At 33.1% G+C, this 57,671-nt stretch carries 61 protein-coding genes and 1 tRNA gene (2 of these 62 cut by a window edge); 59 read left to right on the top strand and 3 right to left on the bottom strand.

Annotation, left to right across the window (positions count from 1 at the left end; translation table 11 throughout):
- The 28 genes from pilM to FHQ18_RS04395 form a co-directional block, all read left to right on the top strand.
- On the top strand, positions 1 to 524 hold the 3' portion of the coding sequence (gene pilM / locus FHQ18_RS04530) for a type IV pilus assembly protein PilM (protein ID WP_149265985.1). 514 nt of this gene lie to the left of the window's left edge; the window shows 524 of its 1,038 coding nt (coding positions 515–1,038); its start codon lies off the left edge, out of view; its stop codon occupies positions 522 to 524.
- Positions 521 to 1,066 (top strand): PilN domain-containing protein, encoded by a 546-nt coding sequence (locus FHQ18_RS04525; protein ID WP_149265984.1) that lies wholly within the window; start codon positions 521 to 523, stop codon positions 1,064 to 1,066. The genes pilM and FHQ18_RS04525 overlap by 4 nt, the downstream gene beginning before the upstream one ends.
- 2 nt (positions 1,067 to 1,068) lie before the next feature.
- Positions 1,069 to 1,650: a type IV pilus inner membrane component PilO gene (locus FHQ18_RS04520; protein ID WP_246798645.1), complete on the top strand. Its 582-nt coding sequence runs from the start codon at positions 1,069 to 1,071 to the stop codon at positions 1,648 to 1,650.
- Positions 1,647 to 2,177, top strand: a complete 531-nt coding sequence (locus FHQ18_RS04515) for a pilus assembly protein PilP (protein ID WP_149265983.1) — start codon at positions 1,647 to 1,649, stop codon at positions 2,175 to 2,177. Before FHQ18_RS04520 ends, FHQ18_RS04515 begins: the two co-directional genes overlap by 4 nt.
- The gene (locus FHQ18_RS04510) at positions 2,177 to 4,567 is read left to right on the top strand and encodes a type IV pilus secretin PilQ (RefSeq protein WP_149265982.1); all 2,391 of its coding nucleotides are present in this window, start codon (positions 2,177 to 2,179) and stop codon (positions 4,565 to 4,567) included. Before FHQ18_RS04515 ends, FHQ18_RS04510 begins: the two co-directional genes overlap by 1 nt.
- Positions 4,568 to 5,674, top strand: coding sequence for a lipid-A-disaccharide synthase (gene lpxB, locus FHQ18_RS04505; RefSeq protein ID WP_149265981.1), 1,107 nt, complete (start codon positions 4,568 to 4,570; stop codon positions 5,672 to 5,674). It abuts the gene before it with no gap.
- Between the two features lie 122 nt (positions 5,675 to 5,796).
- Entirely contained in the window at positions 5,797 to 6,876 is a 1,080-nt protein-coding gene (locus tag FHQ18_RS04500) for a flagellar hook-length control protein FliK (protein WP_149265980.1), read from the top strand.
- Positions 6,877 to 6,887: 11 nt separating this feature from the next.
- Positions 6,888 to 7,550 (top strand): flagellar hook assembly protein FlgD, encoded by a 663-nt coding sequence (locus tag FHQ18_RS04495; protein ID WP_149265979.1) that lies wholly within the window; start codon positions 6,888 to 6,890, stop codon positions 7,548 to 7,550.
- A 19-nt stretch (positions 7,551 to 7,569) separates the two neighbouring features.
- Complete coding sequence (locus FHQ18_RS04490) at positions 7,570 to 10,077, top strand: flagellar hook-basal body complex protein (RefSeq protein WP_149265978.1); 2,508 nt, start codon at positions 7,570 to 7,572, stop codon at positions 10,075 to 10,077.
- A gap of 89 nt (positions 10,078 to 10,166) precedes the next feature.
- The gene (locus FHQ18_RS04485) at positions 10,167 to 10,931 is read left to right on the top strand and encodes a motility protein A (protein ID WP_149265977.1); all 765 of its coding nucleotides are present in this window, start codon (positions 10,167 to 10,169) and stop codon (positions 10,929 to 10,931) included.
- A 7-nt stretch (positions 10,932 to 10,938) separates the two neighbouring features.
- Entirely contained in the window at positions 10,939 to 11,688 is a 750-nt protein-coding gene (locus FHQ18_RS04480; protein ID WP_149265976.1) for an OmpA family protein, read from the top strand.
- Entirely contained in the window at positions 11,688 to 12,194 is a 507-nt protein-coding gene (locus tag FHQ18_RS04475; protein ID WP_149265975.1) for a flagellar basal body-associated FliL family protein, read from the top strand. Before FHQ18_RS04480 ends, FHQ18_RS04475 begins: the two co-directional genes overlap by 1 nt.
- A gap of 7 nt (positions 12,195 to 12,201) precedes the next feature.
- Complete coding sequence (locus FHQ18_RS04470) at positions 12,202 to 12,492, top strand: FliM/FliN family flagellar motor switch protein (RefSeq protein WP_149265974.1); 291 nt, start codon at positions 12,202 to 12,204, stop codon at positions 12,490 to 12,492.
- Complete coding sequence (locus FHQ18_RS04465; RefSeq protein WP_149265973.1) at positions 12,485 to 13,258, top strand: hypothetical protein; 774 nt, start codon at positions 12,485 to 12,487, stop codon at positions 13,256 to 13,258. The genes FHQ18_RS04470 and FHQ18_RS04465 overlap by 8 nt, the downstream gene beginning before the upstream one ends.
- Complete coding sequence (fliP, locus tag FHQ18_RS04460; RefSeq protein ID WP_425457882.1) at positions 13,240 to 13,995, top strand: flagellar type III secretion system pore protein FliP; 756 nt, start codon at positions 13,240 to 13,242, stop codon at positions 13,993 to 13,995. The genes FHQ18_RS04465 and fliP overlap by 19 nt, the downstream gene beginning before the upstream one ends.
- A 238-nt stretch (positions 13,996 to 14,233) precedes the next feature.
- Complete coding sequence (gene fliQ / locus FHQ18_RS04455; RefSeq protein ID WP_149265971.1) at positions 14,234 to 14,509, top strand: flagellar biosynthesis protein FliQ; 276 nt, start codon at positions 14,234 to 14,236, stop codon at positions 14,507 to 14,509.
- An 8-nt stretch (positions 14,510 to 14,517) separates the two neighbouring features.
- Positions 14,518 to 15,930, top strand: coding sequence for an HD domain-containing phosphohydrolase (locus FHQ18_RS04450; RefSeq protein ID WP_149265970.1), 1,413 nt, complete (start codon positions 14,518 to 14,520; stop codon positions 15,928 to 15,930).
- Entirely contained in the window at positions 15,924 to 16,931 is a 1,008-nt protein-coding gene (mqnE, locus tag FHQ18_RS04445; RefSeq protein WP_149265969.1) for an aminofutalosine synthase MqnE, read from the top strand. Before FHQ18_RS04450 ends, mqnE begins: the two co-directional genes overlap by 7 nt.
- Complete coding sequence (locus FHQ18_RS04440; protein WP_149265968.1) at positions 16,912 to 17,727, top strand: hypothetical protein; 816 nt, start codon at positions 16,912 to 16,914, stop codon at positions 17,725 to 17,727. The genes mqnE and FHQ18_RS04440 overlap by 20 nt, the downstream gene beginning before the upstream one ends.
- Positions 17,706 to 18,497, top strand: coding sequence for an AmmeMemoRadiSam system protein B (amrB, locus tag FHQ18_RS04435; protein ID WP_149265967.1), 792 nt, complete (start codon positions 17,706 to 17,708; stop codon positions 18,495 to 18,497). Before FHQ18_RS04440 ends, amrB begins: the two co-directional genes overlap by 22 nt.
- A 10-nt stretch (positions 18,498 to 18,507) precedes the next feature.
- On the top strand, positions 18,508 to 19,374 hold the full coding sequence (gene galU, locus FHQ18_RS04430; RefSeq protein WP_149265966.1) for a UTP--glucose-1-phosphate uridylyltransferase GalU: 867 nt from the start codon (positions 18,508 to 18,510) through the stop codon (positions 19,372 to 19,374).
- A 10-nt stretch (positions 19,375 to 19,384) separates the two neighbouring features.
- On the top strand, positions 19,385 to 19,801 hold the full coding sequence (locus tag FHQ18_RS04425; RefSeq protein ID WP_149265965.1) for an Hsp20/alpha crystallin family protein: 417 nt from the start codon (positions 19,385 to 19,387) through the stop codon (positions 19,799 to 19,801).
- The gene (gene lon / locus FHQ18_RS04420; protein ID WP_149265964.1) at positions 19,801 to 22,134 is read left to right on the top strand and encodes an endopeptidase La; all 2,334 of its coding nucleotides are present in this window, start codon (positions 19,801 to 19,803) and stop codon (positions 22,132 to 22,134) included. The genes FHQ18_RS04425 and lon overlap by 1 nt, the downstream gene beginning before the upstream one ends.
- Positions 22,135 to 22,164: 30 nt before the next feature.
- Positions 22,165 to 22,590 (top strand): DUF2062 domain-containing protein, encoded by a 426-nt coding sequence (locus FHQ18_RS04415; protein ID WP_149265963.1) that lies wholly within the window; start codon positions 22,165 to 22,167, stop codon positions 22,588 to 22,590.
- Position 22,591: 1 nt separating this feature from the next.
- Positions 22,592 to 23,476, top strand: a complete 885-nt coding sequence (locus FHQ18_RS04410) for a P-loop NTPase (RefSeq protein WP_149265962.1) — start codon at positions 22,592 to 22,594, stop codon at positions 23,474 to 23,476.
- An 8-nt stretch (positions 23,477 to 23,484) separates the two neighbouring features.
- Positions 23,485 to 25,209 (top strand): chemotaxis protein CheW, encoded by a 1,725-nt coding sequence (locus FHQ18_RS04405; RefSeq protein WP_149265961.1) that lies wholly within the window; start codon positions 23,485 to 23,487, stop codon positions 25,207 to 25,209.
- Between the two features lie 29 nt (positions 25,210 to 25,238).
- Positions 25,239 to 25,310: transfer RNA gene (locus tag FHQ18_RS04400), tRNA-Val, on the top strand.
- A gap of 17 nt (positions 25,311 to 25,327) precedes the next feature.
- Positions 25,328 to 25,687 (top strand): cupin domain-containing protein, encoded by a 360-nt coding sequence (locus tag FHQ18_RS04395; protein ID WP_149265960.1) that lies wholly within the window; start codon positions 25,328 to 25,330, stop codon positions 25,685 to 25,687.
- Here the strand turns inward: FHQ18_RS04395 and FHQ18_RS04390 are convergent.
- The 3 genes from FHQ18_RS04390 to FHQ18_RS04380 are packed head-to-tail and all read right to left on the bottom strand — an operon-like array spanning position 25,680 to position 29,183.
- Positions 25,680 to 27,536, bottom strand: coding sequence for an aldehyde ferredoxin oxidoreductase family protein (locus FHQ18_RS04390; RefSeq protein ID WP_149265959.1), 1,857 nt, complete (start codon positions 27,534 to 27,536; stop codon positions 25,680 to 25,682). The genes FHQ18_RS04395 and FHQ18_RS04390 overlap by 8 nt on opposite strands.
- Entirely contained in the window at positions 27,533 to 28,708 is a 1,176-nt protein-coding gene (locus tag FHQ18_RS04385; RefSeq protein WP_149265958.1) for an iron-containing alcohol dehydrogenase, read from the bottom strand. Before FHQ18_RS04385 ends, FHQ18_RS04390 begins: the two co-directional genes overlap by 4 nt.
- 4 nt (positions 28,709 to 28,712) lie before the next feature.
- Positions 28,713 to 29,183 carry a hypothetical protein gene (locus FHQ18_RS04380; RefSeq protein WP_149265957.1) on the bottom strand — a complete coding sequence of 157 codons (471 nt, stop codon included), beginning with the start codon at positions 29,181 to 29,183 and terminating at the stop codon, positions 28,713 to 28,715.
- Between the two features lie 339 nt (positions 29,184 to 29,522).
- On the opposite strand from FHQ18_RS04380, the gene FHQ18_RS04375 reads away from it, so the two are divergent.
- The 31 genes from FHQ18_RS04375 to murB form a co-directional block, all read left to right on the top strand.
- Complete coding sequence (locus tag FHQ18_RS04375; protein WP_149265956.1) at positions 29,523 to 30,014, top strand: GerMN domain-containing protein; 492 nt, start codon at positions 29,523 to 29,525, stop codon at positions 30,012 to 30,014.
- On the top strand, positions 30,004 to 30,720 hold the full coding sequence (rph, locus tag FHQ18_RS04370; RefSeq protein WP_149265955.1) for a ribonuclease PH: 717 nt from the start codon (positions 30,004 to 30,006) through the stop codon (positions 30,718 to 30,720). The genes FHQ18_RS04375 and rph overlap by 11 nt, the downstream gene beginning before the upstream one ends.
- A complete protein-coding gene (locus FHQ18_RS04365) occupies positions 30,717 to 31,304 on the top strand; it encodes an XTP/dITP diphosphatase (RefSeq protein WP_149265954.1) in 588 nt (195 codons plus the stop codon). Before rph ends, FHQ18_RS04365 begins: the two co-directional genes overlap by 4 nt.
- Positions 31,294 to 33,114: a transglycosylase domain-containing protein gene (locus FHQ18_RS04360; protein ID WP_149265953.1), complete on the top strand. Its 1,821-nt coding sequence runs from the start codon at positions 31,294 to 31,296 to the stop codon at positions 33,112 to 33,114. The genes FHQ18_RS04365 and FHQ18_RS04360 overlap by 11 nt, the downstream gene beginning before the upstream one ends.
- Positions 33,115 to 33,132: 18 nt before the next feature.
- Positions 33,133 to 33,636, top strand: a complete 504-nt coding sequence (locus FHQ18_RS04355; protein WP_149265952.1) for a shikimate kinase — start codon at positions 33,133 to 33,135, stop codon at positions 33,634 to 33,636.
- Positions 33,626 to 34,690 carry a 3-dehydroquinate synthase gene (gene aroB / locus FHQ18_RS04350; protein ID WP_149265951.1) on the top strand — a complete coding sequence of 355 codons (1,065 nt, stop codon included), beginning with the start codon at positions 33,626 to 33,628 and terminating at the stop codon, positions 34,688 to 34,690. The genes FHQ18_RS04355 and aroB overlap by 11 nt, the downstream gene beginning before the upstream one ends.
- Positions 34,683 to 35,495 (top strand): tetratricopeptide repeat protein, encoded by an 813-nt coding sequence (locus tag FHQ18_RS04345; RefSeq protein WP_149265950.1) that lies wholly within the window; start codon positions 34,683 to 34,685, stop codon positions 35,493 to 35,495. Before aroB ends, FHQ18_RS04345 begins: the two co-directional genes overlap by 8 nt.
- A complete protein-coding gene (locus tag FHQ18_RS04340) occupies positions 35,488 to 35,847 on the top strand; it encodes a roadblock/LC7 domain-containing protein (RefSeq protein ID WP_149265949.1) in 360 nt (119 codons plus the stop codon). Before FHQ18_RS04345 ends, FHQ18_RS04340 begins: the two co-directional genes overlap by 8 nt.
- The gene (gene aroQ / locus FHQ18_RS04335; RefSeq protein ID WP_246798642.1) at positions 35,840 to 36,277 is read left to right on the top strand and encodes a type II 3-dehydroquinate dehydratase; all 438 of its coding nucleotides are present in this window, start codon (positions 35,840 to 35,842) and stop codon (positions 36,275 to 36,277) included. The genes FHQ18_RS04340 and aroQ overlap by 8 nt, the downstream gene beginning before the upstream one ends.
- 16 nt (positions 36,278 to 36,293) lie before the next feature.
- A complete protein-coding gene (locus tag FHQ18_RS04330) occupies positions 36,294 to 37,343 on the top strand; it encodes a M24 family metallopeptidase (RefSeq protein ID WP_149265947.1) in 1,050 nt (349 codons plus the stop codon).
- Positions 37,344 to 37,361: 18 nt separating this feature from the next.
- The gene (gene efp, locus FHQ18_RS04325; protein WP_149265946.1) at positions 37,362 to 37,931 is read left to right on the top strand and encodes an elongation factor P; all 570 of its coding nucleotides are present in this window, start codon (positions 37,362 to 37,364) and stop codon (positions 37,929 to 37,931) included.
- A 14-nt stretch (positions 37,932 to 37,945) separates the two neighbouring features.
- Positions 37,946 to 38,428, top strand: a complete 483-nt coding sequence (gene accB, locus FHQ18_RS04320) for an acetyl-CoA carboxylase biotin carboxyl carrier protein (protein ID WP_149265945.1) — start codon at positions 37,946 to 37,948, stop codon at positions 38,426 to 38,428.
- A 9-nt stretch (positions 38,429 to 38,437) separates the two neighbouring features.
- Complete coding sequence (gene accC / locus FHQ18_RS04315) at positions 38,438 to 39,775, top strand: acetyl-CoA carboxylase biotin carboxylase subunit (protein ID WP_149265944.1); 1,338 nt, start codon at positions 38,438 to 38,440, stop codon at positions 39,773 to 39,775.
- Positions 39,772 to 41,361, top strand: coding sequence for a tetratricopeptide repeat protein (locus tag FHQ18_RS04310; protein ID WP_149265943.1), 1,590 nt, complete (start codon positions 39,772 to 39,774; stop codon positions 41,359 to 41,361). Before accC ends, FHQ18_RS04310 begins: the two co-directional genes overlap by 4 nt.
- The gene (locus FHQ18_RS04305) at positions 41,358 to 41,963 is read left to right on the top strand and encodes a hypothetical protein (protein WP_149265942.1); all 606 of its coding nucleotides are present in this window, start codon (positions 41,358 to 41,360) and stop codon (positions 41,961 to 41,963) included. The genes FHQ18_RS04310 and FHQ18_RS04305 overlap by 4 nt, the downstream gene beginning before the upstream one ends.
- Before the next feature lie 244 nt (positions 41,964 to 42,207).
- Positions 42,208 to 43,050: a 4-(cytidine 5'-diphospho)-2-C-methyl-D-erythritol kinase gene (gene ispE / locus FHQ18_RS04300; protein WP_188020340.1), complete on the top strand. Its 843-nt coding sequence runs from the start codon at positions 42,208 to 42,210 to the stop codon at positions 43,048 to 43,050.
- Between the two features lie 11 nt (positions 43,051 to 43,061).
- The gene (locus tag FHQ18_RS04295) at positions 43,062 to 44,018 is read left to right on the top strand and encodes a ribose-phosphate diphosphokinase (protein WP_246798640.1); all 957 of its coding nucleotides are present in this window, start codon (positions 43,062 to 43,064) and stop codon (positions 44,016 to 44,018) included.
- Positions 44,018 to 44,608 (top strand): aminoacyl-tRNA hydrolase, encoded by a 591-nt coding sequence (gene pth, locus FHQ18_RS04290; protein ID WP_188020339.1) that lies wholly within the window; start codon positions 44,018 to 44,020, stop codon positions 44,606 to 44,608. The genes FHQ18_RS04295 and pth overlap by 1 nt, the downstream gene beginning before the upstream one ends.
- Entirely contained in the window at positions 44,593 to 46,611 is a 2,019-nt protein-coding gene (locus FHQ18_RS04285) for a sodium-translocating pyrophosphatase (protein WP_149265940.1), read from the top strand. The genes pth and FHQ18_RS04285 overlap by 16 nt, the downstream gene beginning before the upstream one ends.
- Positions 46,612 to 46,860: 249 nt before the next feature.
- Positions 46,861 to 47,952 carry a redox-regulated ATPase YchF gene (ychF, locus tag FHQ18_RS04280; protein WP_149265939.1) on the top strand — a complete coding sequence of 364 codons (1,092 nt, stop codon included), beginning with the start codon at positions 46,861 to 46,863 and terminating at the stop codon, positions 47,950 to 47,952.
- Positions 47,945 to 48,733 (top strand): SH3 domain-containing protein, encoded by a 789-nt coding sequence (locus FHQ18_RS04275; protein WP_188020338.1) that lies wholly within the window; start codon positions 47,945 to 47,947, stop codon positions 48,731 to 48,733. Before ychF ends, FHQ18_RS04275 begins: the two co-directional genes overlap by 8 nt.
- 10 nt (positions 48,734 to 48,743) lie before the next feature.
- Entirely contained in the window at positions 48,744 to 49,226 is a 483-nt protein-coding gene (moaC, locus tag FHQ18_RS04270) for a cyclic pyranopterin monophosphate synthase MoaC (RefSeq protein ID WP_149265937.1), read from the top strand.
- A gap of 89 nt (positions 49,227 to 49,315) precedes the next feature.
- Complete coding sequence (locus FHQ18_RS04265; protein WP_149265936.1) at positions 49,316 to 50,137, top strand: nitrilase-related carbon-nitrogen hydrolase; 822 nt, start codon at positions 49,316 to 49,318, stop codon at positions 50,135 to 50,137.
- Positions 50,138 to 50,146: 9 nt separating this feature from the next.
- Entirely contained in the window at positions 50,147 to 50,959 is an 813-nt protein-coding gene (locus tag FHQ18_RS04260; protein WP_149265935.1) for an NAD+ synthase, read from the top strand.
- 66 nt (positions 50,960 to 51,025) lie between these two features.
- Positions 51,026 to 52,495 carry an IMP dehydrogenase gene (gene guaB / locus FHQ18_RS04255; protein ID WP_149265934.1) on the top strand — a complete coding sequence of 490 codons (1,470 nt, stop codon included), beginning with the start codon at positions 51,026 to 51,028 and terminating at the stop codon, positions 52,493 to 52,495.
- Positions 52,496 to 52,711: 216 nt separating this feature from the next.
- A complete protein-coding gene (gene guaA, locus FHQ18_RS04250) occupies positions 52,712 to 54,265 on the top strand; it encodes a glutamine-hydrolyzing GMP synthase (RefSeq protein ID WP_149265933.1) in 1,554 nt (517 codons plus the stop codon).
- Between the two features lie 3 nt (positions 54,266 to 54,268).
- Positions 54,269 to 55,501 carry a lipoprotein-releasing ABC transporter permease subunit gene (locus FHQ18_RS04245; protein WP_149265932.1) on the top strand — a complete coding sequence of 411 codons (1,233 nt, stop codon included), beginning with the start codon at positions 54,269 to 54,271 and terminating at the stop codon, positions 55,499 to 55,501.
- Positions 55,498 to 56,148: an ABC transporter ATP-binding protein gene (locus FHQ18_RS04240; RefSeq protein WP_246798638.1), complete on the top strand. Its 651-nt coding sequence runs from the start codon at positions 55,498 to 55,500 to the stop codon at positions 56,146 to 56,148. Before FHQ18_RS04245 ends, FHQ18_RS04240 begins: the two co-directional genes overlap by 4 nt.
- A complete protein-coding gene (locus FHQ18_RS04235; RefSeq protein WP_149265931.1) occupies positions 56,145 to 56,756 on the top strand; it encodes a trimeric intracellular cation channel family protein in 612 nt (203 codons plus the stop codon). Before FHQ18_RS04240 ends, FHQ18_RS04235 begins: the two co-directional genes overlap by 4 nt.
- A 26-nt stretch (positions 56,757 to 56,782) precedes the next feature.
- Complete coding sequence (mtnP, locus tag FHQ18_RS04230) at positions 56,783 to 57,574, top strand: S-methyl-5'-thioadenosine phosphorylase (RefSeq protein ID WP_149265930.1); 792 nt, start codon at positions 56,783 to 56,785, stop codon at positions 57,572 to 57,574.
- Positions 57,571 to 57,671: the beginning of a UDP-N-acetylmuramate dehydrogenase gene (murB, locus tag FHQ18_RS04225; protein WP_149265929.1), read on the top strand. It continues 763 nt past the right edge of the window; the window shows 101 of its 864 coding nt (coding positions 1–101); its start codon is at positions 57,571 to 57,573; its stop codon lies off the right edge, out of view. Before mtnP ends, murB begins: the two co-directional genes overlap by 4 nt.

Below are 57,671 nucleotides of genomic sequence, written 5' to 3'. Positions count from 1 at the left end.
TTGAAGCTAATTATGGTAGAGAGGATGAAGTATCGTTAATTATTAATATTGGTCATACCTCAACATTGATGGTTTATATCAAAAATGGTCTTTATGAATTTTCAAGGACTGTTGATTTAGGTGGGAAAAATTGTATTGAGGAAATTCAGAAGAGGATGAATTATGTTTATGAAGATGCAAGATTGAAACTGTTTGATAAAGAGTCGTTGGAGTTTGATGATGAGTTGAAAAGTGCTGTTGAGAGCTTTAATGAAAGATTAGCAACAGAGATTAAAAATAGTATTAATTATTTTTATACAAGCACACAACTTGTTGTAGATAAAATATATGTTTGTGGAGGTGGAGCAAACATATACGGACTTAAAGAATATATAGAAAAATTTTGTGAAATTGAGTCAGTGTTTTTTAATCCATTTGCTAACTTTGAGGTTTCTAAAAATATTGACCAGGGGATGCTGAACAGTAATTTGTATAGATTTAATGTAGCGTGTGGGTTATCATTAAGAAGAGTGGATGAAAAATGATAAGGATTAACTTATTACCTAAGAAGAAAAAATTTCGTTTGCAAGGGATTTATTTAGAGCTATTTGTTTTTTTTATTTTGATAGTTTCAATTATTGTTGGAATTGTGAATATTAATACCAAGTTAAAAGAACAGCAAAATTTGATTAAAAGAGAGATAAGTAGGTTAGAGACTGAGCTAAGGAAATTACGCAAAGTTGATAAAGAAGTAAAGGTATTAAAAAAACGTAAGGCAGAATTGCAACAGAAAATTGATTTGGTTGTAAGATTAAAACAAGGGCAAAAGGAGTATTATAAGATACTTACAAGTTTGGAGAAATCGTTACCTCAAGATGTTTGGATTAGGAAACTTAGTTATGGTAAAGGTCAAATTAATCTTGAAGTTTCTTCTTTGAGAAGTACTTCAGTTAATGAATTTATTATAAACATGTATAAAAGTGAGATTTTTTCTAATATTGATTTAAAAATCGTAAGGAAAAATCAGGTTGAGGGGATAGATATTAATAGCTTTACAATTACTGCAAAAGTGAATTTAGGTGGATAAAGATGATAAAAATTATATCTAGTGTTCCACTAAAGTTTAGAATAGTTGTTGAGGTTGCCATTATTATTGTAATCATTGCTGTATATTATTTTATGTCATACAAACCTCAGGTGGAAGAAATTAATAAATTGAAGAAACGTTATGATTCACTAGCTCTTTCTGTTTCAAGGTTAAAACCTGTTATGCTGAGTTATAAAAAGTTTAAAAAAGAATTTGAAATAGTCAATGAACAATTCAACAGAGTACTTAAAATCTTACCAAATGAGAGAAATTATAACGTTTTGTATGATCAAATTGTAGGATTAGCTGAGAGAAACGGAATTAAAGTATCTCTTTTTCAGCCCACTGGTATAAGAAAAATCGATGATTTTCATTCATCTGTTAACTTTAATATGAACATGGAAGGTAGGTTTCTAGATTTAGTAAATTTTGTTTATAGGATTAATTTCTTAGATAAGATAATAAATATTAATTCTTTAAGTATTAATCCTATAAAAGATAAGGAAGGGAATTTAATACTTAAGGCTAATTTAGGTATGAATTCTTATATGTTTAATGTGCCAGTTAGTGGAGCTGCAAAATGATAAATTATTTATATGGACTGATATTTTTGGTGATTTTTATTTTTTCAGGTTGTGATAACTCTGATATTGAGTTTAAACCTCAAAAGAAACCTGTGAAAATTAAGCAGGAGAAGTTTGAGATAGATAAAGAAACGTTAGAAAAGCAAGAAGAGAAATTAAGACAAGTTTTTGCTAAAGATTACAAACCACTTAAGTATGAAGCAGGTAGAGATCCTTTCTTATCTGTTGTTGATTTATATAAAGATAGTCAAGATCTTGAAGGTCAAGGGAATCCTCTCTTTAGAGTCAGTTTGGATCAGATAAAACTTGTTGGAATACTTAAAAGTTCTTTTGGTAATGTAGGCGTAATCGATATAAGTGGGAATAATTATTATGTTAAGGTTGGTGATGAAATTGGTGTAAATAGAGGTAAAATAATTTCGGTAAGTGAAGATATGATTGTGGTAAGACAAACTGAAAAAGATATATTTGGTAATATAAGAACTGATATTAAAGAGATATATTTAACCCAGAAGGAGGGTAAATAATGAAGTTATATATTAAGTTTTTAATAAGTTTTTTAACATTGATGTTTTTGTTTTCATGTGCTCAGAAAACTGTGGAAGTAAAACATATAAATGAAATAAAAGAGTTTAAAATAGCTAAAATTAAAGATGAATATAAAGCTGAATTGTTAATGAATTATAAAAGTGATGTAAAAGTATTTTATGGTAAAGAACCATATAAATTAACAATATTGGTGCCTGATTGTAGTGTCAGTTCTGAATTATTAAATTTTAAGTATACTGATGATAACATTAAGTCTGTTTTAATTTATAAAGATAGATATGGTGCCAATGTTGAGATACTTCTCAATAAAGATGTTAGATATAAGTATAATGTTAAGGATAATAAGGTATTGTTGACATTTTTACCTTTAACAGTAGAAGAGAAAGAAATTGGTAAAACCTTGGATTATACCGCACCACTCACTGAAGATATTTTGGTAGGTAGCAAACTGCTTGATATTGAAAATTCCTCAGATAGCTCCAACTTATTATTTAAAATTAAACTAAATGGTGTGGTTAGATATGATTATGGTTATTTAGATAATGATTATTTATATGTTGATTTATTTGATGTAAAAAATGTTAGTGAGAAGAAGTACTTAAAATATAATAAGGGTATAATAAGATATGTGAAAATTGGTGAGTATTATCCTCCTCAAAAGGTTAGATTGTTAATTAAACTTATTCATCCTATAACTGTGTTTGCCGCTCAAGATAGAAATTATCTGATCTTATCAAACAATTTTGAAAGCCTCCCAAAAGAACAAAAGTATTTGGTGGGAATTGAAACTATTTCGGTAAAAACTTTTCAAAGTATAATTGTAAAAACAACAGGAAGAATTAATTTTACGAAAAAAATTGTAAATGGTAATCTTTTAGTAATTTTTGATGATGATGTTAAAATACTAAATAGAGTAAAAAATATTATCAATTTTAGTGAAAAATCGCCATTTAAGTATTTAAAGATTGTAAACTATGAGGGGAAAACAGCAATTTTAATTATTCCGAATGGATATGAGGTTTACGCTAATGTTGAAACAGCCCCTGAAGGTATTTTAATTAGTGGTAGTTTTGAGAATTTTAGTAAAGCTACAGTTAAATTTAGTAAAGGATTAGAGCTTCTGGAGTCTAGAGAGGATAAGAAAAAAGTAAGTAAAATTGATTTGATAACTCTTAACATTAAAGATATGGATGTTCGTGAAGCCATTAAACTTATATACTTTGGTAGAAAAAAGAATCTTGTTTTTGGGAATGGAGTGAGTGGAAAGGCAACACTTTTTGTAAAAGATATTCCATATACACAGGCGTTAGAAATTATTTTAAAAGAGAATAACTTAGTGAAAATTGAAGATGACAATTTGGTTTGGATTTTAACGAAACAAAGATATTCTGCTATGAAGGCAGAAGAAATTAAAAAAATAAAAGAAAAAGAGGCTATAAAAAAAGTTGAGCCATTGGTGACTGAAACAGTTCCTGTAAATTTTTCTGAAGCATCTGCATTTACTGCGATAATAAAATCAGTACTAAGCGAAAGAGGTAAGCTTGAAATTAATTCAAGGACTAATAGTTTTGTAATAACTGACATAAAATCATCAATCGATAAAGCGCGTGAATTATTAAAAGAGCTTGATAAAAAGACCCCTCAGGTAACAATTGAAGCAAGAATAGTAGAAGTTTTAGATACAAATAATCTGAATTTGGGTATTCAGTGGGGTGGGAATTACAATGTTAATTCCACATCTGTAAATTTCCCCAATACGATCACTATTAATGGAAATACAGGATCGACAGGAATTAGTGGTTCTGGATACATTGTAAATCTACCTGTTGGTACTCCAGCTGGGGCGTTAGCACTGTCATTAGGAAATTTATCTAGAACATTTAATTTAGATGTAGCCTTATCTGCTCTTGAGAGTCAAAATAAGGTAAGAACTATTTCAAGTCCAAGGATTACAACATTAAATAATCAAGAAGCTGAAATTAAAAGTGGTGGTACGGCAATTATTGTGCCAACAGGTGATAATACAGAAACACAAGAGGTTGATGTTGGTATAAAACTGAAAATTAAACCGCATATTACCCAGAATGGTATGGTTTTTTTAGATATTGAAGTTGAAAAAAGTTCTCTAGGTTCTGTCACTGCAAATACAGCAACAACTGAAGAGAAAAAAGCTAAGACTCAAGTGCTTTTAGAAAATGGAGAGACTACAGTAATAGGTGGTATTTATGAAGATGAAAAGTCTGAAGTATACCAGGGGGTTCCATTTTTAAGTAAGATACCGATACTTGGTGCACTTTTTAGAGCAAAATCGAATACAACAACTAAGAAGGAGTTATTAGTATTTATAACACCTAAAATTGTAGAATAGATGAAGCTGTTTTTGATAGCCGGCGAAGAATCGGGAGATATACACGCATCGAATATGATCCGCCATCTTTCTCAGATGGCGGATTTCTCTTTATATGGAACAGGTGGAGATAGGTTAAAGGAGCTGGGTCAGACCCAATATTTTCATATAAATGATATGTCCATTATTGGTATTGATGGGATTATTCGTAAAGCACCATTCATTGCAAATCTATTTAAAACATTAAAAAGAAAATTATTAGAAGTTATGCCTGATGTTGTGATTTTAGTGGATTATCCTGGTTTTAATTTAAGATTTGCAAAATTTGCAAAAGAAAACGGTTTTAAAGTTATTTATTATATAGCGCCCCAGGTTTGGGCATGGCATTATAGTAGAATTGAAAAGATTAAAGAGTATGTTGATTTAGTTCTATGCATTTTACCTTTTGAAGAAGAGTTATTCAAGAAAAAGGGGATAAATGCAAAATTTGTAGGCAATCCCATTATAGATAATATAAAATATAAAATTAGTAATGGAAATGACTTTATGAAATTATTTTCGCTTACTAAAAATAAGAAAATTATAGGTATCTTACCCGGAAGTAGAGTCAAAGAGATCAGAGCATTAATGCCTGTTATTATGCAGGCCATAAAAAATATTAAAGATGATTTTCAATTTGTAATAGCAAAAGCTGATAATTTGGATAAACAAATTTTGCTTTCATACATTGGTAATGAAAATATTCCAATAGCAGCAGGATATAATTATGATGTTATGAAGTATTCTGATTTATTGTGGGTTTGTTCAGGTACTGCTACACTTGAAAGTGCTATTGTAGGAACTCCATTAATTCTTATGTATAAAGTAGGAAAAATCACAGAAATATTGGGACGACTAGTTATTAAAACGAAATATATAGGACTACCAAATATTGTGGCTGACAAAGAGATTGTTCCTGAATTGTTACAAAGCCGTTTGACACCGGAGAATTTAATAGACTATACTTTTAAGTTACTTGAGAATTATGAATATTATAAAAATGAGTTATCAAAAATTGGAGAAATTTTTTCCATTTATAATCCCTCCCAGCAAGCTGCTCAGGAAATATATTCCTTTTTAAACAGTTAATTTCTTAAAATTATTTTCTCTTATTTATTAACAAGTTATACTGTTAGATGTTTCGCAGTGTTTTTAAGTGAAATTAATAAATATTGGCATTTATTTTTCTATGTACAGGGTGGAGGTGTGCTATGGAGCAAGCATTAATTAATATTAATGATATCATTTCTGAAAAACCTAAAACACAACTAAAACTTAATAAATCAAACTCAGATGATAATGAAAAATTTCATAAGATTTTTCGTAATAAGCTCAATGATAATGAGGATAATAATGCAAAAGAAAATCAAGGTGATATTCAGAATATAATCTCATTTTTACAAAAGATATTAGAGCAGCTTAATCTGGAAGTTTCAACAGAAAGTATTGAGAATATTAAAAGTGCAGAAAATTATGCTGAAGCAAAAAAAATAATGAAAGAGATGCTGTTAGAGCTTGGGATTTCTGATGAAGAAGTGAAAAAGATATTAAGCGATATTGAGAATATTAAATTTAAAAAAATAGTGAATGATGAAACTTATTTGTTGTCAGAACAGGTTGATAAGGAGGATTTAAAGAGTGAGGCTGTAAATGAAATGGAAAAAACAGTAAGAAATGCCAAAGATACACAACATATTAGTAAAGTTTTAAAAAATGGATTAGATACCAAGCTTGTTTTTGATAAAAAGAAACTATTATCAGAACATTTTTTAAACATAAATAAAATAAATTTTCAAGGGAATAAACAAGAAATAGATTTTAGATCTGATCAGTCGTTGCTATTTCATTCAAATAGTCAAGATAATAATGTGTTAGTTAAAAATGAAATTAAAGTTGAAAAGCCAACTGATATTTTGAAGTTTGTTGATTATTTGAAGATGACAAATATCAAAGGTGGACAAAAAATAGTTGTAAAACTTCATCCTGAGCATCTTGGAAACTTAAAAATTGAAATTAGTGATGTTAGCGGAAAATTAACAGCAAAACTTTTTGTGGAATCACATGAAGCAAAGAATTTACTTGTTACACAGACTGATTTGATAAGACAGCATTTAGAGGCTAAAGGGATAAATCTTTCCAACATTGATTTTGGATATCTAACTGATGATTCATCCAAGGAACAATTCAATCATAGAGATACAAAGAATGGTTTTAAAAATGGAAATAGTGCAGCTGATAGAGTTACCATCAATAAAGAAAAAGAAAATTATAGTAATGCACTTTATGCATAGGAGGATAACAGATGATATATGATACAAATAACGTAACAACCACTTTGTATTCAATGGATAGTAGTAGGGAGCCTAAAAAAGAGCTTGATAAAGATGATTTTTTAAATTTGCTGGTTACTCAACTGAAATATCAAGATCCATTGAATCCTCTGGATAACAATGAGTTTATTGCACAGACCACACAGTTTTCATCTCTTGAGCAGTTGATAAATATATCTGAGAAATTTGATAAATTGATAGATAATGAAGAAAGCAGTAATCTAAACCTTTTTTCCGCAGTAGGATTCATTGATAAAACAATTAATTTTTATGGGAACAAATTTAGCACAGAAGAAGATGGTGCTGTATTAAAGTTTGAATTAGCAGGTGAGCCAAAAGATACTGTAATAAAAATTTATGATGAAAAAAGGGCTCTGGTAAATGAAGTAAATTTTGAAGCAGTAGATGGTGAGAATTTTTTCAGCTGGGATTTGACTGATAAAAATGGTGTCAAGTTACAACCAGGCTATTATTCGTACCAAGTTATCGCTAAAGATAATGACGGAAATGAAATACCTGTAAGACTGTATTCATCCGGAAAAGTTATAGGTATTTTAAGGGATGGAAACGATACTGTATTTGACTTAGGTTTTACACAAGTAAAACCAGAAGAAATAATTTCCGTATATAATTAAGAATGTTGGAGGTGTATAGATGCTAAGGTCATTATATTCAGGTATTACTGGTTTGAATGAGCATCAAAAAAGTATGGATGTGATCGGTAATAATATAGCTAATGTAAATACTGTGGGATATAAAACTTCTAGGATTGTGTTTCAAGATTTGTTAAGTCAAACAATCAGTGGGGGAAAAGCGCCTGCTGGTAATCTTGGAGGGATTAACCCTAAACAAATAGGAACAGGAACTTCTACAGCGTCCGTTGACACTATTTTTACTCAAGGGACTCTTCAAAATACCGGTGTTACGACAGATATGGCAATACAAGGGAATGGTTTTTTTGTGGTAAGAAGTGAGAATGAAAACGAAATGTATTACACAAGAGCAGGAAATTTTACTTTTGATAAAGATGGATATCTTGTTACTCCAGATGGTTTTATAGTTCAGGGATGGATGGCCGATGCTGCAACAGGTGAAATACTTACTGATACAGAGGTTTCTGATATCCAGCTTTCTTCTGCTTATACAAGTGTACCTGCAAGGGCTACTGAAAATGTCTCACTTGTTGGAAATCTTGATACCAGGGCTGAGCCAACTATTTTAGAGTTTCAGCCACTTATGACAACAGCTGCAAGTAATGATAATATTTTTGATCTGCATAGTTCAAATGGTTTAAAATTAGATTTGGTAGAAGGGGAGCCTGTTAGAATAAAAGCCCTTGCTACTAAAATAACTGATATGGCAAAAGTTTATAATTCAAGTGATGTCAGTTTAGGGTTGGATTCTAATAAAAATATATCAATTTTTATTACTCAATCTGATACGACCACAGAACATCAGTTAATTTATGATAGTAATGAAGATGACTTTGACAATAATAATATAGGTAATGGAAAATTTAAAACATTACAAGGATTTATTGATGAATTAAATAATATATTAAATAATTATGGTGCAACTGCAAGTTTATCTGAAGGAAAAATAAAAATTGAAAGTACTAATAACTTTACAATTAATTCATTTTCAGGTAATCCTAATCTTGCTGTTGTTTTACAATCACTTGTAGGTGCTTATGTTTCAAATGATACGAAAGAAAGTAATGAAATATTTTATGAAAAAATATTAAATGCTGGAAGCGATTTTAATAGTTTAGGTGAATTAGCTTCTGAGATTACGTCTGCAATTAGCGAAAATGTTTCAGAAGGTTTTTCCGTAAATTATGATGAAAATTCTGGTATGTTTGTTTACAAAAATTTAGTCATTGATGCTGATCAAGATGGCATCCCTGATGTGTCTTCTAATGATATAAGAGGTTTTAAAATTGATAAGGCTTATAGTGGGACAGTTTTTGAATCAAATATTGTTACAAGTAATGATATCCTTTTAGGTGCTGGTGAAACAAATCCTCCAATATATAGTAACAGATTTTTAAGATATGCAAAGGAGTCTGATTCTTTAGATAATTTATATACTAATTCTGGTTTAACTCTTGGCCTTGATAGCGATGCAGTAATATATTTTGATGCGCAGATTGGAGGTAAAGAACCAAATAGTGACCCAGAAGCTACAAACTATGTCCCTGTATTAGGTAAAACAGTTGGTGATTTGTTAAATGGTTTAGAATCATATATGGGACTTCCAGATAACAGCATTACTATAGAAGATGGAAAAATTAAGGTAATTGGGGAAAAAGGTATACCAAATAATATTGATTATATTAATTTTTCTGTCTCTGGAGCAAGTTCTTATGCTACATTTACTGACTATATGAAGTATCAAACGTTGCAAAATGCTTCAGGTGGTCAGTTAATTACTAGTCAAACAGTATATGATGCTCAAGGTAACCCCCATGTTGTTAATTATAATTTTGAATTATACGATGAGGCCAATAATGAGTGGAAACTTACAATAGAACCTGCTGATTCTAATGATTCAATATCTATAGATGGAACAACTGGAAATACTGTGATTGTAAGATTTAATCAGGATGGTTCGTTCCAAGGGGTATATGATTTATATACAAATAATATATTATCAAATTTGTCATTTACGTTATCACCTGCAAATGGTGCTTCAATAATGAGTGGTGTTAGTGTTAATTTAGGAACCCCGGGAAATTATGATGGGATGACACTTTCTGCTGCTGAATCAACAATAACAGAAACAGATCAAGATGGATATCCAATGGGCTCACTAGAAAGATTGTCTGTGAATGATTCGGGGGAAATTATAGGGGCTTATACGAATGGTGAAATAAAACTTATTGCGCAAGTCGGGGTAGCAATTTTTACTAATCAAGAAGGTCTTTTAAAGGTAGGGGATACATTATTTGCTGAGACGCCAAACTCTGGACAGGCAGCAATCGGTCGTGCTTCTACAGGAGGTCGAGGAACTATTGCATCAGGAGCTCTTGAGAACTCAAATGTCGATCTTGCAAGAGAATTTGTAAATATGATTACAACTCAGAGAGGTTTTCAGGCTAACTCAAGAGTCATTACTACCAGTGATGAACTGTTACAGGAGTTGATGAATCTGAAAAGATAAAATGGGGATTGATATTACATCCCCATCTGTATAAATTTTCTTTGAAAGTTATTGTTTTTTTAATTATAATTGTTTAGGAGTGAAATAGTATGGATATAGCAACCCTTATTGGTATTGTTCTTGCTTATGTTTTGGTATTTGTTTCTCTCTTAATGGGGCCTGGTGTAGGCGTATATATTGATATCCCTTCTGTGTTAATTGTTATTGGTGGAACATTTGGTATAATTTTTATGAATTACCCAATGAATAAGGTATTTAATATAATTGCTATTGTTATGAAGACATTTCTTTTTAAGTCAGAGGATCCTGCAAAGCTTATCGAACAACTTGTTAACTTTGCTGTAAGAGCAAGAAGGGACGGAATATTAGCTCTAGAATCAGCAGAGAATGAAATCAGTGACGAGTTTTTGAAGAAAGGTATTAGGTTGGCAGTTGATGGTACTGAACCTGAGGTAATAAAATCTATTTTAGAAACAGAATTATCTTATATGGAAGAAAGGCATAAAGAAGGTGTAGGGATACTTGAAAGTATTGCAAGTTTTGCTCCAGCTATGGGGATGATTGGTACTCTGATTGGTTTAGTGGCAATGCTTCAGACTATGAATGATCCAAGCTCTATTGGTCCTGCTATGGCTGTAGCATTGCTTACAACATTTTATGGGGCAATTATTGCAAACCTTTTTGCTGCACCTTTGGCTGGTAAGTTGAAGACTCGTTCTGCGGAAGAGATTTTATTGAGAGAGATAATGATTGCTGGAATTATGGCTATACAAGCTGGTGATAACCCAAGAATTGTGGAACAAAAACTTAATGCATATCTTCCTCCAAAAATGAGGAAGTCGCAGTTTGAATAGGTGAGTTATGGCTGAAAAAAAGTGTGAAGAGTGTAAAGCTGGTGCTCCTGAGTGGATGGTAACATTTTCAGATATGACAACTTTGCTTTTAACCTTTTTTGTTTTGCTTTTATCTATGGCGTCTCTAGATCAAAGGAAAATAAAGGAAGCTCTTGGATCTCTTCAAGGAGCACTAGGTGTACTTGAAGCTGGTAGGAAATCGGAAATAGGTAAAGAAGAGATTCTATCAAGAATGGATTTTGTACAACAGATAAAAAAAACTGAGCAGCAAATGCTAGCAGGTTTAAGAAATTATGTAGAACAAGCTAATCTTAGTAGTCAGATTTCGGTGGTGAAGACTGATAAAGGTATTTCTGTAAGGATTATGGATTCAGTGTTATTTGAACCTGGAAGTGCAGATATATTACCTTCAGCCATACCTATTCTTGAAAAACTTGCGGCAGTGATGAGGGATACACCATATAATATTCTAGTAGAAGGGCATACTGACGATATACCTATTCATACACCGAAATTCCCTTCAAATTGGGAGCTTTCGACTGCTAGAGCTGTGGCAATTGTTAAGTTTTTCATAAGAAAAGGGGTAAAACCTGAAAAACTTAGTGCTGCTGGATATGCTCAATATCATCCTATAGTACCAAATATTACTCCAGAGAATAGAGCTAAAAATAGAAGAGTTGAAATTAATTTTGTGAGTCCAGAACTTGCAGAATCAAGTAAAAATATCTTTGAAGAAAATAACAGTGGAGGTTTTTGATGGCTGATGAAGGAAAAAATACTCAAGAGCAGGAAGAAGGTGGTAAAAAGAAGAAAAAATCTAAATTGTTTCTCATTATAATATTAGTAGTTGTGTTGCTTATTGGTGGCGGAGCTGCATATTTCTTTTTAGTAAAGGGGAAAGCTGATAAAAATGCTGAAGAGACAGTAAAAGAGAAGAAACAAGCTAAAGTGGATGCAGGCATTGGACCGTTGTATTCATTGGATACATTTATAGTAAATCTTGCAGATCCTGGTGGTACAAGGTATTTAAAGGTTACAATGCAACTTGAGCTTGATAATGAAAAGTTGCAGGAAGAAATGGATAAAAGAAAACCTCAAATTAGGGATGTTATTTTAACGGTTTTATCATCTAAAACATATGCTGAAGTTAGTACTGCACAAGGAAAGCTTGCTTTAAAACAAGAGCTGATAAGGAGAATAAATCTTATCTTAACAAGTGGAACAATAAGAAGTATATATTTTACAGAGTTTGTAGCACAATAGGTGTGAAATGAAAAATAATATTAAAAGAGTAAAAGAGGAATTTGGAGAAGTAATATTAGATGTAGTAGTAGAATTGGGAAGGGAAAAAATAACAATTCAAGAAATGCTGGCTTGGCATAGTGGTTCAATTGTAAAATTAAATAAAACTTCCGGAGAAGCAGTGGATATACTTGTGGCTAATCGTCCGATAGCCAAAGGTGAAGTGATGGTAATAGATGAAAAATTCGCTGTAAGAATTTCTGATATTTATACATTGGAAAATATAATTGATAAAAAAAGAGATGGACTTTATGATTAAAAAAATTGTTTTAACTTTGTTTTGTCTACTTATTTCTTTAAGTGTTTGGTCTTTTGATTATGATGTGAAAGAAGATTATTTGTCGTTAAATATAAATTTTAAAAATGTTCCTAAATTGATTGAGAAAAAAGTTAATAAAAACACTGTTTATTATTTGATTGATGGATTAAAGGGTGAACAGTTTAATCGAGAATTTTTAGGATTACCAGTTTCATATGTAAAAGGATACTATGATGCGAATGGTCAATATAATATTGAGATAAGTTATATAAATAATGTTGTAGAACCGACATTTAAGGTAAATGGCAATAATTTAAATATTGTTATACCATTTCAAAATGGGGTGAGTTATAGTAATGCTCATGCAGTGAGTCCTTATATACGCATAGTCGTTGGCCTCATTATTGTATTGCTGATGATAATTTTTTCTTTTATAATTTTCAAATTCTTGTATAAAAAAAAGCTGCATCAGGTTATACCAGGAGTTGGACGCGTTTTAGGTAAAATGGATTTGATTCCGGGTGTTTCATTGATATTTGTTGAATTAGGTTCAATACTGTACATATTGGCTTATACAAATGCATCTGTTACAATGATTGATAAGCTTACAGACGATGAGGAAATTAGTAAGCTAAAAAAAGGTTTTTCTAAATATCAAGATTTTTCAAGTTATTTACGTTTTTTTGGTAAAAAAATTACGAAAGAAGATATGGAAATCACAAAAACTATTGTAAGGGAGAAGATTGAATCACTAAGAAAAAAATAGTTTTTTTTACTTTTTTATTAATTCTTTTTTCTTCCTTTTATGTTAATGCAGCTGATAATATTCCTTTACCCGCATTTCGTTTTGGTGTGGAAACCGCTAAAAATCCAAATGATGTAGCAATTACTTTACAAATCATTTTTTTACTAACCATTCTTACTTTAGCTCCAGCAATACTGCTAATGGTCACTTCTTTTACAAGGATTATTATTGTGTTTTCTTTTTTGCGAAGTGCTTTAGGTACACAGCAATCGCCACCTAACCAGGTTTTGATAGGTCTTGCGCTATTTTTAACTTTTTTCATTATGTCTCCAGTTTTTAGTGAAATGAATAAAAAGGCTTTACAGCCCTATTTAAATGGTAAGCTTACTTTTACCCAAGCACTTGTTGAGGCAAAAAAGCCGTTGAGGAAATTTTTATTAAAAAACACTCGAAAAAAAGAATTACTTACATTTATTGAAATAGCAAAAATAAAGAGACCTAAAACACCAGATGATATACCTGACACTGTTATCATTCCTGCATTTATTACCAGTGAATTGCAAACGGCCTTTGAGATAGGTTTTTTACTATTTTTACCATTTTTAGTAATTGACTTTGTGGTGGCAAGTGTTCTCTTATCAATGGGTATGATGATGCTCCCTCCTGTTATGATATCATTGCCGTTTAAGATATTACTATTTGTATTAGTGGATGGGTGGGGTTTAATAATTGGTTCTTTAGTAAAAAGTTTTTATTAGTTAGCACTGAGAAAATGCTAACTGATTATAAATATATAAACTTTAAGATAAAATTAGTAAGTTTTTTCCCGAATATTTTGAGTTTCATGCTGAAAAATTTGGGGATAGGATTAAAATAAATAATAAATGTTTTAAAAAGCAAGGGGATAAAAATTACTTTGCCATTGGGGTCTGGGGCAAAGCCTCAGAATAATTGATGGATGGGAGTTTTTTAAGGATAATTTTATAAAGGTTGAAAATGACAGTAGACTTTGTTATTGAGATAACGACAAAAACGTTGGAACTAACTTTGATGATTGCAGCACCAATGCTTATTTTTGGATTAGTTGTTGGTTTAATAGTAAGTATTTTTCAAGCTGTGACACAAATTCAAGAAATGACATTGACATTCATACCTAAGATACTTGCAGTTGTTGTAGCGTTGATAATTTTTTTTCCATGGATAATAGATAAATTGATTAGTTTCACTGTTAATATTATACACAATATCCCAGTTTATATTGGGAAATTTTAGGAGTTATTATGGAAGAATTTAAATACAAAATTTTAGTTGTAGACGATGAAGATTATGTAAGAGATAGTCTTGACATAATTTTATCCACGGAAGGCTATCAGGTTGTTGGTGTAAGTAGTGGATATGAAGCTCTAGAGTTATTGGAGAAAAATTATTTTGATTTTGTAATTACAGATATCAAAATGCCTGAAATGGATGGGATTACATTGCTTCGTAAGATTAGGGAGGGATATCCTGATTTACCAGTGATTGTTATGACAGGATTTCCTAGTATTGATAGTGCAATAGAATGTTTGAAGGAAGGTGCTTTTGATTATGTTACTAAACCGTTTAAAGTGGAAGATTTGATAAATAAGCTACAAAAGGCTGATGAAAATAGAAAGTTAAAAAAAGAAGTAGTAGAACTCAAGCAGTTGTTAAAAATATACGATGCTGGCTTATTTTTCAATAAGACCTTAGATCATGAAGAGATTTTGAATGGAATGGAGAAAATGCTTTTTTCGGATTCTTTAGTTTATGGTTGTTTTTTTCACATATTTACAAAGGCATTTAAGAAATCATATAATTTGAGTGAAGATATAAAACATTATCTTGATACAAGGTTTAGCTTTAAAAATGCTGCTCAACTGTTTTATGGAAAGAATTTAATAAATGAGTCTGTGAAAATAAATGGTAAAGATGTTAATTTACTTGTTATTCCAATGTATTTTGAAAAGTTTGTATGGGGAATCTTTGCTCTTGTAAATGTTGGTTCAAAGGTGTTTGATGTAATCCATGAAAGAATTTATTCAATTTTTGTAAATCAATTTTCTATTGCATTAAGAAATTCATATACTTATGAAGAATTGGCTAAAGGTTATTTCGAAACAATAAATTCATTGGCTGTGGCTGTTGATGCAAAAGATCATTATACCCGTGGTCATTCTGAAAATGTAAAAAATTATTCTCTAATGATAGTGGAAGAGTTTGGTTTCTCTGAAAACTTTAAAGAAGTAATGACTTATGCAGGCTTACTACATGATATTGGTAAAATTGGAGTGCCAACTCATGTTATTACAAAACCTGATAAATTGACCGATGAAGAATTTGAAGAAATGAAAAAACATCCTATATATGGTAAGGAAATTCTTGAACCTATTGAATTTCTAGGCGATGTTCCTGATTATATTTTATATCATCATGAAAAACTTGATGGCAGCGGTTACCCTTTTGGATTAACGGCAAATGAAATACCTCTTGGTGCAAAAATTTTGCAAGTGGCAGATTCCTTTGATGCTATGACTACAGATAGAAGTTACAGGAAAAGAAGAACATTAACCTGGGCTATGGAAGAATTGGATAGGTGCAGTGGAACTCAGTTTGATACTGAGATTGTGAAGGCTTTTAAATCAGCTATGAAAAGGAGAGGATTTACATGGTAGATGTGTTAAGCAATGATTTAATTGAGCTTGGAAAGGAAGCGAATAGGATAAAAGAAGAAAAATGGGGTAAAAAGGTTTTCTTTGTTAAAAATATTCATTTAAATTATACAAATATCTGTTTGAATAAGTGTAAATTTTGTGCTTTTGCAAAAGATGAGGGGGATGATGATAGTTATTCAATGGATTTGAGTGAAATTGTAAAATATATTGGTGATAAAGGAGAAGATGCAAAGGAGATACACATTGTTGGAGGATTGCACCCTCATCATTCTTTTGAATACTATTTAGATATGGTTAAAGCAATTAAGGAAAATTTTCCTGAAAAAGCGGTGAAAGCTTTTAGTGCTGTTGAGATTGACTATTTTAGCAAGATAAGTGATTTGCCTGTAAATGAGGTCTTAAAAAGATTGAAAAAAGCTGGCCTTGATATGATGCCAGGTGGGGGAGCAGAGATTTTTGCTTCTGCAGTTAGAAGGCAAATTTGTCCTGAGAAGATTTCTGGAGAAAGATGGCTTGAGGTTATGGAAATTGCTCATAAAGAAGGGATAAAAAGCAATGCTACAATGCTTTATGGACATCTGGAAAGTATGGATGACATTTTAGATCATTTAGAGAAATTGAGAGATTTACAAGATAAAACTGGAGGTTTTGTAGCTTTTATACCGCTAAGTTTTCATCCTGAAAATACCTTTTTAAACCATATGAAACCAGCAACAGGTGTCGAAGACTTGAGAATTATAGCTTTGTCTAGAATTGTCTTGGATAACATTCCTCATATAAAGGCTTATTGGGTAATGTTAGGTGAAAAAACTGCACAAGTGGCATTAAAATTTGGTGCAGATGACCTTGATGGAACAATTGTTAAGGAGAACATTACTCATTCTGCTGGTGCTAAAAGTAAGGAAGGATTAACGTTAGAAGAGTTAGTATATTTAATAAAATCAGCTAATTTAATTCCTGTGGAAAGAGACTCTTTTTACAATGAGATCAGAAGTTATTAATGAAATTATTTTTGTCAACCCATCTCCAAATATGATTAAATTATCAAGAATTATTAAGAGGATGGGGTATAAAGTTATTTATGCATCTACTGATTTATATTTTCCTTGTTTTTTTGATTCTGCATATTTGATAGACGATAAGATAACTAGATTTAGTTCATTATCAAATATCAATACAAGCAAAGAAGATATTTATTATTTATTTAAAAAAAGTTTATTTAATAAACTAAAATTTTTACGATATAAAAAGAGAATCGGTTTTAATACTGTTTCATTAATGGAAAGAATAAAGTCTTTCAAAGAATCCCAACCTCTGGAGAAATCAAAGACAGAAAGATTTTCTGATATTTTAAATGATGGGGAGAATTATAAAATAGTATTTTCTTATCTTCCTAAGCAGGAAATATTAAAACTTGGTTTTTTAGGAAATGATTATAATATTTTTAAAATTGAGGGTGAACAGGAGTTTATTGATACTATTCAAAAATCAACTTTCTATATATTGAAGAAAAATGGAATTGAAATTTTTAGGTATGAAAATTATATTATTGTTAAAACTGAAAATTCTAATTTAGAGCTGAATAAAATTTATAAATACCTGGATAATTATAATCTTGAAGTAAAAAAGATTGGACAAATTACTAAAAAAGAGAATCCTTGGATTGAGAAAAAATCGTTAAATGGAAAAGAGTTTTTTTATATTAATGACTATAGCGTTTTTAATTTTTCCATAAAGATATGGGATGACTGGTATGAAAAATTAGCGAGGTTTATATGTACAGAAAAGCAGCGGTAAAGGGGTATTTTTATCCTGATAATTTGAATGAATTAACAAGTTTTTTCAGCAAACACGCTTATGATGGTGAAAAAATTGATGGAATTATGGCTATAGTGCCACATGCTGGTTATACCTATTCAGGAGTTACCGCTGTTAAAACTATTTCAAGGCTAAATTTAAAAGATAAAATATTATTATTAGGTCCAAATCATACAGGATTTGGTGAAAGAGTAGCCCTTTATCCTGAAGGGGAGTGGGAAACTCCTTTTGGTGATGTGAAGATTAGTAGGGATTTAAATAGTAGGTTATTGAATATTTCGTACATTAAAGAAGATATCATAGCCCACGTTAGAGAGCATTCCTTAGAAGTAATTTTACCGATGTTAAAATATTTTAAAAAAGATTTCAGTTTTTCTGCTATTACTATGATGCCAATACGGTATGAGGAATGTATAAATTTAGCTCAAGAAATTTACGAGAATATTAAGGATGAAAATATAACAATTATAGTGAGTTCAGATTTTAATCATTATGAAAATGCTGAGATCACTGAGAAAAAAGATATGTTAGCAATTAAACAGATTTTGAATATGGATAGCAAAGAGTTGTACGATACTGTATTTGAAAAAGATATAAGTATGTGTGGCATTTATCCTGCAATTGTAGGGATAGAAATTGCAAAACGATTTGGTGCTAATAATTCGTTACTTGTAGAGCATACCCATAGTGGAGTGGTAAATAGTGATTTCTCTCAGGTAGTGGGTTATGCAGGTATAATAATTTATTAAGGGGGAATAAATGAAAAAAATAAGAAAAGCAGTATTGCCTGTTGCAGGATTTGGGACGAGGATGTTGCCAGCTTCTAAGGCTATTCCTAAGGAGATGATCACACTTGTTGACAAACCTCTTATTCAGTATGCAGTGGAGGAGGCTATTAATTCTGGTATTGAAACCATTATATTTGTAACATCAAGGCATAAAAAACCTATAGAGGATCATTTTGATAGATTTTTTGATCTTGAAGAAACTTTGAGTAGGAGTGGTAAAGAGGAGGAGTTGAAAAAAATAATGTATCTTGCAAATTGCTGCGAGTTTATATCAGTGAGACAGAAGGAGCAGAGAGGACTTGGTGATGCAGTTTACTGTGCTAAGAGTATAGTGGGGGATGAGCCTTTTGCAGTAATTTTGCCAGATGATGTGATTTTGAGTAAAGAGCCAGTAATTGGACAACTTATTGAACAGTATAATGAAATGGGGGGGAGTGTAATAGCTTTGCAGGAAGTAGCACCAGAAAATACATCGAAATACGGTATTGTATCTATTGAAGAAGAAATAAATGATAGACTCTTCAAGCTTAATGATATGGTGGAAAAGCCTAGAGAGAATCCTCCTTCAAATTTTGCAATTATTGGTAGATACGTTTTAACGAGTGCTGTGATGGAAAATATTGGTAACATTGAAAGCGGGGCCTTAGGTGAGATACAGTTGACTGATGCCATAAAAAAAGAAGCTGAAAAGGGACTGGTTTATGGCTATAAATTTAAAGGGGAAAGGTTTGACTGTGGTAATGTAAAAGGCTATATTGAAGCAACGCTTAATTTTGCATTGGAAAGAGATGATTTGAGAGATTATGTAGTAGAGTTGATAAAAAATAAATTTATATGAGGATATTTAAATGGGCAATGATCCTGTAACAAGGTTTAGATTAATTCATGGTATTTTAAGTAGAGAACTGAATGACATGTTTGAATTATTGGATAGGATATTGAGCAAAAAATCTGTATTTGAGAGTAACTACCCTCTTATGGATGTTTTTGTGTATAGTGATGAAATTAAAGTTTTGGTGGATTTGCCGGGTGTCAAACTTGAAGATTTTAAAGTGTATCTTTATGAAAATAATTTGATATTAGAGGGATATAAATCAGATATCAAATATGATCAAAAAGTTACATATTTCCGTATGGAAAGAGATTTTTTCCCTTTTAGACGAGCAATATCTTTGCCTGAGGATATTGATGAAGATAATGTTAAGGCAGCGTTAAAAGATGGTGTTTTAGAGATTATTATTAATAGAAAAAAGAGGGAGGAATGATGGAAAATTTAGAACATGAAATAAATATACCTGAAGAGTTACCTTTATTGCCTTTAAGAGATATTGTTATTTTCCCTTATATGGTCTTACCACTTTTTGTGGGTAGAGAATCAAGTATTGCTGCCATAGATGATGCTCTGAACAAAGATAGGTTAATATTTTTAGCAGCTCAAAAAGATGCAATGATTGAATCCCCAAAAGAGGATGACATATACAGAGTTGGTTGTGTTGCAATGATACTGAGAATGTTAAAACTTCCTGATGGCAGAGTAAAAATTCTTGTTCAGGGGTTAAAAAGAGGAAGTATTGAAGAGTATGTTTCAAAGGAGCCTTATTACAAGGTAAAAGTTAGGCCAATTAGTGAGATAGAAGTAGAAAAAGATTTAAATGTGGAAGCATTAACTCGTTATGTTAAGGATCAAATTGGTAGGGCTGTTAGCCTTGGTAAACCGATGCTTCCAGATTTGCTTGCTATTATTGATAGTATAGATGATCCGGGAAAGCTTGCGGATATAATTGTAGCTAATATTGGATTGAAAATAAATGAAGCACAAGAAGTTTTAGAAATACAAAATCCAGTTGAACGATTAAAAAAAGTTTCTGATTCTCTGAATAGAGAGATTGCAATACTTGAGGTTCAACAAAAAATTCTAAATGATGCAAGAGGGGAAATTGATAAGAGTCAACGTGAATATTTCTTAAAAGAACAATTGAAAGCTATAAGAAGAGAGCTTGGTGAAGAAGATGATTTTCAAAAGGAGATAGAAGAGTTTGAGAAGAGTATCAAAAAAGCAAAGATGCCCAAAAAGGTTAAGGAAGAGGCTGAAAAACAGCTTGATAGATTGTCAAAAATGCATCCTGACTCAGCTGAAGCAACCGTTGTGAGGACTTATCTTGAGTGGCTTGTGGAGTTGCCTTGGAGTAAAAGCAGTAAAGATAAATTAGATTTAAAACGTGCAAAGCAAATACTTGATGAAGATCATTACGGATTGAAAGAGGTTAAAGAGAGGATCTTGGAGTTTTTAGCTGTTCGCAAGCTCAATCCTAATATGAAAAGTCCAATACTTTGTTTTATAGGACCTCCAGGAGTAGGTAAAACCTCCCTTGGTAAATCCATAGCAAGAGCGATGGGGAGGAAGTTTCATAGGATTTCCCTTGGTGGAATGAGGGATGAGGCAGAGATTAGAGGGCATAGAAGGACCTACATTGGGGCAATGCCTGGTAAAATTATTCAGGGGATAAAGAATTGCGGCACTAATAACCCTGTTTTTATGCTTGATGAAATAGATAAAATAGGGATGGATTTCAGAGGTGATCCTTCTTCTGCATTACTTGAAGTTTTAGATCCTGAGCAGAATCATGCTTTTGTGGATCATTATATTGGTGTGCCATTTGATTTGTCTAAAGTACTATTTATTACCACTGCTAATTATTTGGATCCTATTCCTCCAGCGTTGAAAGATAGAATGGAGATAATATATTTGCCTGGTTATACTGAAGAAGAAAAGGTAAAGATTGCTGAGAAGTATTTGATTCCTCGTCAAATTGTTGAAAATGGATTAAAACCTAAACAGATTAAATTTACTAAAGCAGCTGTAGATAAGATAATTTCTGGATATACAAGAGAATCTGGCCTGAGAAACCTTGAGAGATTAATAGGAAAAATTTGTAGAAAAGCAGCAAAACAGTATGCTGAAGGGAAAAAGGATAAATTTTTAATAACAGAAGCAGTTCTTCAAAAATATCTTGGTCCCGTTAAATACTTAGCTGAAGATGAGTTGAAAGAAAATGAAGTAGGTATTGTAACAGGTCTTGCCTGGACTCCATTTGGTGGAGAAATACTGTTTGTTGAATGCACTAAGTATAAAGGTAAAGGTAACCTCATACTTACAGGTCAGTTAGGTGATGTGATGAAAGAGTCGGCAAGAGCGGCGCTAACTCATGTTAGGTCTATTGCCTCAAAGTATGGAATAGATGAGACAATATTTGACCAATATGATATACATATACATGTACCTGCCGGTGCAATACCGAAAGATGGCCCTTCTGCAGGTATAACAATTGCAACGGCTATTTATTCTGTGTTTAAAGAAGTAAAAGTAAAAAAAGATGTAGCATTGACAGGTGAAATTACCATTACAGGTAAGGTGTTGCCGATAGGTGGGATAAAAGAAAAACTTTTGGCAGCAAAAAGACACAATATTAAAACAGTATTATTACCTAAAAAGAATGAAAAAGATTTGGTAGAATTGCCGAAGGATATAAGAAAATCATTAAAAATGGTATTTGTGGAAAAGTTTGATGATATTTTGAAAATTGCTGTTGAAGACTAATTTTTGTAAATGATTGTTTAAGAGGGTAATATTAAACTTCGGGATAAGTTAAAAAAACTGTTAGAAATAGATAGGTCTGCGAATGTTGTTGCGTTGTCTGCTGCTATTGGTACATTTATAGGTATTTCACCTTACTTTGGCCTTCATACAGTTTTAGGTATAGTGGTTTCTTATGTTTTTAATTTGCCTATTTATCCAGTTATTCTAGGTGTTTATATTACTAATCCAATCACGATTTTATTTATTTATGCTTTTTGTTATAAAGTGGGATTAATTTTAACCGATATAAAAGTTAATATATCAATAGATTGGAAGCATTTAACTTTTCATGATATGTTTAATAACGTGAAAGAAATATTTATACCTTTTTTCGTGGGTACTCATGTTGTCGGCATAGTAGCTGCTTTTATAGTGTATATATGTGTGTTTTATATAGTAAAAAAATATAGAAGATAGAATGGCACAAATTATATCTGTTGCTAGTGGAAAAGGTGGTGTTGGTAAAAGCTTTTTTTCTGCTAACCTTGCTATTTCTTTGAAAAACAAAGGGAATAATGTTTTACTGGTCGATGGAGATTTAGGAGGTGCAAATCTACATAATTTTGTAGGATTAAAAACTGCAGGGGTGGGAATATACAATTTTTTAAAAGAAAAATATAAATTAGAAGAAATAATTATAGATACTCCTGCTGGGGTAAAATTTATTGGTGGTGCCAGTGATATCCTTGGAATGGCACATATATCAAATTATGAAAAACTAAAGCTTGTTAATAACTTGAAAAGAACGAATTTTGATTATGTTATATTGGATTTAGGAGCTGGTACAAGCTATAATATGTTGGATTTTTTCAACTATTCTGAAAAAAAAGTTGTTATTATGAACAGCGAACCTACATCAATTGAGAATTCTTATGGATTTATAAAGATTGCTTTATATAGGCTTATTGAAAGAAGTTTAAAAAATAATCCTTTGCTTGAAAAAGTATTAAAACGCTTAAGAAGTAGAAGTATGAATTATAAGAAAGTTACTGATATAATCGATGATTTAAAAATGTATGATTCTAAATCTATTCCTGAAGTAGTCGATATAATAAATAACTACAAAGTGGGATTAGTCTTGAATATGTTGAAGTTTAAAAAAGAATTGAATGTTTTTTATGGTTTTGAAAATGTAGCTAATAAATATCTTGGGATTAAAGTTGAAAAGCTTGGTTTTATACCATACGATATAAGTATACCGGAAAGTTTAAAAAGGCTGGAACTTTTTTATACCAGCACTAATGAAAATTTTATAACCGAATGTATTGATGATATTGCAAAGAATGTATTGAATAAGTTGTGAGGTGTAAAATGTGTCCGGAACAGGTAAGCCAAAATGATTTTGAAGAAATTGTAAAAGAAGAAGATATTATACAACTTGTTGGTTTTAAACTGGGGGATGAGGAATACGCTATAGATATATTGAAAGTTCAAGAGATTATCAGAATGGTTGAAATTACTTCTGTTCCAAGAGTGGATCATTTTGTTCTTGGGGTAATGAATTTAAGAGGTAAAGTTATTCCTGTAGTGGATTTAAGATTGAGATTTAATCTTGATAAAAGCGATTTTGATAAAAACACAAGGATAATTGTTGTTAATTTTGAGAAGGAAAGTATTGGGTTTGTTGTAGATGAAGTTACTGAAGTGATGAGAATTACTAAAAGTATTGTAGAGCCTACACCCCCTTTGGTGGGGTCAGTGGGGCAAGAATATATTCTTGGTATTTGTAAATATAATGAACGTTTAATAATACTGCTTGATATCGATAGAGTTATTTTTGGAGAAGGGAAATATGATGATAGTGAGTTAAAGAAAAAGTTTTTTACTAAGCCTGAAAGTGTGGGTGCTTCTCAATTTGTTGAATCAGATAGGGATGTTGAAGAAACTGTTGTAAATGATAGCAAAGTTGATATTAGCATTGAAAAAGAATCAAAACAACCTGAGAAAGAAGCTATAGAAAAAGATGAAGTGAAAGAAGCTGAGTTAGATTATGTAAATGAAAATATGATTGGGGTAGAGGAAAGCTCTGAAAAAATAGAAGAAGATGTAACAATATCTCAGACTGAAGAAATTGGCGTTGAAGATATTGATGACATAGATGCTTTGATTGCACAAGAATTGGCTAAGCGTGAGAAAGAAACTGAAGAGTTGATTAAAAAGAAAAAAGCGAGATTACCAGATACTCAAGAAGTTTTGGAGGATGCATTAAAACAAAGTGAAGAAGTGTTGGGTAATGAAGAAGAATATGTATCACAAGATGATCTCGATGCTTTGATTGCTCAAGAGTTAGCCAAACGAGAAAAAGAAACAGAAGAATTAATAAAAAGAAAAAAAGAAAAAAAAAATTTAAATGATGAAGATAGTTGTGAAAGTAATGTAGTAGATGAAGTTGAAAGTTTTGCAGATAAAGATTTGGATTCTAAAAATTCTGATTCAATAATAATTGAAAGAGATTCGTTAGAAGAATTAAAAAGTATAGCCGAAAAAATTATAAATGGTGAGACAGCAGAGCTTGATATTGATATAAAAGGTGAAATAGGTGAATTATTGAAATTACTTGTAGAAACTAAAAGAAAAGTGGACGAAGTAGAGCCCACTGTAGATGATTCATCTAGACGGATCCCTTCAGTAAAAGATTCCCTTGATGATGTAACCGAAAGGGCTGAAAATGCTGCATTTAACCTAATGAACAATGTTGAAAAAATGTTATCAGTATATAAGTCTATTGAAGATGATCTAAGTAGTCTGGAGAAATACATATCTAGTGCTGATAAAAATTCAGCACTATCCCAAATTGAAAACATAGAAAAGAGATTGGCTGAACTTGATAATATGGGATTTGAAATGTTGAATTCGCTTGAGTTCCAGGATATTACAGAGCAGAAAATAAGGAAAATTATAAGCTATACTGAAGAGATTGGTGCAAAATTTGGAGCAATTTTAGGGTATATGAAAGTAAAGCAGATGCAAGGTGAACAGTTTAGTGTTAGTCAGGAAGAAGTAGATAAGTTGTTGAGTGATTTTGGGTTGAATTAGTAAATTTTTTTAGCTATTTATATTTACATAGGCGCGTAGCTCAGTGGGAGAGCACTGCGTTGACGTCGCAGGAGTCGGCGGTTCAATCCCGCCCGCGCCTATTTGTTGGGGGAAAATTATGGAAGTTATTAAATATCACAAAGCTGAAAGTTATGAGCCTGAGAAAAATTGGAAGCGTGTAAGTCTTTGTAATCAAAAAGATATATCCATTGAATATTTTATAAAGCCTCCAAAACACTCTTCTCCAAAACATAAGCATCCAAATGCTCAGGTGTTGATTGTATTAGAAGGTAAGCTTGCTGTGTGGACTGAAAAGGATGGAGAAGTGATACTCGATAAGTATGATACAGTGTATATTGAAGGGGATGAAGAGCATATTGTAACAAATCCCCTTGATGAACCCTCAGTGGGAATTGATATTTTTGTCCCAGGCAGATCCTTTGATTTTTGGCTTAAAAGAAAAGAGTTGCTCAAATAATTTGTAATTTTTTTAGTAATTTTTCCGTTGGTTTACCGTTTTTATCGTATCCTCTTTTTTTATAATAAGCTTTTAACATTTTATCGATGGGCGGAAGTTTTTGTTTTTTATCTGACTGTCTTGACTTTGAAATTAATCTTGCAGGAAGTATATCATCATTTCTAGATACTCCAAGGAGACAGTTCATATATCTTTCAAGAACATGTATTCTTTCTCCTGCGGTAATAAATTCTTTAGCTGTTATATTTAGTCCTGTTACTGCCACCCACATTTTGTGATAAAGAGAGAAATCAACCAACGATATGGCAATTTTTGGGAAATTTGTCATGATAAATTTTAAGAGAAAATGCGGAGTATATTTTGTTAGTGGTGCTTCAAAAAGATATGCAAAAGCAGTGAAAAGACATGTTTGTAGTGAATTGATACAATTAAAAAGGTTTTCAAAAAAGATTGTGTAATCAGCTTTCCCTTTTTCACTGTAGGGGTTTAAGAGGTCAAAAATTATTTCAAGACCAACTGGATATGCAGATAGATGACAACCTCCTCTATTAGCAGTAGCAAAAGATAACGCCTGCCCAAAGGCTGCTCTGGGATCATAACCTGAAATTTCGAGCCCTTTGATATGGATGGCAAATTCATTCCCACCGTGTTCTTCGGCAAGCCTTTTTACCCCTTCTGCAAGTTTATCTCCAATATCCACTCTATGAGCAATCTTAAGAATTGTATCAGCAATGTTGTCTTCTTTTCCAAATGTTAATTCGCTTTTAAATATCCCTTTTTCATTAGCTTCCATAGCCCATGCAAGAGTACCGCCGAGAGAAATGGTATCTAATCCCATTTTAGAACATAAGTCGTTCCATTCTGCAATTTTTGCGGGATCAAAGATTCCGAGGTTGCTGCCAAGCAATGTAACTGTTTCGTATTCCGGTATGGCCATCTCTTTTCCATTAATGATACCTTTGTGTCCACAAAGTATGGAGCATGGTTTGCAGGTATGATGCTTTGAATGGAAAAGTTCTGCCATTTTTTCGCCGGAGAGGTTAACGGATTGGGGATCATAGCCGTCTCTAAAATTATATGCAGGCATTGCACCTTTTGGGTTTGTAAAATTTACATTTGAAGATGTGCCATAATTTCTATAGTTGTATGCTGTAAATTGATTTCTATTTATATAATTTAAACCTTTTTTTCGAAGTTTATCAAAAAGTACTTTATTTTTAGGCAATATCTTATACTCACCTTTTTTAGCAACAATCCCTTTTAGATTTTTAGAACCGAATACTGCGCCGAATCCGCATCTACCAAGAAATCTGTGTCTAGAAATTACGTTCGCATATCTTACAAGATGTTCTCCTGCAGGGCCAATGGCTAAAATACCATCGCCATATTTGCTGAGATAATCTTGTGTGTGGTGAGTATCTTTTCCCCATATTTCAGAAGCCGATTCAAATGTAACGCCTTTTTCATCAATTACTAAAAAGGTAGGGTTTTCAGCTTTACCTTTAATTATCAGTGCATCAAAGCCGTTTTTTTTAAGAGACATGCCAAATGGACCACCACAAGATGATGTGCCGATAATCCCGGTAAGAGGAGAGATGGTGATTGCATGAAATCTTCCAGAGCAAGGCGCATTTGTACCCATTAAAATACCAGGCATTATTACTATAATGTTTTCGGGAGAGAGTGGATCGATTTTACCGGGAAAATTGTCGTAAAATAATTTTAAACCTAACCCTTTTGCACCTAGGTATTTTATTCTATCTTCCATTGGTATTTGAGAGATTTCAAAACTCTTGTTGGTAAGGTCTATAGTAAGCAGCTTATTAGAGAAGCCTTCAACCACTTTCATTCGTATGCCTCATTAAGTAATTGTAGTATGTTATTTTTGTCGGCATATACAGGGGAGAATGTAATTGCACCGTCATTTAAGGATAATTCAGCAATTTTATTAAAATCCTCTTTTTTTACACCTGCCTCTTTCAGTGTAATTGGTAATCCGGTTTTTTCGTTTAATGTCTTTAATAAATCTTTAATAATTTTGATTGTATCACCGGATTTATCCTGCGAGCTAATAAAACTATTTTCATCTGAAAGAAAAAGCAAAAGGTTGCCAATATCTTCTTTTTTATTTTGAAGATAAAATTCAATTCCATGGGGTAACAATATTGCCATAGCAATGCCATGAGGGACCTTGGAAACTGCACCAACAGAATGTCCTATGGCGTGGATTATTCCTACCATAGAATTTGAGAAAGCTATCCCTGCACATGTGGATGCGACGGCAAGATTTAATCTCAAATATTTATCTTTTGGTTTTTCAATTACTTTCAGCAAATTTTGGCTGATTAGCTTGATGGCGGTTATGGAAAAAGAATCAGATATGGGATTTTTTTGTAAACACAAATATGCTTCAATGGCGTGGGTGAGTGCATCCATAGCTGTAGCTGCAGTTAGTTTTGGTGGTAAGGTTTCCGTCATTCTTGCATCCAAAATGGCTACATCAGGTAAAAGAAAATTGGAGGCAAAAGGGAGTTTTACCCCTCTTTTTTCATCGGATATCACAGCTACAAGGGTTGCTTCTGAACCTGTACCACTTGTGGTAGGTATGACAATCAAAGGTTTTGTTTTCTTATCTAATCTATCAGCACCAGCTAATTTTATAAGATCATTTTCATTATAACTGATAGCTATATTTGCGCCTTTAGCTGTATCAATAACTGATCCACCGCCAACTGCTATAAGACAATCGCATTGATACATTTTAAATTGGTTAGCAACATCCTTAACAGTTTCAAGGGATGAATCTGGTGGTACATTATCAAAGAGGTGGTAGTTAATATTTTGCTCAAAGAGTATCTTTTCAACAAGTTTTAAGAGCCCAGCTTGTTTAACTCCATAATCAGTAATGATAAGCGGATTTTTACAGTGCAATACTTCAAGCTCAAAGAGGAGATTGTCCAAAGCATCAAATCCGGCAAGAATCTTTGTGGGTGCATGGAATTCAAAATAATTATTTTTCATGGCATTATCCCTTAATTATTCCGTAAATGTATAGTTTTATTTTTAGCATATTGTTGATAGGCATAATATGCTTCATGATATTTTTACATATAAAAGCCGGAAAAAGATACCTTTGAACAATTATGGATATTCTTGTGAAAATAATCCCATATGTTATTAGCCCTTTTAAAATTATTCTTTTTTCAGCAAATGCTTTTTCGAGTCCTTTTTGAGCGGTGAATATCAAAAAAGCACTGTTAATATTTTTAAATTCAACAATTAAATCAGCAGATGATGTATCGATATTTTCCACAAATTTGTCGTTAACTTTCATAAGGGAAATCATGGGGGAAGTCATATTGTGTATTTTTAAGATTATTCGATAATTTTCGGGTAAATTACTCAATTCGTCTTTGATATTTTTGTCATGCTTTGAAAGAAATATTAGAGAACGCTTAAAGAAAAAAAACAGAATTTTTAAAAGAAACTTTTTCATCTAAAACACCTTTTTAGTATGGCAGAAAAATAATTCAACTAGCTTTTGATGTCAATTAAAATTTGAATGGCAATACATTATTTTTTGAAGCCAAAGTGTAGTAATACTTTGATAATATTAAAAATGCTGTGTAAGAAAGTGTTAAATAATTTTCTTGCTAATTATTGAAAGACATACTCTAATTCTGTAGAGATTTGCCTCGAAATCTCCCTATTTATGGCGATTTTTAACGAGATAAAAATGCTGTAAAAATAATTTAACATCTTTTTAAAATTTTAGAGTGACGTCAGAATAATAATAACATTGAAATTTTAAGGGTGATGTGGTAATTCTTATTTTATGAAAAGATTTTTATACCTGATAATTGGTTTTCTTGTTATTTTGTTTTTTTTATTTTCTATTAGAATTTATGATGCATATTTTATAGATATTGAAAGTAACAAGTTAATACCAAAAAAAGTTGTAGTGATAAACCCTTTTTATCAAAAAAATGTGTATGCATTTTTGCTTTTAAATAAACTAAAAGTGGAAAAAGGTGATCATACCATTTCAGCCGTAGGAGAATTTGTCAAGTTTCAAGATGTGAATATTAAAAACGGTTTCTGCAAAATACGTTTAAGTTTTTTAAAAGGGTTTCAAAATGGTAGTAATAGTGAGTATCTTTTTTTAAAATCCTTACTTAAAACTTTAAAATCCTTTGATAGTAACATAAAGGTATTTAAGATTGATGTTGTAAATAGTGAGGCATTTACACAAATAGATTATAATTGTGCTATGACATTAGAAAATGATGAAATAAAGATTATAGAAGGGAGTTGCGATGAGAAGTGATGGCAGAAGAAATGATGAAATGAGACTTATTAAAATAACTACTGATTATATAAGATATCCGGAGGGCTCGGTATTGATAGAGTTTGGTGAAACAAAGGTTATCTGTAATGCATCGGTAACCGATGGCGTACCTCCGTTTTTAAAAGGTTCTGGCACAGGTTGGGTAACGGCAGAGTATTCTATGCTTCCAAGAGCAACACATACAAGAAATGTGCGTGAGGCTCAAAAGGGTAAACTATCAGGAAGGACTCAAGAGATATCAAGACTTATAGGTAGGTCGTTGAGATCTGTGGTGGATATGACCAAACTTGGTGAGAGAACCGTGGTTATAGATTGTGATGTGATCCAGGCTGATGGCGGCACAAGAACAGCATCCATTTCAGGAGGTTTTGTGGCACTTTATTTAGCTTTTGAAAGACTCGTGGAAAGCGGGGAAATGGAAGAAAATCCTATTAATGATTTTGTGGCTGCTGTGAGTGTGGGGCTTGTAAATGATGAGGTAGTTTTGGATTTGAACTATGAAGAGGATTCTGCAGCTACAGTGGATATGAATGTAGTAGCTACAAGTAATGGTGAGATTATTGAAATTCAAGGGACAGGAGAAGAAAGACCTTTTGATAGAAAGTTGCTTGATAAAATGCTTGATACTGCATTCATTGGGATAAAAAATATTATATCTGCTCAAAAAGAGGCATTGAAAAAGTGAAGAAACTTTTTGTTGCAACAAAGAATAAGGGAAAATTGAAAGAGATTGCAGAAATATTAAAGCCTATAGAGGTGCTTTCTGCATTTGATGTTATTAATGAAAATGTTGATGTCGAAGAGAGTGGTGCTACATTTGAAGAAAATGCAAAACTAAAAGGTGAGACTTTATCAAAGTTTGTGGAAGGTTATATAATTGCAGATGATTCTGGGCTGGAAGTGGATGCACTTAATGGCGCACCTGGAGTGTTTTCTGCAAGATTTGCCGGAGAGAATGCAACTGATGAGGAGAATAACAGATTGCTACTTGATAAGTTAAAGGGTGTTCCTTTGGAGAAAAGGGGGGCAAAGTTTGTCTGCGTGATAGCCCTCTGCAAAGACGGAGAGACAGTTGCTACATTTAGAGGTGAATGTGAAGGCAGAATTGCATTTGAAATGAGGGGAAGTAACGGGTTTGGTTACGACCCTCTATTTTTGCTTTCAGATGGTAGAACAATGGCCGAGCTTGAAGCTGAAGAAAAAAATGAGATTAGTCATCGAAGAAAGGCTTTGGAGCAGTTAAAATTTTATCTGAATAATGAATTTTAAAATTATTGCTAAAAGTTTATTGTTTTTTTTGTTAATAGCTATCGCTATTTCTTTTTCTTTACTTGCTTTAAAAACTTATGAAGATTTTTTATTAGCTCGAATCGAAATTCCAAAACTAGCTCTTCAAAATGATTCTAAAACTACGACTTTGAAAATATTTGCTTCAAATGGAAATGTTATTTTTTCGGGGTATATGAATTTTGGTGGATTGATTAATATCAGTAAGGATTTCAAAGAGTTTGATAGGTTTTACAAAGATTACGTTGGTTTTATTGGAAAAGACCTTTTATTAAATAAATATTGGGATGAGTTTTATTCCAAAAATAAAAAATATATTTTGCATAATAAATATAAAGAGTTTTTAAAAAAACATTTTATCAGTCGTCTGTTAAAAGAGTATTCGTTAGAGAAAATTTATGAAATAGAATTAAACAACTATCTTTTTGCAAATGGGATCAAAGGGGTTAACGGATATTCAGTCAGTTTGTTTGGCAAAGATTTTAAAAATTTGTCCTATAAAGAGAAGGTTTTTCTGGTTTTTTGCGTGATTTATGATTTAAAAAATGCAGAGAGTAATTACCCTTTTTTATCAAAGATAGCAGATATTTTAAGCGGGGATGATGCTAGGGTAGAGTTTCATAAACCTAAAACATTGAAAAAATATCCGGATTATCTTGATGGTGTTTTGGCAGAATTAAAAAATTTAAATGTTGATTTGAAGAGTAAGAGTTATGTGGTTTATACAAATTTTGATGAGAAACTGTATAAAATGAGCAAAGAAATTATTAAAAATTCTTTGAGTAAATTTAAAGGTATTGAAGCTGGTTTTGTCCTGGTGGATTATTTTAGAAATGAAGTTGTGTCAGTTAACGGTTCCATACGGGATGATTTTTCAAAAAATAGAGCAGTAAATGTTAGAAGGGAAGTTGGGTCTATTTTTAAACCGATTACTTATCTTACAGCTTTTTATTATGGCTTTAGACCTTCTTACGTTTTGGAGGATAAGCCGTATAAATTCAAAGAAGGTAAGCAACTATATTCACCAAAAAACTTTAAAAACTATTTCATGGGTAAGACAAATATAAGAAACGGCCTGATTTATTCACTAAATAATCTTACCGTAAAACTTGCTGAAATTGTTGGTCTGGAAAGGGTGTCTAGGATAGCTACAAGATTGGGGTTTGAGGGTGTAAAGCCATTTCACGCTATGCCTCTTGGATCGATTCCGCAAACACCTTTGATAGTGGCAAAGGTTTACACTGCAATTGCAAATTATGGTAAAAAGTGTGAAATTACATTTATAAAGAAAATAGTAGATGATGATGGTGTGGTAATAGAACCTGATAAAAAGTGTAGACGGGTGGTGGATGAGACTTCTGCTTATCAGGTTTTGTTTTTGATGGAAAAAGTTGTGAAATATGGAACAGCCAGGAGGAAGGGGTTAATTCCAGGAACTGCCGGCAAGACCGGGACAAGCAACGATAGTAGAGATTGCTGGTTTGTGGGAATTTTCCCCCCTTATGTGGCGGTGTTGTGGGTGGGGTATGATGATTTTAGAACTGTTGGCGAAGATGCAACAGGAGGTAAAATTGCAGCTCCAATAATTGCAAAGATAGAGAAAAATTTGTTAAAGAACGTAAAAAAGGTGAGTTTTAAAGTGCCAAAGGGTGTTGCTCTTAAAAAAGTTGTGAGAAATGAGGATTTGCTTTATTCAGATAATTGTGGAAATTATTATTATGAAATGTTAAAAAAAGAAAATCTGCCGAGGAAATGTGCACAAGATTTAATGGTAAAAAGAGTAAAAAAATAGCGATTATTGGGGTGTTTTATGAATATTTACCTGATAGGTTTTATGGGAACAGGAAAGACAACGGTGGGGAAAATACTTGCTGAGAAATTAGGAAGGAAATTTTATGACCTTGATGAACTTATAGAGAGAAAAGCAGGCAAATCAATCAGGGATATTTTTATTGATGATGGCGAAGAGCACTTTAGAAAAATTGAGACTGAGGTCTTAAAAGAGGTCGCAGGAGGGAAAGGTTATATTATTGCTACAGGTGGAGGTTTATTGACTACGGAAGGTAACTACGAAGTGATGAAAGAGAGTGGTGTTATAATTACTCTTGCTGCTAGTGCCGAATCGATTTATGAGAGGCTAAAAGGTGATGAAAGCAGACCTCTGCTTATGGTGGAGAATGTTATTGATGAGATTAAAAGACTGATGTTTGAGCGGGCACCTCTTTATATAAAGGCGGATTATATTGTTGATACTTCCGATGTTTCTCCCGATGAAGTGGCTGCTGAAATTATGGAGTTTTTAGATGAGTTATAATTTATTCGTAAATTTAAAAAAAGAAGTCGATTATTCCTATCCAATAATTATCGAGAAAGGCTGCATAAAAAATGTATTAGAGATGTATCATAATTCCTTTTATCTGATTGATTCTAAAGTGTACTCTCTTTATGAGAGTTTTTTTGAAAATATAGATAAGAAATTTATATTTGAAGCATCAGAAGAAAACAAAAAAATTGAAAGCGTGCTGGAAATTTTAAAATGGCTGAAGGATGAACAGGCAAACAGAAGTTCAAAACTTATTGTGCTCGGAGGTGGGATTACTGGTGATGTAGGGGGATTTGCGGCTTCCCTTTATATGAGAGGTATTAATTTTATTCAAGTACCTACCACCCTTTTGTCTATGGTAGATAGTAGTGTTGGTGGAAAAACAGGTGTAAATTTTGAAAATAGAAAAAATTTTATAGGTAGTTTTAAACAGCCTGAAAAAGTATTTATAGATACTGCATTCCTTTCCACTCTTGCGGATGATGAATATAAAAATGGATTGGCTGAAGTTATTAAATATTCCTTGATGTTTGACGAGGAGTTTTATGAGTTTTTATTATCAAATCGTAACAAAATAGCCATGAAAAAGAATGAAACTGTAATGGAGATGATTTATAGATGTTGTAAGCATAAGGCTGATGTGGTTAGGCAGGATGAGCTTGAGTCAGGCATAAGAAAATTTTTAAACTTTGGTCATACCATAGGTCATGCCATCGAGGTGGATTCCAATTACAGTATAAAACATGGATTTGCTGTAGCCATAGGGATGTATCTTGAAACATTGGTGGGGGTTGAGCTTGGGGAAGTATCCGAAGATACATTGGATTTTGTAAAGAAAATACTGAGTTTATATGGATTTGATTATACATATAAAATAAAAAATAAAGATTTGTTCATTAATGCCATGATGAGTGATAAAAAAATTGAAAATGACGGATTAGTACTCTCCTTGACTAATAGAATTGGGGCTGGTAAAATTATAACAGGTATAAAGTTGGATGATGTGGTATTAATTCTTGAAAAAACAGGAGTTTTTAATGGATGAGAAAATAAGAAATAGATATCTCAAAGATATTGAATATTTTTCAAAGAAACTTGAAGAACAGCCCGATTCTAAAGTGTTCATGCCTCTTGCTATTGCATATTTGAAACTTGGTAAATATGATGAAGCTATAGATACTTGCATAAAAGGGCTTGATAAAAATCCAAATTATTTAGCTGCTAAAACAGTTCTTGCACAAGCTTATCTTGAAAAAGGGATGATTGCAGAGGCAAAAGCTCTTTTAATTGAAGTTACTACATTGAATAAAGATAATTACAGAGCTAATAAATTATTAGGAGATATTTACAGGTCTGAAGATAACTTAGACAAGGCGCTTTATTATTATCGTAATGCTTTATATATAGTTCCTGAGGATAGAGACCTAAAAGAGCTTGTAGAAGAGTTGGCTGAAAACATCGAAGCAGTTCCGAGAGACATTGAAGAGATACCTGAGAAGGAAAAAATTGAAGAGGTTATTAAGGAGGTTCAAGAAGATATAGGGGAAGAAGTTTCTGCTGAAGTTTTGCAGCAAGAAGATATTGTTAAAGAAGTTGATGAGTTTATTGAAAAGGGGCTTGATGAAGAGGTAAAATTAGGCGCGGAAGATTTAAAAGAAGATTTAATTCCAGAACGCGTGATCGAACCTGAAACCATATTACAACAGGAAGAACTATCTACGGGTATTTTAGATGAAGAAGAAAAAGTAGAGGAATTTAAGGTAGAAAAGGTTAAAAACGCAGCATTGATTGAACAATTAGAAGGTTGGCTAGAAAATATTAGAAAAGTAAAGGCATCAAGAAGTGTTTAAAAAGATAATTCAATCTATTTTTAACTCTGTAGAAGGATTAAAGCTTTTTGCCATATTTGATAAAGACGGTATAATTGTGGATAAAGAGGAAAAGTCTGAAAGAACCGCGGAGGAATTGGCTGCGGAATTTTCTTCCGTTTTAAGATATATTGATAAGGTAACAACTTATTTGGTTACTGGTAAAATGGAAAAAATGGTTATTGATTGTGGAAATGAAATTTTTTATCTTCACAAACTTAACAAGTTTTATTATATTGTAGCCCTCTTGGATAGAAATGCTATAATAGGAAAACTCAGGTTTTATATAAAGTATTTTGAGCAAGATTTAAGAAGAGAGCTGGATATTGATTAAGATCGCTGTTATAAATGGTCCTAATTTAAATCTGCTTGGTGAGAGAGAAAAAGGGTTTTACGGTTGCTTTACGTATGATGAATTAACTACAGATATTTTGAATTTTGCAAAGAATAATAATATAGAAGTTTCTGTATTTCAATCGAATATAGAGGGTGAAATAATAAATGAAATTCATCGGCTAAGAAAATGGGCTGATGGGATTGTAATTAACGCTGCCGGTTATACTCATACAAGTGTGGCTATAAGAGATGCTTTAATTGCTTTTGGCAAACCTGTTGTGGAAGTTCATATAAGTAATGTTTACAAAAGAGAAAATTTCAGACACAAATCATATATTTCAGATATTGCTGAGGGTGTGATTGCCGGTTTGGGTAAATATTCGTACATATATGCAATAGATTTTTTGAACAATCTTTTAAAAAAATAATTTTAAGAGGCTTTAAGTGAATAGGGTTGATAAATTAAGAGATTATTTGGATAATTGTGGCTATTATCCGTATATTGTATCAGATGTATCAAATATTTACTATTTATCAGGTTTTACTGGAAGTACAGCTTTTATAATTCTTACAGAAAATCATAACTATTTTATTACAGACGGAAGGTACGCGGTTCAGTCGAAAAAAGAAGTAAATGATGATTTTGAAATAAAAATTGCCGAAGATTATAAAGAAACTTTTAGAAGTTTATTAAAGGGTTATAGAAAAGTTTGGCTTGAGCCTTCTGGTGAAATAAGATTGCTTATCAGTTTACAAAATCTTAATTTAGATGTTGAAGTATGCGAAGAAGATAAGGTTAAGTTATTAAGAATGATAAAAGATGAAAATGAAATAAAGTTGATTCGAGATGCTTATAAAGTTGCAGAGATTGCTTTTTTAAACAGCTTAGAAAGTTTTTCTTACGGTGAGACGGAAAATATATGGGCTGCACAGCTTGAATATAACATGAAAGTTGCTGGTGCAAGGGGCACAAGTTTTGATACTATTGTTGCATCAGGGTTTAGAGGTGCTTTACCGCATGGTGTAGCTTCAGATAAGAAGATAAATAAAAATGAACCGGTAATCGTAGATTATGGTTGTAAAGTAAATTATTGTAGCGATATAACAAGGGTCATTTATAATGGAAATGATAGTTATGTGTTAAAGATTATTGAAATTGTTAAGAGTGCTTTAATGTTTGCAAAAGAGAATGTAAGAGCAGGAGTTAAGTGCAAGGAGATTGATAAGATTGCCAGGGATTATGTTGATTCAAAAGGGTATGGAAGTTTTTTCAATCATGGATTAGGTCATGGGGTAGGTATAGATGTTCATGAATTACCTGCTTTTAACAAGCGTGATGAAACTATTTTGGAAGAAGGGATGGTTTTGACCATTGAGCCTGGGATTTATTTTGATGGAGAATTTGGTGTAAGATTGGAAGATACGGTAATAGTTAAAAAAGATGGGTGTGAAACATTAAACGGTTTATTAAAAGATTATGTTTATAAAATATAAAAAAAGAAGAGGTGTGATATGATTACTCCAAATCAGTTTAAAAGAGGTACAAAGATTGAAGTTGATGGAGAACCTTTTGTTGTGGTGGAATATTTGCACTTTAAGATGGGAAGAGGCGGTGCAAATGTTAGGACAAAGTTAAAAAGTTTATTAACAGGTAACGTTATTGAAAAAACATTCAAATCTGATGAAAAATTAAAGCAGCCTGATTTTGAAGAGAAAGAGATGCAATATCTTTATAATGATGGGGCAAATTACTATTTTATGGATAATGATACCTATGAGCAGATTATTGTAAGTGCAGATGAAGTGGGTGAATCAGCACTTTTTATGCCTGAAAATTTAAATGTAACTGTTTTGATATTTAATGGTAAACCTGTTGGAATTGAGTTGCCAAACTTTGTAGAGTTAGAAGTGGTGGAAACAGATCCTGGAGTAAAAGGGGATACTGTTAGTGGTGGTTCAAAACCAGCTAAAGTAGCAACAGGTGGTGTAGTACAGGTGCCACTTTTTATTTCTGAAGGGGATGTTATCAAAATTGATACGAGAGATGGTAAGTATATAGAAAGAGTAAAGAGTGCTAAATAAATTAGGAGTATGTTATGAATTTAAAAGTTATTAGAGAATTAGTTAAGTTAATCGACAAATCAAATATTACTGAATTTGAATATGAGAATGGTGATGAAAGGATTTATCTATCAAAGAATGTAGAAGTTGTTACAGTTACAGCTCAACCGCAGACTGCCGCGCAGCAAGTTACTCAGCCTGTGTTAAAGGAGCAAGAAGTCGCAGTAGAAGCTAAGCCAACTGAAGTAAAAGAAAAAGATGTAGCTCTGGATACTAATTATGTTGAAGTAAAGGCACCTATTGTAGGAACATTTTATGAGGCTCCAGCTCCAGGTGCTGAACCATTTGTAAAAGAAGGGGACACAGTGAAAAAGGGGCAAACCCTTTGTATAATTGAAGCAATGAAGATTATGAATGAGATAGAGGCAGAATTTGACTGTAAAATCATTAAGAAAGTTGGACAGAATGCAAAGCCTGTAGAATATGGTGAGACTATATTTATAGTGGAACCACTTTAGGGGTAAACTATGTTAAAAAGGGTATTGATTGCTAATAGAGGTGAAATTGCGCTTCGAATAATAAGGTCATGTAAAGAACTTGGTATAGAAACAGTAGCTGTTTACTCTAATGCAGATAGGGAATCACTTCATGTGGCATTTGCTGATGAGGCAATATGTATAGGTCCTCATCAGGCAGGTGATAGCTATCTCAATATTAAAAACATAATTTCTGCAGCTGAAATTGCTGATGTGGATGGTATACATCCAGGTTATGGTTTCCTTGCTGAAAACGCTGATTTTGCAAGGATTTGTGAAGATTGTGGATTCAAATTTATTGGTCCAAAATCTGAACATATAGAACTGATGGGGAATAAAGCTAAGGCTAAGGAAACAATGAAAGAATTTGGTGTTCCTGTTGTCCCTGGTAGCGAAGGTGCTGTGGATGATCCGGATGAAGCATTGAAGATTGCCAAAGAGATAGGATTTCCTGTGATTATTAAGGCATCAGCTGGTGGTGGTGGCAAAGGGATGAGGGTGGCTCATAATGAAATGAGTTTTTTGAATCAGTTTGAGATGGCTAAAATAGAAAGTGAGAAAGCTTTTGGAAGTGGTGATGTTTACATAGAAAAGTTTATTGAGTCGCCAAGACATATTGAAATACAGGTTTTTGGGGATTCTTTTGGTAACGTAGTGCATTTCTATGAAAGGGAATGTTCTATCCAAAGGAGGCATCAGAAATTAATAGAAGAAGCTCCTAGTCCATTTCTCACTGAGCGTATGCGCCAGAAAATGGGTGAAATCTCTGTAGAAGCAGTTAGAAAACTTGGTTATGAGAATGCAGGCACAATAGAATATATTGTGGATAAATCAGGTAATTTCTATTTTATGGAGATGAATACAAGGATTCAGGTTGAACACCCCATCACTGAGATGATTACAGGAATTGATTTGGTAAAACTTCAATTACTTGTAGCATCAGAAAAAGAGATACCTTTTAAGCAGGAAGATATTGAGATTAGAGGACATGCAATAGAATGTAGAATAAATGCTGAGGATCCAGAAACGTTTATGCCTTCACCCGGTACGATAAATGCCTATTACACTCCTGGTGGTTTTGGTGTGAGAGTAGATTCTGCAGCTTATCAGGAATGTACAGTTTTGCCGTATTACGATTCAATGATTGCAAAACTCATAGTGCATGGCAAGGATAGAGATGAAGCAATAGCCAAGATGAAAGTAGCTTTAAATGAATTTATTATAGAAGGGGTAAAAACAACAATTCCTCTACATAAACGAATTATGGAACATCACAAATTTATGGAAGGGGATGTGAGTACGGATTTTTTGGAGAAGTATTTTAAATGAGAAAAATACTGTTTTTTGTGCTGTTTGTTATAAGTTGTAGTACGATTAATCAGGCAAAGATTACCGATACAGCAAAATTATACAATTCATTCATGAAAATTTTAAGTTTTGAGCAAGAAGGTAGATATGATGAGGCTTTAAAGTTACTTGATGAGTTGTTAGCAGTTGATAATGATCCATACCTTGTTCTTAAAAAGGGTAATATTTTAATCAAAGAAGAAAGATTTGATGAGGCAAAAGAACTATATTTAAGATATGTTCAAAAATATAAGAATGAAAAAATTTATTATAGTTTATCATATCTGTATCGTACTCATTATAAGGATATCGACGAGGCTATTAAATATTTGAAAAAGACTATCGAGGTAAATGAGAAAGAGGAATACCTTTTTGAACTGGCAAATTTGTATGAGATGAAAGGTGATTTCTCTTCATCCGTTGGAATCTATAATAAACTGATAAAAATTAATCCGTCTTCAGAATATTATTATAGAAGGGGCGTTTTATACTTAAAGCTGGGATTGGAGAAGAAGGGAATTGATGATGTCAAAAAATCCTATGAAATCGATGAGTATCCGTTGGCTTTGTATAGGCTTGCCGATTATTACATAAAGAAGGGGGATAAGGCAAAAGCAATAGATATGCTCAAGAAGGTGATCAAAGCTCATCCTAATCAGAGGAGTCTCAGTTTTAAACTTGGGCGACTTTTGGTGGATGAAGAGAGATATGATGAGGCGTTATCTGTTTTTAAGTCACTGGAAAACAGTAAAGATAATTTGATAAAAATTACTGCTTTAAAACAGATTGCCGCAATTTATTTTGATAAAAAAGATTATAAAAAATCGCTAGAGTATTTTAAAAAGGTCCTTGAAATTAAAAAGGATGATTTACAGGCTTACTATTTTGCAGGTTTTCTTTCCGAGGCACTTAATAAGGATGATGATGCAATCGATTTTTATAAAAAAGCTTTAGAAATTGATAGCGATTATGTTCAACCTAAAAAAAGGTTATCTGTAATCTATACCAAAAGAAAAGATTATGATAAAGCACAGAAGATATTGGATAGTATCAAAGTGGAAGATAGGGATGTGGATTATTACAGGTTAAAGGCTGTAATTTACTATGAGCAGGGGAAATATAAGGATGCCATAGGAGTTTTGCAAAAAGGATTAGCAGCAGGATATGATGATGAGGATTTGCTGTTTGATCTTGTTATAAATTATGAAAAGATGAAAGACTATAAAAATGCTGAGAAATATCTGAGAAAGATTCTTGAATATAATCCTAAAAATGCAACCGCTTTGAATTTCTTAGGCTATATGTTTGCAGAGCATGGTATTAATCTCGATGAAGCTTATGATCTGATTAAAAAAGCCCTTGAGATTGAGCCAGATAATCCTGCATACATTGATAGTATGGGATGGGTGCTTTATCAGATGAAAAGATATGAAGAAGCTTATAAATATCTGAAGAGAGCTTTTTTGTTAGCTCCTGATGAGCAGGAGATAAAAGAACATTTTATAAAAGTGCTGAAAAAGGTTCATCCAGAAAAAACGCCTGACGAAATCTTAAAAGAAAAAGAATGAAAAAAAAAATCTTATTTTTATTTTTATCTTTGTTTTTAACTTTTTCCTGTGCAAAGAAGGACGTTGTAAGATTTGATTATTCGGATAGTGTTCTTTTAAAGAAAATTTATGAAAATAATAAATTGGTTTGCAATGTTAAAGGGAAATTTATCATATATTATGAGGATAGGTTTTTCAAAGTAAAGTTTAGATGTGCCTTGGTAAAGGATTGTAACAATTCTATAAGGTTGTTTATTTTTGGATTGTTGAATCAGGTTATAGCAACTGTTCGTTATGATGGAACTCAGGTTATTGTATTGGAGAAAAACAAAGATATTTCAAAAGAATATGCAGACGTTTTGGATAAAGATAGGATTGAGAAAATTATTAAGCTATTTAACACTCCGGCTTTTCTACCAAAAGGGATTTTGAAAAAAGAAGTGTTTGAAAATTATTTGTTGCTGTTTGATAAAAACAATATTTTGTATAAAATTGATAACGAGTTTAGAATCGTAGAAATTAAGACGGATAATTTTAATATTTCATACGAATTTAAAAATGGAAGGCTTAAAGAAATAGATTATGTTGATTTTTCACAGAAATTGTCTATAACCTTCCTTTGATGAATTCTTTAGCCCTGAAAAGGTGCTAACAAATTATAAATTAATGAATGATTATAACTCAATAAACAAGTTCCTTGGATTTTTGCCCAATTATGCAAAAACCCGAGGAGAACAAAAAACAAGGCAGAGGAGATTGCTTCGTCATTGCAAAGGATGATAGTTCCGAAGCAATCTATGTTATTTCTGAGAATTCTTCTGATGGCAGAGACAAAACCTTTGAGTTTTGTTTGTAAGGAGTTTTATAGTGACGGCAAATACAATTAAATGTTATGCGAAAATCAATCTATTTTTGTATGTCACCGGTAAAAGGAAAGATGGTTATCATAATCTTTTTACACTTTTTAGCCGTATAAATCTCTTTGATGTCTTATATGTTGAGCCTGCTGAAAAATTTAAGATTGTATGTAATAATCCTTCAATTCCTGTGGATAAAAAAAATTTGATTTATAAAGTTTATGATAAGTTATGTGAAACTACAGGTTTTGATGGTTGTGTAAGAGTATATCTTTATAAGAATATTCCGATAGAAGCCGGTTTGGGTGGGGGCAGCAGTGATGCGGCAGGTTTTTTAAAGTTGGTAAATAAAATTTTTAATTTGCGGTTGAGTCTGGATGAAATGAAAAACATTTTGAGAGATGTGAGTGCTGATGCACCATTTTTTTTGCAAGAAAAAGCACTTATAGCAAAGGGGATAGGTGATGAGTTTGTTGCCGATTTAGATTTGTGTCCTCTTTATTTATTGTTGGTAAAACCCTCTTTTGGAATAAGCACGAAAGCTGTGTATAATAGTAGAAATTTAACGTTGACAAGTGAGCCTCGAATTACTAATATTCACTCGCTTTTGAATTTTGAAACCCTGATTTCATATATGCACAATGATCTTGAGAGCGTTGTTTTGCAAGAATTTAGTGAGCTAAGGTTGATAAAAAAACAGATGTTGAATTTTGGAGCTGTTAGGTCTTTAATGAGTGGTAGTGGTTCAACGATTTTTGGTATATTCCCTTCCAAGTATAAGCTTGAGAAAGCATATTGTTATTTTAAGGATTTAAATAAAGATTACTTTGTTTATAAAACAACTACATTGTAGGAGTAAGGAATATGGGTAAAGATATGGACTTTTTAGTTTTTTCAGGAAATTCAAATAAAAGCTTAGCTGTTGAAATTGTACAAAAATTGGGGATGAGGCTAAGTGATGCTACGGTAACACAGTTTAGTGATGGTGAGATTTTTGTGAGGATAAATGAAAGTGTTAGGGGCAGGGATGTATTTGTTATTCAGTCTAGTAATTATCCTGCTGATAAGCATTTGATGGAACTGATGATAATGGTGGATGCTTTGAGACGTGCTTCTGCAAATTCTGTTACTGCGGTTATGCCGTATTTCGGATATGCAAGACAGGATAGGACTGTGGAACCAAGAGTTCCCATTACGGCAAAACTGGTGGCAAATATTTTGACGACTTCAGGTATTGATAGAATGGTTACAATGGATCTTCATGCAGGGCAGATTCAAGGATTTTTCGATATCCCTGTAGACAATCTTTATGCATCACCCATAATTACGAAATATCTTATTGAGAATAAAATGATGGGTGATGATTATGTTGTGGTTTCTCCTGATGCTGGTGGTGTGCCAAGGGCAAGAGCGTATGCCAAAGTTTTACAAACTAGTCTTGCTATTATTGATAAAAGACGTATTGCTCCAAATGAAGCAAAGGCAATGCATGTAGTAGGTGATGTAAAAGGCAAGCATGTAATAATTATAGATGATATGATAGATACTGCAGGTACATTAACGGAAGCTGCAAATGCAGTAATTGAAATGGGGGCTTTATCTGTAAGAGCTGCTGCTACTCATGCTGTATTGAGCGGTCCTGCTATTGAAAGAATTGTAAATAGTTGTCTTGAAGAGGTGATTGTTACAAACACTATTGAATTAACAAAAGAGAAAGCTGCTATTTCCAAAATAAAAGTGTTATCTGTGGCTGAAATTTTTGCTGAGGCGATAAGAAGAATACATAAGAAAGAGAGTATAAGTTCTCTTTTTGTGAACTAATGATAAAGAATTTGATTGTTGGCCTGGGTAATCCAGGAAAAGAGTACGAAAGGACAAGGCATAATATCGGTTTTATGGTTGTTGATGCCGTGGCGGAGTGTCTTGACGCTAACTATAAGAGAGGGTTCAAAGGAGGGTATGCAAAGGTTGGCGATGTGATTTTATTGAAACCTTTTACATATATGAACAGAAGCGGCGAAGCGGTAAAGGATGTGGTGAATTATTACAAAATCGATACAGAAAACATTCTTATAATCCATGATGATTTGGATATGGAATTTGGTAAGATTAAGTTTAAAAAGGGTGGTTCGGATGGAGGGCATAACGGAATCAGATCTATAATAAATCATCTTGGAAATAGCAATTTTTTTCGTCTAAAAATAGGGATTTCTAAACCTATTCGATCTGAATATACATCTCAATATGTTCTTGGAGAATTTAATACTAGTGAGAAAAAAGTGTTGCCAGAATTGATAGAGTTATGTAGAAATGCAGTTTTATGTTTTGTGAATGATGGCTATAGGGTAGCAATGAATAATTTTAATAATAAAAAAGTGGATAAGGAGGAAAAACAATGTCGTCAGCCTTAATGTATCTCGCTCCTATTATGGGGGCTGTTGGTCTTATCGTCGCATTTATAATTTATAACTATGTCAAAAAGCAACCTGTGGGCACCGAGAAGATGAAAGAGATTTCTGATATGATTCATGATGGTGCTATGACATTTTTAAGCAGGGAATACAGAGTCCTTGCTGTGTTTGTTATAATTGTATTTATTCTTATGATACTTTCCAAAGATCTTGGGTATAAAACAGCTATTGCCTTTTTAAGTGGTGCTGTTTGTTCAATTCTTGCTGGTTTTTTTGGTATGAAGTCAGCAACTCGCGCCAATGTAAGGACAAGTGAAGCTGCAAGAAGTAAAGGTATAGATGCTGCACTGTTTGTTTCTTACAATGGTGGTGCCGTAATGGGACTTGCTGTTGCAAGCCTTGGTTTGCTTGGAGTGGGTATCTTTTTTGCACTGTTTGGCGATCCTGAGAATGCAAAATACATTAATGGTTTTGCTATGGGAGCTTCTTCCATCGCACTTTTTGCAAGAGTAGGGGGCGGAATTTACACAAAAGCAGCGGATGTTGGAGCAGACCTTGTGGGTAAGGTTGAGGCAGGAATCCCTGAAGATGATCCAAGAAACCCTGGTGTTATTGCAGATAACGTTGGTGATAATGTTGGTGATATTGCAGGTATGGGTGCAGATATTTTTGAGTCTTATGTGGGATCGATTATTGCCACTGTTGCTATTGCTGCTACCGCTAATACCGATTTGCTTACCAAATTAGGTGGTGAAAATTTACGTTTAAATCTTATGTATTTACCAGTATTTCTTGCAGTGATTGGCTTGGTTGCATCATTGATTGGTGTATTCTCAATGAAAGTGCTTAAAAATACAGATCCTCAAAAGGCATTGAGATATTCAACATTTATCGGAGCTATTCTGTTTATTGCAGGCGCTTATATAGCAGTCTCTTCATTTGGAATAAATACAGGAGTATTTTGGGCACTGTTTCTTGGTACCATTGCAGGTATTGTTATCGGTTTGATTACAGAATACTATACTTCATCAAGACCTGTTTATAGAATTGCTGAAGCATCTAAAACTGGTCCAGCAACAAACATTATTCAGGGTTTTGCAGTAGGGCTTGAGAGTACCGTACTTCCAATTATTATGATTTGTGTAGCTATTTTTGTGGCTAATAGTGCTGCAGGCCTTTACGGTATAGGTATTGCAGCAGTAGGTATGCTTGCCACTGTTGGTGTTACAATGACTGTTGATGCGTATGGACCAATTGCTGATAATGCTGGTGGTATTTCAGAAATGGCTGAACTTGGTCCAGAGGTAAGAAAGATCACAGATAGTCTTGATGCATTGGGTAACACAACTGCAGCAGTTGGTAAAGGTTTTGCGATTGGTTCAGCAGCTCTGACAGCATTGGCACTTTTTGCGGCATACAGCAGTAGTGCAAAAATTGATATTATAGATATTACTCATCCAAATGTTGTTATAGGTATGCTTATTGGTGGATTTTTACCATTTTTGATTGCAGCACTTACTATGACATCGGTTGGTAAAGCTGCTGGAGAAATGGTAGAAGAGATTAGAAGACAATTTAGAGAAATTCCAGGCTTACTTGAAGGCAAACCAGGTGTAAAACCTGATTCAAAAACATGTATAGATATTTCAACTAAAGCTGCTTTAAGAGAGATGGTTTTACCAGGTGTGATAGCAGTTATTGCTCCAATAATCGTAGGCTTTGGAATCGGCAAAGAGTCTCTTGGTGGTATGTTGGCTGGTGCAACAGTTACAGGTGTATTACTTGCATTATTAATGGCTAATGCCGGCGGTGCTTGGGATAATGCCAAAAAGGCGATTGAAAAGGGTGAGATTCCTGGAGAGAAAAAAGGTTCAGAAGCGCATAAGGCTGCTGTGGTTGGGGATACAGTTGGTGACCCATTCAAGGATACCAGCGGTCCTGCTATGAATATCTTGATAAAATTAATGAGTATTGTTTCTCTAATTATTGCTCCATTACTTTAACAAAAAGGCCGCTTAAAAGCGGCCTTTTTTTGTATATTATACAATTTTATGTTTGAGAAACGAGATTCTTCGGCCGGGTCCTTGGTATAGGACTTCAAAATTGATAAGTTTTCTGATTTTGGTTGTAAGTGTATAGAAAGCAATACAACTAAAGAAAGGTGCATAACTCTCAGAGATTCGAATGTGGCCTGAGAAGAATCTCATTATAATATTTTATTAAAATAGTATTATTTAAAAGGTGAGGTTGAAATGGGATTTAATTGTGGAATAATCGGTTTACCGAATGTAGGGAAATCGACAATTTTTAATGCACTTACAAGAGCGAAGGCAGATAGTGCAAACTATCCATTTTGCACTATAGATCCCAATGTGGGTATTGTAAATGTTCCGGATGATAGGTTGGATTTTATAGCTGAGCATATAAAACCTAAAAAGGTTACCCCTACAACAATAGAGTTTGTTGATATTGCTGGGCTTGTAAAAGGTGCGAGTAAAGGTGAAGGGTTAGGGAATCAATTTCTTTCTAATATAAGACAGGTTGATGCCGTTGCCCATGTGGTTAGATGCTTTGAAGATGAAAATATTGTGCATGTAAATGGTAGAGTTGATCCTAAAAATGATATTGAGATAATAAATACAGAGCTCTTATTGGCAGATTTGGAAGTACTTGAACGGGCCATTGTAAAGGTGGAAAAGAATGCAAAGAGTGGAAATAAAGAGCTTAAAGAAAAAGCGAAGGTTTTGAAAGATATTTATAACCGAGCCTCCCTTGGGGTGATGCTGAAAAATATTGTGAATGAAGATGAAAAGGAATTACTGAAAGAGTACAACTTATTGACTCTAAAACCGATGATGTATGTATTAAATGTTGATGAAGAAGGTCTATATGAGGATAACGATTATGTTAAAGCAGTAAAGGAGATTGCTGAAAAAGAGAATGCAAGGGTGGTAAAGATTTGTGGTAAAATAGAGGCGGAACTGACTGAGCTTGATGAAGAAGAGGCGAAACAGTTTTTGAAAGAGATGGGATTAGAGAGATCTGGACTGGAGTATATGATAATGGAGGGGTATAAGCTTTTAAGTCTAATCACATTTTTTACTGCTGGAGAAAAAGAGGTAAAAGCTTGGACAATAAAAGAGGGTACTCCAGCGGTAAAAGCAGCAGGGAAAATTCATTCAGATATCGAGAGAGGATTTATCAGGGCTGAAGTGGTTGACTTTGAAACCTTTAAAGAATATAAATCGATGCAAAAAATAAAAGAGCTTGGTAAATTAAGGCTTGAAGGAAAAGAATATATTGTAAAAGATGGTGATATCATCTATTTTAGATTCAATGTTTAGAAAACTTTTAATATTTTTGCTTTTTTTCTTTTGCTTCTCAATATCTGCTATTGCTGGTGATAATGCGTCCTCAAAATCTGATAATGTGACAAAATTTATTGAAACCTTAGCAAAGGTGAAAGTAACTACCTACGTTTATAAAGAGCCTAATATAAAGTCAAAAAAATTGAGAAGATTATATAGGGATTCGAAAATTATTGTAATCCAAGATTATGATGATAAATGGTATAAGGTAAAATATAACAATGTAAGGACAGGATTTGTTCTTAAAAAGAATATTGAAATGAGATATACGCTTAAAAAAGAAGTTAAAAGAGGTCCTTACCAGCTAAAGAAACTGCAGATTGATCTTAAAAGCCTTATCCAAAGATTTAATTTCAATATGACGGAATCTAAGTTTTTTTTAGATATGGGATATGTTCCGAATTTTGGTTTGAAAAGTGTAAAGAAATTTAATGGTACATTAAGGGTCGAACTTTACTATTTTTGGAATATAAAAAAGGGTGTGAAGATAAAAAAGAAAGAAAACCCTTTTCAAGATTTATTGAAGCAATTTTTGGAAGTGGTGTTCTTTAAGATGTTTATGGAACAGTCCAAGTACTATGAGATTTATATTTATGACAAAAATAAAAAAGGTAAAAATACTGAATTATATGCAAAATTGAGATATACTGATATGGATAACAGGTTTTTTGAAATTAAAAATGTTGATGGTAAGATTTGGGATTATGTTGAGAGCAATGTTTCTTTGAATTCGTTATTTGCTGAAATAAAATCATAAAGAGGGAACTATGAAATTTACTCATTTTGATGAAGAAGGCAGAAGTAAGATGGTGGATGTAACGGAAAAGGCCGTTACGAAAAGGGAGGCACATGCCTGCGGCTATATTTATATGAAGCCAGAAACGTTGATGATGATTGTGGATAAGAAAATTGAGAAAGGGAATGTTTTTGAGGTGGCAAGAGTAGCAGGTATTATGGGAGTGAAAAGGACATCAGATTTGATTCCTATGTGTCATCCTTTAAATATAACTGGAGTTGAGATATTTTTTACCCCTGAAAAAGAAAAAAACAGAATACGAATCGATTGTACAGTAAAGCTTAGTGGTAAAACTGGAGTTGAGATGGAAGCTCTCACAGGAGTGTCTATTGCGGCTTTGACCATATATGACATGTGCAAGGCGGTGGATAAAGAAATGGTAATTTCGGATATCATGCTTTTGAAAAAAACAGGCGGAAAAAGTGGAACTTTTGTGAGGGAAATGGGTAAGTAGGGAAATAGTAGTAGGGGTAGTAAAGGTTTTAGATGTTGTAAGGATGTGTTGTAGAGATAACTAATTTAATAAATTATGAGTGGTGAAATATGGTAAAGGTAACTTTAGCGCAGATGAGTCCGGTTTTGGGTGATTTAAATAAAAATGCAGAAAAACATTTCGAGTTAATCGAAAAGGCTATTGAATCAAAATCTGATGTGATTGTTTTTCCAGAATTATCTCTTACAGGTTATTTTTTAAGAGATTTGGTGGAAGAGACAAGTCTTAATATACATTCCCATATAATAAAAGAGTTGAAAGAGTTTTCCAAATATATTTCTATCGTAGTTGGTGGTGTCTATGAGGATGAGGATTATCTTTTATACAATGCGGCTTTTTATTTTGAAGATAGGGAATTGAAGTATATTCATAGGAAGGTTTATTTGCCTGATTATACAATGTTTGAAGAGGGAAGATATTTTACAGCGGGCAATTCATTTTGTGTTTTCAGTACTAGGTATCTTAAGGCCGGGATACTAATTTGTGAAGATGCATTACAGGTTAGTTCAATCTATGCAATGAAACTTCAAAAGGCTGAAGTTATCTTTGTGATATCAAACAGTCCTACAAGAGGGTTGGAAGAGAATAAGTTTTATTCAAAAGATTTCTGGTATACAGCTCTAAAATATATGTCACTTAGTTGTAATGCTTATACTGTTTTTGTAAACAGAGTTGGCGTGGAAGAAGGGGTTACCTTTTGGGGTGGATCAGTGATTTTTTCTCCAATGGGTGAAATTATAAAGGAATGTTGTCTTTTCGATAAGGAAATTGCTACGACCAGATTGGATAAAGATGAAGTTAGAAGAGCAAGAATTGTTTCTCCATTTTTAAAAGATGATAAAGCTTCAATTATTGCAAAACTAATTAGATAAAGGTGTGTCATGAGACTCAATCATGAATATGTTACGAAAGTTCTTACATCTTTTATTAAAGATGAAGTGGAAAAAGTGGGATTAAGAAATGTAGTTGTGGGACTTAGCGGGGGGATTGACTCTGCTTTAAGTGCTACTTTGGCCACATTAGCTCTTGGAAAAGAGAGAGTGTATGCATATGCACTACCTTATAAAACAAGCAGTGAAGAAAGTCTTAATGATGCTAAGCTGGTAGCTGATTTTTTAGGTGTTAATTTTGATGTTATTGAAATAACACCTTTTGTTGATCCTTATTTTGAGAAGTTTGCTGATATTTCCAGGGTTAGAAAAGGTAATGTAATGGCAAGGATGAGGATGATTGTTCTTTTTGACAAATCTGCTGAAAACAATGCCTTGGTATTGGGTACAAGCAATAAAACCGAATTGTTGCTTGGATATGGTACCTGGTATGGAGATATGGCTTCGGCACTTAATCCAATAGGTGATTTATACAAAACACAAGTTTGGGATTTGGCAGAGTATTTAGGTATCCCTGAAAAGGTTATAAAGAAGAAGCCTACAGCAGACTTATGGGTTGGTCAAAGTGATGAGGATGAACTTGGATTTTCCTATAAAGATGTGGATAAACTGCTGTATGCAATGATTGATGAAAGGAGAAGTAAACAAGAGCTAGTAAGAATGGGATTTGACGAGGGATTTGTAAAAGATGTTTATGAAAGGATTAGACGTAATCAGTTTAAAAGACAACTACCTGTAATTGCAAAGGTGAGTAACAGAACTATTGGTAAAGACTTCAGGTACAGCAGAGACTGGGGATATTAAATTTATCGATTTTATTTTGTCTGATTATTTTGGTTAAAAAGTGTAAAAAAATATATGAGGTGTTATATGTATAGCAAAAAGATTATAAAAGAAGCATTGACTTTCGATGATGTTTTACTTGTACCACAACGAAGCAGTGTTTTGCCGAAAGATGTTTCTACAAAGACTAAGTTGACTGATAAAATCGAATTGAATATTCCCATTGTCAGTGCTGCCATGGATACAGTAACCGAAGCAAAAATGGCTATTGCAATTGCACAGGAAGGAGGTTTGGGTTTTATTCATAAAAATATGAGTATTGAGGAACAAGCTGAAGAGGTGGACAAGGTTAAAAGATCAGAAAGTGGAATGATTGTGGATCCTATAACCATAGAGCCGGATAAGACGGTGAAAGATGCCCTTGATTTAATGGCAAAATACAAAATTAGTGGTATTCCAGTAGTTAAAGGGCATAAGCTTGTGGGGATTATTACAAACAGGGATTTGAGGTTTTTAGAGGAGTATCATAGAAAAGTAGAAGAATTTATGACGAAGGATAATCTTATTACAGTGCCTGTTGGAACGTCTCTTGATGAGGCTAAAGAGCTTTTGCAGAAGCACAGAATAGAAAAATTATTAGTTGTGGATGATAATTTTGAATTAAAAGGGCTAATCACAATCAAAGATATAAATAAAAAATTAAAATATCCTAATGCAACTAAAGATGAACTTGGTAGGTTAAGGGTAGGTGCTGCTGTGGGTATTGCACCTGACACGATGGATAGAGTGGACGCCTTGGTTGAGAAAAATGTGGATGTGATAGTGGTTGATACTGCGCATGGTCATTCGGAGAAAGTTATTGAAACGGTAAAGGCAATAAAGAAAAAGTATCCTGAACTTGACCTTGTGGCTGGGAATGTGGCTACAGCTGAAGCTTGTGAAGATTTGATAAAGGCTGGGGCTGATTGTGTGAAGGTAGGAATCGGTCCTGGTTCTATTTGTACCACAAGGGTTGTGGCTGGAGTTGGGGTTCCCCAGATAACAGCTATAATGGATTGTGCTGAAGTGGCTGATAAATACAACATTCCTATAATTGCTGATGGTGGTATTAAATATTCTGGTGATATTGTAAAAGCATTAGCTGCTGGAGCATCTGTGGTTATGATTGGCTCACTCCTTGCAGGAACTACAGAATCTCCTGGTGAGATTGAACTGTATCAGGGAAGAAGTTATAAGGTTTATAGAGGAATGGGCTCTTTGGGAGCTATGAAAAAAGGGAGCAAAGACAGGTATTTTCAAGATGAAATGGAGATGGAGAGTAAATTTGTGCCTGAAGGAATTGAAGGTAGAGTTCATTATAAAGGGGATTTGAGTCATACCATCTATCAGCTTGTAGGTGGATTGAAGTCTGGAATGGGTTATTGTGGTTGTGCTACCATTGAAGAATTAAAACAAAAAGGAAAGTTTGTTAAAATTACATATGCTGGATTAGGGGAAAGTCATGTTCATGATGTAATAATTACTAAAGAAGCACCAAACTATTGGAGAACTATTTAAAGATTATAATGTTAAATTTTATGAATGATAAATGATAAATTAGTATGGTTAAATAAAATGAGGTTTTTCGTCCGCCCCAGTTAGTGAAGAATCTTAGATTCTTCACTTTGTTACGCTTCGTTCAGAATGACGATACTCATCTGTCATCCTGAGTTCGCTCTGGGGCGGAGTAGGATCTCATTTTTAAAACAAAAAATATGTTAATTGAGGTGAAAAATGGATTATTTGAATAATAAAATTTTAATTCTTGATTTTGGTTCGCAGTATACTCAGCTCATTGCAAGAAGAATTAGAGAAAGCAGAGTTTATTGTGAAATTTTTCCATTCAATTGTGGTATAGATAAAATTAAAGACTTTAATCCGAAAGGAATCATACTTTCTGGTGGTCCAAAAAGTGTTTATGATGTTGGTGCTCCGATAATTGATAAAGATATTTATGAACTTGGTGTCCCTGTACTTGGTATCTGTTACGGTATGCAATTGATGTGTACTCATTTCGGAGGTGTTGTAGCAAAAGCGCAAAAAAGAGAGTATGGCCATGCAGAACTGATGATTAAAAAAGATGATCTTCTTTTTGATGATATCCCTTTGGATAACGGAAAATTAAAGGTGTGGATGAGTCATGGGGACAGACTCGAGGAAATTCCATCAGATTTTGAAGTAATTGGATTTACTGCAAATTCCCCCATTGCAGCCATGAAGCATAAAGAAAAACCTTATTATGCAATTCAATTTCATCCAGAGGTAGCTCACACAGATTATGGAAGTCAGCTTCTAGCAAATTTTGCTATAAAAGTATGTAACTGTCTTCCTGTCTGGACTCCAGGAAATTTTATACTCAATGAGATTGAAAAAATACGTGAAATGGTGGGTGATAAAAGGGTTCTTTGTGCACTTAGTGGTGGTGTCGATTCCTCTGTGGTGGCAGTACTTTTACATGAAGCTATCGGTGACCAGCTAACCTGTGTATTTGTGAATAACGGTTTACTTAGAAAAAATGAGCCTGAACAGGTAGTAAAAACATTTAAAGAGAATTTTAAGATAAATCTTGTGTATGTGGATGCTGAAGAAGAGTTTTTAAAATCTCTTAGGGGTGTAACAGAGCCTGAGAGAAAGCGTAAAATTATTGGTAATCTATTCATAAAGATATTTGAAAGGGAAGCATCAAAACTTGGTGAGTTTCATTTTTTGGCACAGGGGACTCTTTATCCTGATGTGATTGAATCAGTATCTTTTAAGGGGCCTTCCGCTACCATCAAGACTCATCACAATGTGGGTGGATTACCAGAAAAGATGAATTTTAAACTGATTGAGCCTCTAAGAGAATTGTTCAAAGATGAAGTAAGACAGGTGGGGTTAGAACTAGGTTTACCTGAAGATATTGTTTATAGGCATCCATTCCCTGGACCAGGACTTGCAATAAGGGTGCTAGGGGATGTAACGAAGGAGCGCCTTAACATTTTAAGAGAAGCTGATTTTATAGCAATTGAAGAGATAAAAAAGGCAGGACTTTACAGGGAGATTTGGCAGGCATTTACAGTACTTTTACCCGTTAAAAGTGTGGGAGTAATGGGGGATGAGAGGACTTATGAGCATGTCTTGGCTTTTAGAGCGGTTACAAGTCTTGATGGGATGACAGCAGACTGGGGAAGAATCCCTTATGATGTGCTGGCGAGGATTTCGAACAGGATTATTAATGAGGTAAAAGGGATAAACAGAGTAGTTTATGATATAAGTTCAAAACCACCTGCTACCATTGAATGGGAGTAATTTGTGGCTAAAATAGATAATTTTATTGCTTATAGATATTTGCGTTCTAAAAAGTCATCAAAAGTACTATCTTTTATATCTTTTATTTCTATAGTAGGAATTGTGCTTGGGGTAGCCACTCTTATAGTGGTCACAAGTGTTTTGACAGGATTTTCGGAAAATCTAAAAGAGAAGATTGTGGGAGCAAATTCACATATTGTGATAAACAGACTTGATGGCACGCCCATTGAAAACTGGCAGGATGTTGTAAAAAAGGTTGAAACTGTTAAGGGAGTGGAGGCGGTTTCTCCATTTATAATGAGCCAGGTGCTTGTGAGTACCAAAGATGCTGTAAACGGTGTGGCTGTAAAAGGGATAATTCCTGAACTTGAGGTGAAAGCTACAAATTTAGGAAAATTTATAAAAGAAGGGGATATATACTATCTTTCAAAAAAGGAGGGTAAGCCGAAAGTAGCTCTGGGGAAAGATCTTGCGCAGACAATGGGGCTTGCTATTGGTGATGATGTGGTGTTGATTTCTCCTTTTGGCAAAAAAGGTCCCTTTGGATTTACTCCTATAATGAAACATTTTGAAGTGGCAGCGATTTTTGATACCGGAATGTACGAATACAATAATTCATTAATATTTGTGTTTCTGGATGATTTGAAGAGTTTTTTTAAAATAACCAGAGATGGAGTTACGGGATTATCCGTAAAAACCGTTGATTTTAATAAGAGCGGTAAAATTGCTGCAGATATTCAAAAGGTATTGGGGTTTCCTTATTGGGCTAGGGATTGGCTTAGTATGAACAGAAATCTTTTTTCTGCATTAAAGCTGGAAAAAGCAGCCATGTTTGTAATCCTGACTCTCATTGTGGTAGTAGCTTCCTTTAATATAATTAGCTTAATCACAATGACGGTAAAAGATAAAAGAAAGGATATTGCCATTTTGAGATCTTTTGGGGCGAGTGAATCTTTAATAAGAAAAATCTTTGTCAAACAAGGGCTTTTTATAGGTATAGTGGGGACGTTAATTGGTGATGTTCTTGGATATCTCATATGTATTGTTTTAGAAAAGTACAAAATTATCAGTTTACCTGAAGATATTTATTATATGGATAGAATACCTGTAAAGATAATGCCTGGTGTGTTTGTAATAGTAACTGTCTGTGCTGTTATAATTACTTATATTTCTTCTCTTTTTCCTTCAAGACAAGCTGCCAAGCTTGATCCCATCGAGTTGTTGAGGAATGAATGATGATTTTAGAAGCGAAGAATTTATATAAAAATTATACAAAAGGTAATTCTATCATTAAAGTTTTGGAAAATTTCAGTTTTGAGATGGAAAAGGGAGATTTTGTGGCGGTGGTGGGACCGTCTGGTGCAGGAAAGTCAACTTTATTGCATATACTGGGTGGATTAGAAAAACCTGATGATGGATTTGTACTTTTTAACGGAGAAAATATTTATAACAATGATAAAAATCTTGACAATATAAGAAATGAGCATTTTGGTTTTGTGTTTCAATTTCACTATTTATTGGATGATTTTACTGCTTTGGAAAATGTGGCAATTCCAGGTATGATTAACGGCAGTGAAAAGGATGCTTTTGAGCGGGCTAGAGATATTTTGGCTAAAATGGGGCTTGAAAGTAGAATAAATCATTTTCCAAAAGAGCTTTCAGGTGGAGAACAGCAGAGGGTTGCCATTGCAAGGGCATTGATTAATAGTCCGTCCGTGCTTTTTGCAGATGAGCCTACAGGAAATCTTGATAAGGATAACAGTAAAATTGTAATTGAAGAGTTTAAAAGATTAAACGCTGAAGGGCTTTCCATAATACTTGTAACTCATGATGAAAAAATTGCCTCTGTTGCAAAAAGAATTTTGAGGGTGGAGAAGCTTTGACCTTTCCAAAGATTATTTACCTTTTTGATCTTGTGGGTACTGCAGCATTTGCAGCAAGTGGTGCCATTGCAGGTGTGCGTAAAAAAATGGATATCTATGGAATTATCTTTCTTGGTGTTGTTACTGCAGTGGGTGGTGGGACTTTGAGAGATATAATTGTGGGGAGAATTCCACCATTTATATTTAAAGATTACAATTATCTTATTATTTCCATAGCTGTATCTGTTTTAACATTTTACTTCCATCATATTATTGAGCGAAGATTTAAGTTTTTACTCATCATGGATGCCCTTGGTCTTGGAATTTTTACTGTGATTGGCACGTCCATAGGACTTGAATATAATATCGGAATAGTTGGTTCTGTATTTTTAGGTGTGATGACAGGAACTTTTGGCGGAATGATTAGAGATGTTTTACAGCATGAAATTCCACTGGTTTTGCAGAAAGAAATTTATGCTTCTGCCTGTCTGGTGGGAGGTTTTTTCTTTGTGATTGCTATGAGAATGGGAGTATCGGAAGGGATAAGTGTTTTTGTGTCAGTTATGATAGTTTTCAGTATTAGACTGCTTGCAATATTGAAAAACTGGAATTTGCCGAGACCAAAATAGATTTTATATTTTCAGTGGGGTGTTGTATGAAAATAGGGATAATTGGTGGAAGTGGTCTTTATGAAATTGATGGATTTGAATTTGTAGAAGATATAGAGCTTGTAAACCGTTATGGAAAACCAACTGATAAATATAAAAAGTTTTATTTTGAAGGGTGTGAATTTTATTTTTTAAATAGACATGGACATGGTCATAAAATTCCACCTCATAAAGTAAATTACAGGGCAAATATATATGGTTTTAAAGAGCTTGGTGTGGAGCATATAATAGCTTTTACTGCGGTAGGTGGAATTAATAGGCTCTTAAAACCTGGTGATATACTGATTCCAGATAATGCGATTGATTTTACAAGTGGTAGAGAATCCACCTATTATGATGAGGAAGAGATATACCATATTGATTTTACTAATCCATTTTGTCCTGAGCTTCGAAATGTGCTTGCGAAGAGTGTGATATCTGTTAAGGAGAGGTTTTATGAAAAAGGTACATACATTTGTACAAATGGTCCAAGACTTGAAACTGCGGCAGAGATTAGAGCCTTTTGGAATTTAGGAGCTGACATTGTGGGGATGACATTATTTCCAGAATGTGTATTGGCAAGGGAGCTTGAAATCTGTTATGCAAATGTTAGTGTAGTCACTAATTTTGCAGCAGGAACAACTACTGAAAAACTTACTGTGAATGAAGTGCTTGAAGTAATGAAACAAAATAATGAAAAAATAAAATTGATTGTTAAAAATATTACAAAAAACCTTAAGTTGATAAAAAATGAGTGTGAATGTAAAAGAGCACTGAAGGATACAAAGATTAGCAAATGATAAGAATTATTGAGAACGAACCTTTATCTAAGCATACGACTTACAGGGTTGGTGGGCCTGCAAAATATTTTATTATGCCTGTAACCAATGATGAGTT

The sequence above is a fragment of the Deferribacter autotrophicus genome, assembly GCF_008362905.1.
Taxonomy (GTDB): domain Bacteria; phylum Chrysiogenota; class Deferribacteres; order Deferribacterales; family Deferribacteraceae; genus Deferribacter; species Deferribacter autotrophicus.
The sequence above is the reverse complement of the archived record's forward strand: the minus strand, read 5'-3'. Positions and strand labels throughout refer to the sequence as shown.

Bases quoted from the DNA above. Each gene is read 5' to 3' on its own strand.
- rph (WP_149265955.1), top strand. From the start codon at position 30,004: ATGAGAAGTGATGGCAGAAGAAATGATGAAATGAGACTTATTAAAATA.
- FHQ18_RS04375 (WP_149265956.1), top strand. From the start codon at position 29,523: ATGAAAAGATTTTTATACCTGATAATTGGTTTTCTTGTTATTTTGTTT.
- FHQ18_RS04450 (WP_149265970.1), top strand. From the start codon at position 14,518: ATGGAAGAATTTAAATACAAAATTTTAGTTGTAGACGATGAAGATTAT.
- FHQ18_RS04475 (WP_149265975.1), top strand. From the start codon at position 11,688: ATGGCTGATGAAGGAAAAAATACTCAAGAGCAGGAAGAAGGTGGTAAA.
- FHQ18_RS04465 (WP_149265973.1), top strand. From the start codon at position 12,485: ATGATTAAAAAAATTGTTTTAACTTTGTTTTGTCTACTTATTTCTTTA.
- guaB (WP_149265934.1), top strand. From the start codon at position 51,026: ATGTATAGCAAAAAGATTATAAAAGAAGCATTGACTTTCGATGATGTT.
- pth (WP_188020339.1), top strand. From the start codon at position 44,018: ATGATAAAGAATTTGATTGTTGGCCTGGGTAATCCAGGAAAAGAGTAC.
- FHQ18_RS04260 (WP_149265935.1), top strand. From the start codon at position 50,147: ATGAGACTCAATCATGAATATGTTACGAAAGTTCTTACATCTTTTATT.
- aroB (WP_149265951.1), top strand. From the start codon at position 33,626: ATGAGTTATAATTTATTCGTAAATTTAAAAAAAGAAGTCGATTATTCC.
- FHQ18_RS04405 (WP_149265961.1), top strand. From the start codon at position 23,485: ATGTGTCCGGAACAGGTAAGCCAAAATGATTTTGAAGAAATTGTAAAA.
- FHQ18_RS04440 (WP_149265968.1), top strand. From the start codon at position 16,912: ATGAGATCAGAAGTTATTAATGAAATTATTTTTGTCAACCCATCTCCA.
- FHQ18_RS04410 (WP_149265962.1), top strand. From the start codon at position 22,592: ATGGCACAAATTATATCTGTTGCTAGTGGAAAAGGTGGTGTTGGTAAA.
- FHQ18_RS04480 (WP_149265976.1), top strand. From the start codon at position 10,939: ATGGCTGAAAAAAAGTGTGAAGAGTGTAAAGCTGGTGCTCCTGAGTGG.
- FHQ18_RS04285 (WP_149265940.1), top strand. From the start codon at position 44,593: ATGTCGTCAGCCTTAATGTATCTCGCTCCTATTATGGGGGCTGTTGGT.
- FHQ18_RS04275 (WP_188020338.1), top strand. From the start codon at position 47,945: ATGTTTAGAAAACTTTTAATATTTTTGCTTTTTTTCTTTTGCTTCTCA.
- FHQ18_RS04520 (WP_246798645.1), top strand. From the start codon at position 1,069: ATGATAAAAATTATATCTAGTGTTCCACTAAAGTTTAGAATAGTTGTT.
- FHQ18_RS04485 (WP_149265977.1), top strand. From the start codon at position 10,167: ATGGATATAGCAACCCTTATTGGTATTGTTCTTGCTTATGTTTTGGTA.
- accB (WP_149265945.1), top strand. From the start codon at position 37,946: ATGAATTTAAAAGTTATTAGAGAATTAGTTAAGTTAATCGACAAATCA.
- FHQ18_RS04355 (WP_149265952.1), top strand. From the start codon at position 33,133: ATGAATATTTACCTGATAGGTTTTATGGGAACAGGAAAGACAACGGTG.
- FHQ18_RS04295 (WP_246798640.1), top strand. From the start codon at position 43,062: ATGGGTAAAGATATGGACTTTTTAGTTTTTTCAGGAAATTCAAATAAA.
- FHQ18_RS04495 (WP_149265979.1), top strand. From the start codon at position 6,888: ATGATATATGATACAAATAACGTAACAACCACTTTGTATTCAATGGAT.
- FHQ18_RS04515 (WP_149265983.1), top strand. From the start codon at position 1,647: ATGATAAATTATTTATATGGACTGATATTTTTGGTGATTTTTATTTTT.
- FHQ18_RS04500 (WP_149265980.1), top strand. From the start codon at position 5,797: ATGGAGCAAGCATTAATTAATATTAATGATATCATTTCTGAAAAACCT.
- guaA (WP_149265933.1), top strand. From the start codon at position 52,712: ATGGATTATTTGAATAATAAAATTTTAATTCTTGATTTTGGTTCGCAG.
- FHQ18_RS04265 (WP_149265936.1), top strand. From the start codon at position 49,316: ATGGTAAAGGTAACTTTAGCGCAGATGAGTCCGGTTTTGGGTGATTTA.
- FHQ18_RS04470 (WP_149265974.1), top strand. From the start codon at position 12,202: ATGAAAAATAATATTAAAAGAGTAAAAGAGGAATTTGGAGAAGTAATA.
- FHQ18_RS04345 (WP_149265950.1), top strand. From the start codon at position 34,683: ATGGATGAGAAAATAAGAAATAGATATCTCAAAGATATTGAATATTTT.
- galU (WP_149265966.1), top strand. From the start codon at position 18,508: ATGAAAAAAATAAGAAAAGCAGTATTGCCTGTTGCAGGATTTGGGACG.
- FHQ18_RS04490 (WP_149265978.1), top strand. From the start codon at position 7,570: ATGCTAAGGTCATTATATTCAGGTATTACTGGTTTGAATGAGCATCAA.
- lon (WP_149265964.1), top strand. From the start codon at position 19,801: ATGGAAAATTTAGAACATGAAATAAATATACCTGAAGAGTTACCTTTA.
- FHQ18_RS04380 (WP_149265957.1), bottom strand. From the start codon at position 29,183: ATGAAAAAGTTTCTTTTAAAAATTCTGTTTTTTTTCTTTAAGCGTTCT.
- FHQ18_RS04240 (WP_246798638.1), top strand. From the start codon at position 55,498: ATGATGATTTTAGAAGCGAAGAATTTATATAAAAATTATACAAAAGGT.
- efp (WP_149265946.1), top strand. From the start codon at position 37,362: ATGATTACTCCAAATCAGTTTAAAAGAGGTACAAAGATTGAAGTTGAT.
- fliQ (WP_149265971.1), top strand. From the start codon at position 14,234: ATGACAGTAGACTTTGTTATTGAGATAACGACAAAAACGTTGGAACTA.
- FHQ18_RS04525 (WP_149265984.1), top strand. From the start codon at position 521: ATGATAAGGATTAACTTATTACCTAAGAAGAAAAAATTTCGTTTGCAA.
- FHQ18_RS04360 (WP_149265953.1), top strand. From the start codon at position 31,294: ATGAATTTTAAAATTATTGCTAAAAGTTTATTGTTTTTTTTGTTAATA.
- accC (WP_149265944.1), top strand. From the start codon at position 38,438: ATGTTAAAAAGGGTATTGATTGCTAATAGAGGTGAAATTGCGCTTCGA.
- FHQ18_RS04425 (WP_149265965.1), top strand. From the start codon at position 19,385: ATGGGCAATGATCCTGTAACAAGGTTTAGATTAATTCATGGTATTTTA.
- FHQ18_RS04305 (WP_149265942.1), top strand. From the start codon at position 41,358: ATGAAAAAAAAAATCTTATTTTTATTTTTATCTTTGTTTTTAACTTTT.
- mqnE (WP_149265969.1), top strand. From the start codon at position 15,924: ATGGTAGATGTGTTAAGCAATGATTTAATTGAGCTTGGAAAGGAAGCG.
- FHQ18_RS04310 (WP_149265943.1), top strand. From the start codon at position 39,772: ATGAGAAAAATACTGTTTTTTGTGCTGTTTGTTATAAGTTGTAGTACG.
- FHQ18_RS04395 (WP_149265960.1), top strand. From the start codon at position 25,328: ATGGAAGTTATTAAATATCACAAAGCTGAAAGTTATGAGCCTGAGAAA.
- lpxB (WP_149265981.1), top strand. From the start codon at position 4,568: ATGAAGCTGTTTTTGATAGCCGGCGAAGAATCGGGAGATATACACGCA.
- FHQ18_RS04390 (WP_149265959.1), bottom strand. From the start codon at position 27,536: ATGAAAGTGGTTGAAGGCTTCTCTAATAAGCTGCTTACTATAGACCTT.
- moaC (WP_149265937.1), top strand. From the start codon at position 48,744: ATGAAATTTACTCATTTTGATGAAGAAGGCAGAAGTAAGATGGTGGAT.
- mtnP (WP_149265930.1), top strand. From the start codon at position 56,783: ATGAAAATAGGGATAATTGGTGGAAGTGGTCTTTATGAAATTGATGGA.
- ychF (WP_149265939.1), top strand. From the start codon at position 46,861: ATGGGATTTAATTGTGGAATAATCGGTTTACCGAATGTAGGGAAATCG.
- amrB (WP_149265967.1), top strand. From the start codon at position 17,706: ATGTACAGAAAAGCAGCGGTAAAGGGGTATTTTTATCCTGATAATTTG.
- FHQ18_RS04385 (WP_149265958.1), bottom strand. From the start codon at position 28,708: ATGAAAAATAATTATTTTGAATTCCATGCACCCACAAAGATTCTTGCC.
- FHQ18_RS04510 (WP_149265982.1), top strand. From the start codon at position 2,177: ATGAAGTTATATATTAAGTTTTTAATAAGTTTTTTAACATTGATGTTT.